This is a genomic window from Streptomyces sp. AA4, assembly GCF_000158875.1.
Lineage (GTDB): Bacteria > Actinomycetota > Actinomycetes > Mycobacteriales > Pseudonocardiaceae > Amycolatopsis.
The window spans coordinates 4,465,571-4,522,090 of record NZ_GG657746.1 but is presented as its reverse complement, the minus strand read 5'-3'; the positions used below and the strand labels follow the sequence as shown (position 1 = coordinate 4,522,090).

Annotated in this window: 51 protein-coding genes and 1 pseudogene (2 of these 52 only partly in view); 25 read left to right on the top strand and 27 right to left on the bottom strand. The window is 70.7% G+C overall.

Translation table 11 applies throughout. The annotated features are described in order from the left end of the window. Positions 1 to 652 (bottom strand): annotated as a pseudogene (gene mgtA, locus SSMG_RS20805) (magnesium-translocating P-type ATPase); its annotated part reaches 1,388 nt to the left of the window's first position; the annotation flags it as partial. 260 nt (positions 653 to 912) lie between these two features. Here mgtA and SSMG_RS20800 point away from each other — a divergent pair. After that, complete coding sequence (locus tag SSMG_RS20800) at positions 913 to 1,260, top strand: helix-turn-helix transcriptional regulator (RefSeq protein ID WP_037717622.1); 348 nt, start codon at positions 913 to 915, stop codon at positions 1,258 to 1,260. A 25-nt stretch (positions 1,261 to 1,285) separates the two neighbouring features. Continuing rightward, positions 1,286 to 2,008 (top strand): hypothetical protein, encoded by a 723-nt coding sequence (locus SSMG_RS20795; protein ID WP_009079152.1) that lies wholly within the window; start codon positions 1,286 to 1,288, stop codon positions 2,006 to 2,008. Positions 2,009 to 2,023: 15 nt separating this feature from the next. Here the strand turns inward: SSMG_RS20795 and SSMG_RS20790 are convergent, their stop codons facing one another. After that, complete coding sequence (locus tag SSMG_RS20790; RefSeq protein WP_009079150.1) at positions 2,024 to 2,377, bottom strand: hypothetical protein; 354 nt, start codon at positions 2,375 to 2,377, stop codon at positions 2,024 to 2,026. Between the two features lie 134 nt (positions 2,378 to 2,511). Between SSMG_RS20790 and SSMG_RS20785 the strand changes: the two genes are divergently transcribed. Beyond that, positions 2,512 to 3,327, top strand: coding sequence for an alpha/beta hydrolase (locus SSMG_RS20785; protein WP_037714343.1), 816 nt, complete (start codon positions 2,512 to 2,514; stop codon positions 3,325 to 3,327). 4 nt (positions 3,328 to 3,331) lie between these two features. On the opposite strand, the gene SSMG_RS20780 is transcribed toward SSMG_RS20785, so the two are convergent. Then, complete coding sequence (locus SSMG_RS20780; protein ID WP_009079147.1) at positions 3,332 to 4,708, bottom strand: helix-turn-helix transcriptional regulator; 1,377 nt, start codon at positions 4,706 to 4,708, stop codon at positions 3,332 to 3,334. Between the two features lie 184 nt (positions 4,709 to 4,892). On the opposite strand from SSMG_RS20780, the gene SSMG_RS20775 reads away from it, so the two are divergent. Then, entirely contained in the window at positions 4,893 to 5,243 is a 351-nt protein-coding gene (locus tag SSMG_RS20775) for a hypothetical protein (RefSeq protein ID WP_037714341.1), read from the top strand. 124 nt (positions 5,244 to 5,367) lie between these two features. On the opposite strand, the gene SSMG_RS20770 is transcribed toward SSMG_RS20775, so the two are convergent. Further along, entirely contained in the window at positions 5,368 to 6,225 is an 858-nt protein-coding gene (locus tag SSMG_RS20770) for a sigma-70 family RNA polymerase sigma factor (protein ID WP_009079143.1), read from the bottom strand. Positions 6,226 to 6,297: 72 nt separating this feature from the next. Here SSMG_RS20770 and SSMG_RS20765 point away from each other — a divergent pair, with 72 nt between their 5' ends. Next, positions 6,298 to 6,984, top strand: coding sequence for an FMN-dependent NADH-azoreductase (locus SSMG_RS20765; protein ID WP_234392726.1), 687 nt, complete (start codon positions 6,298 to 6,300; stop codon positions 6,982 to 6,984). Here SSMG_RS20765 and SSMG_RS20760 read toward each other — a convergent pair. After that, positions 6,974 to 9,613, bottom strand: coding sequence for an exo 1,3/1,4-beta-D-glucan glucohydrolase (locus SSMG_RS20760; RefSeq protein ID WP_009079139.1), 2,640 nt, complete (start codon positions 9,611 to 9,613; stop codon positions 6,974 to 6,976). The two genes, SSMG_RS20765 and SSMG_RS20760, sit on opposite strands and share 11 nt — an antisense overlap. A 201-nt stretch (positions 9,614 to 9,814) precedes the next feature. Between SSMG_RS20760 and SSMG_RS20755 the strand changes: the two genes are divergently transcribed. The 3 genes from SSMG_RS20755 to phoU all read left to right on the top strand — a co-directional run bounded on the left by SSMG_RS20755 (position 9,815) and on the right by phoU (position 11,659). Further along, positions 9,815 to 10,558 (top strand): dienelactone hydrolase family protein, encoded by a 744-nt coding sequence (locus SSMG_RS20755; protein ID WP_009079138.1) that lies wholly within the window; start codon positions 9,815 to 9,817, stop codon positions 10,556 to 10,558. Positions 10,559 to 10,646: 88 nt separating this feature from the next. Beyond that, positions 10,647 to 11,003 carry a hypothetical protein gene (locus tag SSMG_RS20750; RefSeq protein ID WP_009079137.1) on the top strand — a complete coding sequence of 119 codons (357 nt, stop codon included), beginning with the start codon at positions 10,647 to 10,649 and terminating at the stop codon, positions 11,001 to 11,003. 11 nt (positions 11,004 to 11,014) lie between these two features. Beyond that, positions 11,015 to 11,659, top strand: coding sequence for a phosphate signaling complex protein PhoU (gene phoU, locus SSMG_RS20745; RefSeq protein WP_009079136.1), 645 nt, complete (start codon positions 11,015 to 11,017; stop codon positions 11,657 to 11,659). Here the strand turns inward: phoU and SSMG_RS20740 are convergent. The 3 genes from SSMG_RS20740 to SSMG_RS20730 all read right to left on the bottom strand — a co-directional run bounded on the left by SSMG_RS20740 (position 11,571) and on the right by SSMG_RS20730 (position 14,483). Then, positions 11,571 to 12,677, bottom strand: coding sequence for a phosphatase PAP2 family protein (locus tag SSMG_RS20740; RefSeq protein WP_009079135.1), 1,107 nt, complete (start codon positions 12,675 to 12,677; stop codon positions 11,571 to 11,573). The genes phoU and SSMG_RS20740 overlap by 89 nt on opposite strands. A gap of 164 nt (positions 12,678 to 12,841) precedes the next feature. Beyond that, positions 12,842 to 14,050, bottom strand: a complete 1,209-nt coding sequence (gene ftsW / locus SSMG_RS20735; protein ID WP_009079134.1) for a putative lipid II flippase FtsW — start codon at positions 14,048 to 14,050, stop codon at positions 12,842 to 12,844. A gap of 61 nt (positions 14,051 to 14,111) precedes the next feature. Further along, positions 14,112 to 14,483, bottom strand: coding sequence for a helix-turn-helix domain-containing protein (locus SSMG_RS20730; RefSeq protein ID WP_009079132.1), 372 nt, complete (start codon positions 14,481 to 14,483; stop codon positions 14,112 to 14,114). A 96-nt stretch (positions 14,484 to 14,579) separates the two neighbouring features. On the opposite strand from SSMG_RS20730, the gene SSMG_RS20725 reads away from it, so the two are divergent. Together SSMG_RS20725 and SSMG_RS20720 are read left to right on the top strand one after the other, a co-directional pair. After that, a complete protein-coding gene (locus tag SSMG_RS20725; RefSeq protein WP_009079130.1) occupies positions 14,580 to 15,407 on the top strand; it encodes an alpha/beta fold hydrolase in 828 nt (275 codons plus the stop codon). After that, a complete protein-coding gene (locus tag SSMG_RS20720) occupies positions 15,398 to 16,522 on the top strand; it encodes a hypothetical protein (RefSeq protein ID WP_100266839.1) in 1,125 nt (374 codons plus the stop codon). The genes SSMG_RS20725 and SSMG_RS20720 overlap by 10 nt, the downstream gene beginning before the upstream one ends. Here the strand turns inward: SSMG_RS20720 and SSMG_RS20715 are convergent. Continuing rightward, a complete protein-coding gene (locus SSMG_RS20715) occupies positions 16,447 to 17,445 on the bottom strand; it encodes a DMT family transporter (protein ID WP_037714333.1) in 999 nt (332 codons plus the stop codon). The two genes, SSMG_RS20720 and SSMG_RS20715, sit on opposite strands and share 76 nt — an antisense overlap. 74 nt (positions 17,446 to 17,519) lie before the next feature. On the opposite strand from SSMG_RS20715, the gene SSMG_RS20710 reads away from it, so the two are divergent. The 4 genes from SSMG_RS20710 (at position 17,520) to SSMG_RS20695 (ending at position 21,417) form a co-directional block, all read left to right on the top strand. Further along, positions 17,520 to 18,428, top strand: a complete 909-nt coding sequence (locus tag SSMG_RS20710) for a LysR family transcriptional regulator (protein ID WP_009079124.1) — start codon at positions 17,520 to 17,522, stop codon at positions 18,426 to 18,428. Between the two features lie 72 nt (positions 18,429 to 18,500). Further along, positions 18,501 to 19,814 carry an FAD-binding protein gene (locus tag SSMG_RS20705; protein ID WP_009079122.1) on the top strand — a complete coding sequence of 438 codons (1,314 nt, stop codon included), beginning with the start codon at positions 18,501 to 18,503 and terminating at the stop codon, positions 19,812 to 19,814. Positions 19,815 to 19,941: 127 nt separating this feature from the next. Then, positions 19,942 to 20,940: a zinc-binding dehydrogenase gene (locus SSMG_RS20700; protein WP_199785945.1), complete on the top strand. Its 999-nt coding sequence runs from the start codon at positions 19,942 to 19,944 to the stop codon at positions 20,938 to 20,940. Positions 20,941 to 21,009: 69 nt separating this feature from the next. Further along, a complete protein-coding gene (locus SSMG_RS20695; RefSeq protein WP_009079119.1) occupies positions 21,010 to 21,417 on the top strand; it encodes a RidA family protein in 408 nt (135 codons plus the stop codon). A 37-nt stretch (positions 21,418 to 21,454) separates the two neighbouring features. Here SSMG_RS20695 and SSMG_RS20690 read toward each other — a convergent pair whose 3' ends face one another. Further along, entirely contained in the window at positions 21,455 to 22,666 is a 1,212-nt protein-coding gene (locus SSMG_RS20690) for an IS110 family transposase (protein ID WP_009076656.1), read from the bottom strand. A 226-nt stretch (positions 22,667 to 22,892) separates the two neighbouring features. Between SSMG_RS20690 and SSMG_RS20685 the strand changes: the two genes are divergently transcribed. Next, on the top strand, positions 22,893 to 23,747 hold the full coding sequence (locus SSMG_RS20685; RefSeq protein ID WP_009079115.1) for an MBL fold metallo-hydrolase: 855 nt from the start codon (positions 22,893 to 22,895) through the stop codon (positions 23,745 to 23,747). Positions 23,748 to 23,801: 54 nt separating this feature from the next. Continuing rightward, the gene (locus SSMG_RS20680; RefSeq protein WP_009079113.1) at positions 23,802 to 24,329 is read left to right on the top strand and encodes a pyridoxamine 5'-phosphate oxidase family protein; all 528 of its coding nucleotides are present in this window, start codon (positions 23,802 to 23,804) and stop codon (positions 24,327 to 24,329) included. Between the two features lie 670 nt (positions 24,330 to 24,999). On the opposite strand, the gene SSMG_RS20675 is transcribed toward SSMG_RS20680, so the two are convergent. Then, positions 25,000 to 25,509: a MarR family winged helix-turn-helix transcriptional regulator gene (locus SSMG_RS20675; protein ID WP_037714330.1), complete on the bottom strand. Its 510-nt coding sequence runs from the start codon at positions 25,507 to 25,509 to the stop codon at positions 25,000 to 25,002. 55 nt (positions 25,510 to 25,564) lie between these two features. Here SSMG_RS20675 and SSMG_RS20670 point away from each other — a divergent pair, with 55 nt between their 5' ends. After that, positions 25,565 to 27,505, top strand: a complete 1,941-nt coding sequence (locus tag SSMG_RS20670) for an MFS transporter (protein ID WP_009079110.1) — start codon at positions 25,565 to 25,567, stop codon at positions 27,503 to 27,505. On the opposite strand, the gene SSMG_RS20665 is transcribed toward SSMG_RS20670, so the two are convergent. From SSMG_RS20665 to SSMG_RS20615, 11 genes are all read right to left on the bottom strand, one after another. Then, positions 27,502 to 28,326, bottom strand: coding sequence for a CoA ester lyase (locus SSMG_RS20665; protein ID WP_009079108.1), 825 nt, complete (start codon positions 28,324 to 28,326; stop codon positions 27,502 to 27,504). The genes SSMG_RS20670 and SSMG_RS20665 overlap by 4 nt on opposite strands. Beyond that, positions 28,323 to 29,531 (bottom strand): CaiB/BaiF CoA-transferase family protein, encoded by a 1,209-nt coding sequence (locus SSMG_RS20660; protein WP_009079106.1) that lies wholly within the window; start codon positions 29,529 to 29,531, stop codon positions 28,323 to 28,325. The genes SSMG_RS20665 and SSMG_RS20660 overlap by 4 nt, the downstream gene beginning before the upstream one ends. Beyond that, positions 29,528 to 31,477 carry an SUMF1/EgtB/PvdO family nonheme iron enzyme gene (locus SSMG_RS47050; protein ID WP_009079104.1) on the bottom strand — a complete coding sequence of 650 codons (1,950 nt, stop codon included), beginning with the start codon at positions 31,475 to 31,477 and terminating at the stop codon, positions 29,528 to 29,530. Before SSMG_RS47050 ends, SSMG_RS20660 begins: the two co-directional genes overlap by 4 nt. Continuing rightward, on the bottom strand, positions 31,474 to 32,367 hold the full coding sequence (locus tag SSMG_RS20650) for a ribokinase (RefSeq protein WP_009079102.1): 894 nt from the start codon (positions 32,365 to 32,367) through the stop codon (positions 31,474 to 31,476). The genes SSMG_RS47050 and SSMG_RS20650 overlap by 4 nt, the downstream gene beginning before the upstream one ends. Further along, positions 32,364 to 33,518 carry an ADP-ribosylglycohydrolase family protein gene (locus SSMG_RS20645; RefSeq protein WP_009079100.1) on the bottom strand — a complete coding sequence of 385 codons (1,155 nt, stop codon included), beginning with the start codon at positions 33,516 to 33,518 and terminating at the stop codon, positions 32,364 to 32,366. Before SSMG_RS20645 ends, SSMG_RS20650 begins: the two co-directional genes overlap by 4 nt. Positions 33,519 to 33,689: 171 nt before the next feature. Beyond that, positions 33,690 to 34,850: an ADP-ribosylglycohydrolase family protein gene (locus SSMG_RS20640; RefSeq protein WP_009079098.1), complete on the bottom strand. Its 1,161-nt coding sequence runs from the start codon at positions 34,848 to 34,850 to the stop codon at positions 33,690 to 33,692. Between the two features lie 87 nt (positions 34,851 to 34,937). Further along, positions 34,938 to 36,221, bottom strand: coding sequence for an ABC transporter substrate-binding protein (locus SSMG_RS20635; protein ID WP_009079095.1), 1,284 nt, complete (start codon positions 36,219 to 36,221; stop codon positions 34,938 to 34,940). A gap of 38 nt (positions 36,222 to 36,259) precedes the next feature. Beyond that, a complete protein-coding gene (locus tag SSMG_RS20630; RefSeq protein WP_009079093.1) occupies positions 36,260 to 37,087 on the bottom strand; it encodes a carbohydrate ABC transporter permease in 828 nt (275 codons plus the stop codon). Between the two features lie 3 nt (positions 37,088 to 37,090). Further along, positions 37,091 to 38,044: a carbohydrate ABC transporter permease gene (locus tag SSMG_RS20625; protein ID WP_009079089.1), complete on the bottom strand. Its 954-nt coding sequence runs from the start codon at positions 38,042 to 38,044 to the stop codon at positions 37,091 to 37,093. Further along, positions 38,041 to 39,078: a LacI family DNA-binding transcriptional regulator gene (locus SSMG_RS20620; RefSeq protein WP_009079087.1), complete on the bottom strand. Its 1,038-nt coding sequence runs from the start codon at positions 39,076 to 39,078 to the stop codon at positions 38,041 to 38,043. The genes SSMG_RS20625 and SSMG_RS20620 overlap by 4 nt, the downstream gene beginning before the upstream one ends. A 190-nt stretch (positions 39,079 to 39,268) precedes the next feature. Beyond that, complete coding sequence (locus tag SSMG_RS20615; protein WP_009079086.1) at positions 39,269 to 39,820, bottom strand: TetR/AcrR family transcriptional regulator; 552 nt, start codon at positions 39,818 to 39,820, stop codon at positions 39,269 to 39,271. Positions 39,821 to 39,885: 65 nt separating this feature from the next. Between SSMG_RS20615 and SSMG_RS20610 the strand changes: the two genes are divergently transcribed. The 3 genes from SSMG_RS20610 (at position 39,886) to SSMG_RS20600 (ending at position 42,557) form a co-directional block, all read left to right on the top strand. Next, a complete protein-coding gene (locus tag SSMG_RS20610) occupies positions 39,886 to 40,647 on the top strand; it encodes an ABC transporter ATP-binding protein (protein ID WP_009079084.1) in 762 nt (253 codons plus the stop codon). 216 nt (positions 40,648 to 40,863) lie between these two features. Continuing rightward, positions 40,864 to 42,189, top strand: coding sequence for an FtsX-like permease family protein (locus SSMG_RS20605; protein ID WP_050788237.1), 1,326 nt, complete (start codon positions 40,864 to 40,866; stop codon positions 42,187 to 42,189). Positions 42,190 to 42,230: 41 nt separating this feature from the next. Continuing rightward, complete coding sequence (locus tag SSMG_RS20600; RefSeq protein WP_009079080.1) at positions 42,231 to 42,557, top strand: putative quinol monooxygenase; 327 nt, start codon at positions 42,231 to 42,233, stop codon at positions 42,555 to 42,557. Between the two features lie 61 nt (positions 42,558 to 42,618). On the opposite strand, the gene SSMG_RS20595 is transcribed toward SSMG_RS20600, so the two are convergent. The 3 genes from SSMG_RS20595 to SSMG_RS20585 all read right to left on the bottom strand — a co-directional run bounded on the left by SSMG_RS20595 (position 42,619) and on the right by SSMG_RS20585 (position 44,571). Further along, positions 42,619 to 42,948: a transcriptional regulator gene (locus SSMG_RS20595; RefSeq protein WP_009079078.1), complete on the bottom strand. Its 330-nt coding sequence runs from the start codon at positions 42,946 to 42,948 to the stop codon at positions 42,619 to 42,621. Continuing rightward, positions 42,935 to 43,426 carry a hypothetical protein gene (locus tag SSMG_RS20590; RefSeq protein WP_009079076.1) on the bottom strand — a complete coding sequence of 164 codons (492 nt, stop codon included), beginning with the start codon at positions 43,424 to 43,426 and terminating at the stop codon, positions 42,935 to 42,937. Before SSMG_RS20590 ends, SSMG_RS20595 begins: the two co-directional genes overlap by 14 nt. 119 nt (positions 43,427 to 43,545) lie before the next feature. Beyond that, complete coding sequence (locus SSMG_RS20585) at positions 43,546 to 44,571, bottom strand: LacI family DNA-binding transcriptional regulator (protein ID WP_037714325.1); 1,026 nt, start codon at positions 44,569 to 44,571, stop codon at positions 43,546 to 43,548. A 138-nt stretch (positions 44,572 to 44,709) separates the two neighbouring features. On the opposite strand from SSMG_RS20585, the gene SSMG_RS20580 reads away from it, so the two are divergent. The 3 genes from SSMG_RS20580 to SSMG_RS20570 are packed head-to-tail and all read left to right on the top strand — an operon-like array spanning position 44,710 to position 49,717. Beyond that, positions 44,710 to 46,047, top strand: a complete 1,338-nt coding sequence (locus SSMG_RS20580; RefSeq protein WP_037714324.1) for an MFS transporter — start codon at positions 44,710 to 44,712, stop codon at positions 46,045 to 46,047. 26 nt (positions 46,048 to 46,073) lie between these two features. Beyond that, positions 46,074 to 48,131, top strand: a complete 2,058-nt coding sequence (locus SSMG_RS20575; protein ID WP_037714320.1) for a hydantoinase/oxoprolinase family protein — start codon at positions 46,074 to 46,076, stop codon at positions 48,129 to 48,131. Continuing rightward, entirely contained in the window at positions 48,128 to 49,717 is a 1,590-nt protein-coding gene (locus tag SSMG_RS20570) for a hydantoinase B/oxoprolinase family protein (protein ID WP_009079067.1), read from the top strand. The genes SSMG_RS20575 and SSMG_RS20570 overlap by 4 nt, the downstream gene beginning before the upstream one ends. A 42-nt stretch (positions 49,718 to 49,759) precedes the next feature. Here the strand turns inward: SSMG_RS20570 and SSMG_RS20565 are convergent, their stop codons facing one another. Beyond that, the gene (locus tag SSMG_RS20565; protein WP_009079066.1) at positions 49,760 to 50,170 is read right to left on the bottom strand and encodes an NUDIX domain-containing protein; all 411 of its coding nucleotides are present in this window, start codon (positions 50,168 to 50,170) and stop codon (positions 49,760 to 49,762) included. 46 nt (positions 50,171 to 50,216) lie between these two features. Next, entirely contained in the window at positions 50,217 to 50,978 is a 762-nt protein-coding gene (locus SSMG_RS20560) for a hypothetical protein (protein WP_009079064.1), read from the bottom strand. A 292-nt stretch (positions 50,979 to 51,270) separates the two neighbouring features. Between SSMG_RS20560 and SSMG_RS20555 the strand changes: the two genes are divergently transcribed. Together SSMG_RS20555 and SSMG_RS20550 are read left to right on the top strand one after the other, a co-directional pair. Continuing rightward, positions 51,271 to 52,050, top strand: coding sequence for a BPL-N domain-containing protein (locus tag SSMG_RS20555; protein ID WP_009079062.1), 780 nt, complete (start codon positions 51,271 to 51,273; stop codon positions 52,048 to 52,050). 116 nt (positions 52,051 to 52,166) lie between these two features. Beyond that, a protein-coding gene (locus tag SSMG_RS20550) for a DUF11 domain-containing protein (RefSeq protein WP_009079060.1) crosses the window boundary here: on the top strand, positions 52,167 to 56,520 show its 5' portion. It continues 254 nt past the right edge of the window; 4,354 of the gene's 4,608 nt are visible here — the first part of the coding sequence; the start codon lies at positions 52,167 to 52,169; its stop codon lies beyond the right edge, outside the window.

Genomic DNA, 56,520 nt, shown 5'->3' with positions numbered 1-56,520 from the left:
CCGCGGTGGCCGTCCCGCCGACCACCGACGTGCCCGCGAAGCCGAGCGCGGGCGTCTCGACGAGTTCGTGGTCCTCGTGCTTGCCGGGCTGGGGCGCACGCTTCGCGACCGGCAGCGCCTCGCCGGACAGCGCGGACTGGTCGACCACGAAGTCCTTGGCCGCGACAATCCGCACGTCCGCCGGAATCACGTCGCCGGGCCCGAGCAGCACGACGTCGCCGGGCACGAGGTCTGCCGTGGGCACCTCGCGCTCGCTGCCGGGAAACTCCGCCGCGGCGCGCCGACGCACGGTGACCGTGGTGGTGATCTGGTCGCGGACCGCGCTGATCGCACGCTCGGACCGGGACTGCTGCCAGTAGCGGAGACCGATGCTGAGCACGACCATCACGCCGACGGTCACCGCGCCGCGAATGTCCCCGACGCCGGCGAAGACCAGGCCGAGCGCGGTCAGCAACGCGACGAACGGGCTGCGCGCGGCGGTCCAGACGCGGACGGGCGCCTGGAGCGTGCTGCCGATGCGGTTCTCGCCGAACCGGCGCAGGCGTTCGGCCGCCTCGTTCTCGGTGAGGCCTTTGGGCGAGCTGCCGAGATTCCGGAAAAGGGTCAGCACCGGCGCGTCGCCGTGGGCGCGCAGGGCGGGAAAGCGGGTCATAGTCGTCCCCCTCGAGGTCAGCTGGGCGTCAGCGGACCGCGCGGGGCGCTCCCGGACCTACCTGGTTGCCCGGGTTCCCGCGCGGCCGTGCCGACTACTTCCTTCGCCGGTCACCCGGCTCACCTCCTCCGCAAGACTCATCGACCGGCGTCGCGCGCCGGCCGGGGACCAGTAGAGCGCAGATCACGGAAACAGTCAAACACTTGTGCAACTGATGGGGGCTAGGTCACGCTGGGGGCCCACCCGAGAGGATGTCCTTCGTGTCCACCCCGTCTCAACCCCCGCTGGAACCCCTCCCGGCCGACTTGCTGCAGGACGCCGCCGCGACGTTCGGCCTGCTGTCGGCGACCGTGCGGCTCCACCTGCTCTGGCTGCTGTCGCACGGGGAACGCGACGTCGGCACGCTCGCCGAGGAGACCGGCCAGACTGTGCCGACCGCGAGCCACCATCTGGGCAAACTGAAGCTCGCAGGACTGGTCCGCGCCCGCCGCGAGGGGAAGCGACAGGTCTACGTGCTGGACGATCCGCACGTGCGGCACATCGTCCAGCTGGCGGTGCAGCATCACCAGGAGCTGTCGGGCGACGTCCGGCGGAGCAAGGGCGCTTGATCCTCCCCGGACGTAGAGTTGGGCCATGGCCGACCTGAACTTCTACTTCGATCCGGTGTGCCCGTTCGCGTGGATGACCAGCAAGTGGGTCCGCCAGGTCGCCCGGCAGCGCTCCTATGCCGTGGACTGGCGATTCATCTCGCTGCGGCTGCTGAACGCGCACCTGGATTACGCGACGCACTTTCCGCCGGAGTACGACGCTTCGCACACGGCCGGGCTTCGGTTGCTTCGCCTGGCCGCAGCGGTGCGCTCGGATTGCGGCCGGGAGGCGGTCGGTCCGCTGTACGAGGCGCTGGGGGAGCAGAACTTCGAGAGCGGTCTGGTCGAGGACACCGCTTCGGCACGTGCTGCGCATGGCACCCGCTCGGCCGCCACGACGGCTCTTTCGCGGGCGGGCCTTCCGGTGGCCCTTGCCGATGCCGTCGACGACGCGCAGTGGGATGCCGAGATCCAGCGGGAGACGGACGAAGCGCTTTCGCTGACGGGGAAGGACGTCGGGACGCCGATCCTGCACTTCCAGCCGCCGGAGGGAGTCGCGTTCTTCGGCCCGGTGATCAGCCGCTTGCCGTCCGACGAGGAGGCGGCCCGGCTGTGGGACCACGTGGTGGGGCTGGCGGCGTTCCCGGGGTTCGCGGAGCTGAAGCGGAGCTTGCGGGAGATGCCGCAGTTGCCGTCGTTCGGGGTGGCGGCGGGGGAGACGGGGCGGGAGCAGGATTGGCATGGCGGAAGCCGGAGGCTGAAGAAGTAGCGAGCGGGGCCGGGTTCAGGCATCCGCCCGAGCGACCGAGCCGTCCGCAGCTACGAGGTACACCTCAATGCCAAGCAGAGTGCGTACCTTGGCCGGAACCCGCAGGGCGTGCCACTTCACGGTGTCTGGCACTACGACCGCATAGCGCGCGCCCGGCATGCCGAACTCGCCCATGCGCCGCAGGATCTGGCCCCAAAGGATGTCCGCGTCGATGCCCTTGTCCTGGGTGGCGCCTTTCGCTTCCGCGTGGAGCCGGTCGTCGGCACGCGTGGCGTAGAGGTCGAGGTGTCGATCCGGGCCGGGACCGATCGTCCAGCCGTCGCGTTCGAGCCACGCCGCGAACGCCGCGACCACTTCGCTCTCCGTCATGCCGTCTGCTCCGCCCACGCGCCCTTCGCCTCTGGTCGCGGCGACTGTCGCCTCCGTTACACCGTCGGGCGATTTAGGTCCCCGATCGCGCGAACCTGCGACACTGGGAGTTGACGACAACTCCGGGAGTGTCCATGTCGCGCGACAGCTATCGGACAGTTCGCACACCGGACGGCCTCAACCTGGCCGGCACGCTGACCGAGCCGGACGGTGCGGCTCGGCGGGCGGTGCTGCTCGTTCAAGGGGCGACCGTCACCCGCGAGGAAGGCGGGTTCTTCACCCGTCTCGCGGCGGGTCTGGCCGAGGCGGAGGTGGCCTCCCTCAGAGTCGATCTTCCCGGGCACGGCGAGAGCGAAGGCAGCCAAGAGGATCTGTCGCTTTTCGCGCTGCTCAACGTCATTCGCGGCGGCATCGAGCATTTGGCCGGCGCCGTCCCGGGGGTGCGGACGTCGCTCGCGGCGGCCAGTTTCTCCGGCGGCGCCGCGGCGTACTACGCGGCCAAGCGACCGGACGACGTCGAGCGTCTCGTCCTGTTCAATCCCCTCATCGACTACCGCGGGCGGTTCATCGAGGAGAAGTCCGAGTGGTCGACGGACGGTTATCTCAACGACAAGGGCGCGGCCGAGCTCAAGCAGCAGGGCTATCTCGGGCACGGGCCTGGCTTCCGGCTCGGCCGGGCGCTGCTCAACGAGGCGTTGTGGTTCGAGGCCCGCGAAAATCTGCCGCGCATCGCCGCGCCGACGCTGATCGTGCATGGCACCGAGGACACGTTCGTCCCGGTCGAGTCGTCGCGGGCGGCGGATCGGGCGTTGACCTGCGAGCACCGGCTGCTCCAGCTCGACGGTGCACAGCACGGATTCGCGGTGCACGAAGATCCGGAATATGCCGATCCGCAGACGCGGGCATGGCAACGGCAGGTGATCCGCGAGGTCCGGGAATGGCTTCGCTGACGGCTCAGCTGTTGAGTGCTTCGCGCAATTCCCGTACGTCCGGCCGGTTGTGCCACGGTTTGAGCACTTCGACGACCCGCCGGAGTTCTTCCTTGGTGCGGCGGGAGTTCGTTTCCGTCGCGCGACGGGCGGAGGCGAGACCGGTTTTGGCGGCTTGGTCCGGTTCGCCGGAAAGGGCCAGCGAGTTCGCCATGAGGGACAAGAAGAACCCGTAGTCCCGACGGGAGAAGTGGGTTTCCTTCAACGTTTTCTCGTACAGTTCGACCGACCGGCGCGGTTCGCCCGCTTCGGTGTAGCAGATGGCGGTCTGCATATTCAGCAGCGTCGCGTTGAAGTGCGCGCCCAGCGGTGATTCGGCCGGCCCGGCGTCGTCCAGCAGTTTCCACGCGACGTCGAGGGTGCGGTTCACCTGATCGGCCGACGCGCCGAGCATCGCCTCCGCGCGGGCTTCCTGCTGGGCGGCCTCGGCCTGCAGCCGCCGGGGGAGCGACCAGGGGCCGTTGCGCACGGCTCGGGTGAGGATGAGCATCCGCCGCGGATCGCGTTCGTCGTAGGCGACCTGGGCTTTCTTGAGCAGAATGTAGCCCTGCATCGTGCTGTCGCCCGCCGCCTGCGCCCATTCCATCGCGCGGTCGTGCCAGTACAGCGAGTCTGCCATCTGGCGGCGGTCGCGGTAGAGCCATCCGGCGAATTCCGCGCCCTCCGAACCGATTTGCAGCAAGGCGCGCTGATCCTCGGCGGTCGCGTCGCGCGCGATGCGGTCGATGATGTCGAGCACGCCGAGCGTCATCGGAAGCGTTTTCGCCGGACCGCGTTCGCCGTCCTCGTATTTGTACTCGTCGAGCTGCCGCCGGAAATAGTGCGTGACGGTTTTGTCCATGTACCGCCGGGGATTCTCCAGCGCTCGCGCGACGTGCTCGGCGCCGCCTATTCCGAGTGCGGGCAAAGCCGCGACCGGCAGGCCGTTTTTGAGCAGGGAGCGGCGACTGAGCGGGCTCATGGCGTCCCATTCTGTGGTCGGAACCGCGGGCTGGGCCGCGTCGCCGGGTGCGGGCACGAGCCGGGCGAGGACGCTGGCCGCGACGGTGGCCCGGTCCAGCGGCAGCGCGACGGGCCGCCCGTCCACGACGACGGGCAGCAGGACTCCCGCGGACCTGCGGAGGTCCGCCGGGGTGCCTTCGCGGAGCAGTTCCTCCAGCCGGGCGGGGCTGATGCGCAGCAGCCGGGCGAGCCGGTCGCGCCGGTGCGGACGCGGCTCGGAGCGGCCGGATTCCCAGGCGCGGATGCTTTTTTCGTCGGCGGGGAGCAGCGCGGCGAGCTTTTCTTGCGTCAGGTTCGCCGCTTTGCGTGCCCGGACAAGTCCTTCTCGCCGTTCGCCCATGGGCGACACCCCTTCGCCACGACCCGGGATCGCTAGATTACCGCAGGTCACCGTGGCCAGGGCAAGGCGATTCCCTCGGTTGCCGCCCGCTTTTCGCCCGGTTTGCTGGCTGGTCCAGGCCACCGGCCGGCCCCATCGTGGGCAGGGCACGCGAAGACACTTCCGAAGCCGAGGGGTGCATCGCATGAACGCAGCGGAGACGTTCGCCGAGGCGGCTCGCACCGCCCATCCGGCGGTGGTGATCGGGTGCTGCGTGCTCTTGCTGCTGGTCCTGGTCTCGGCGTGGCTGTGGCGAGCCCGCCGGCCGATCCCGCCGCCGCGCGGGAAACTGACCGTCCGCGACCTCCAGGCGCGGCTGGACTACGAGGTCCAAGCCGAGATCGAAGAGGCCCGACTGGCCGAATTCCGCCGGACGGCCGAGGAAGCCGCCGCCGAACGCGCCGGGGAGGACACCGAGGTCTTCCCGGCAGTCGAGTGCTCGGAGGGCGAGGACCCGCGAAAAGGGGAGATGACCGGTAAAGCTCGGTGCGGTTAGGAGCGTCCCGCCCATCGCTCACCGCACCGTTATGCCTGCCCCAGCCTGGCGCGGCACGCCACCTCCCCTGGGCTGGGGCAGGCCTCAGCGCGTGCGTCGGGCCGACCCCAAATTGTATAACGACCTATACGTCACCGCAGGAGAGCGTAGCGATCTCCGTCCCCGCCAACCGCTCAGGACTCGCCACCACTTCATACGCCTGGAGCAACCCCCCGCGCACCTCGATCCGCAGCACCCCCGCCAACCGCCCGGCGGGGGCGAGTACCAGCCCCACATCGCCATCGATGAGTGCCAGCTCCGCCAACCGGGCGTTCCCCGCGAAGAGCTTCGTCCCCCGGGCCACATCGTCCGCCCCGCGCAGCACCGCGGCGGCGCCCGGCGGCAGCATCGTCGGATCCGTATGCCGGACGACATCCGGAGCCAGCACCGTCAGCAGGGTCGCCATGTCCCCGCCCCGGGCGGCCGACAGAAAAGCCGTCACCACTTCCCGGTGCTCGGCCAGCTCGGCAGCCGGAACAGCCGGTTCCCCGCGCACCCGCGAGCGCGCGCGGCTGGCGAGTTTCTTGGCCGTCGCGGGCGTCCGGTCGAGGATCGGGCCGACCGCGTCGAACGGCACCTTGAACAGGTCGTGCAGCACGAACGCCACCCGTTCGGGCGGGGCCAGCCGGTCCAGGACCACGAGCAGTGCGCGGCCGACCTCGCCCGCCAGCAGGATCTCGTCCTCGGGCACCGAGCCACCGGCGGCGTCGGGCACCGACGAGACCGGCGTTTCGCGGCGGGCGCGCAGGGCGTCCAGGCAGAGCCGGGACACCACCGTCGTGAGCCAGCCGCCGAGGTTGTCGACGCGATCGACCGAACTCAGCCGCAGCCACGACTCCTGCACGACGTCCTCGGCCTCGGCCGCGGAACCCAGCATGCGGTAGGCCAGCGCGTGCAGCCGCGGGCGCTCGTTTTCGAAGCGCCGCGCCAGTGCGTCGTCCATCGGTCACCTTTTCCCGTCTCGATCCGTCATGGGAGTGCCGGCCCGAGGACCAAGGACGAGGAGAGGAACCGGATGACCGTCATGTTAGCGCCCCTGCTGCACATAGATTCGAGCGCCGACCGCGAGGCGTCGGTGAGCAGGCAGCTGGGCGCACTGTTCGCCGACGAGTGGCGGAGAGGCGGCGGAACCGTGCGGCACCGCGACGTGTCCGCTGAGCCGGTGGCGCCGCTGCGCGAGGCGTACGCGCGGCTCGGCCGCCGGGTCGAGCGCAAGGGAGTGCTGTCGCTGGAAGACGTCGCGACACTGATCGCGGACGACGACGAACAGCGCGAATGGGACCTGACGCTGCCGCTGGTCACCGAGGTGCGGGAAGCCCGCGCGGTGCTGCTGGGGGTGCCGATGTACAACTTCGGCGTGCCCGCGACGCTCAAGGCGTGGATCGACCGGATCAGCTTCCCGGGCGTGTTCGTCGACCCGGAGACCGGCCGGAAACTGCTGGCGGACAAGGACTTCGTGGTCGTGAACGCGCGGGGCGGCGGATACGGTCCGGGCACGCCGCGGGAGAAATTCGAGTTCCAGGAGTCGTATCTGCGCGCTTACCTCAGCGACAAAGGCGTCGAGCGGCTCACGTTCGTGTCCCAGGAGTTCACCCGCGTCGGCGACGTTCCGGCGCTGGACGGGTTCGAAGACCTGGCCGCCGCGTCGCGCGCGGCGGCCAGGTCTCAGGTCATCGAAACCGCCCAGCGGCTCATCCGGTGAGGTCGGAGCACTTCCGCGCGTCCGGATCCTTCGCCCCGCCAGGCGACCACCGCACGTTCGCGAAGGACGCGGAGAACGGGCCGTCGGTGTAGACGAGGAACGGCGTGTCGATGCTCTCGAAGTCCAGCCCGCTCGCGAAGCAGGACAACGGGATCTTCACCGTCGACTTCTGTCCGGCGGGCAGATCGCCGAACAGTTTCGTCGCGTTGACCTCCGAGGAGCACGGGTAGACGCAGTGCAGGCTCACGACCGTCCGGTTCACCGGCGGCGAATGCACGATCACATCGAATTCGAGCGCGCCGTCGGCGTTGAGATATCCGCGCAGATCGTCAGTGCCGCCCGGGTGCTGTGAGTACAGCTGTGCCGCGCCGGTGCCGGTCCACGTCGCTTTCAGGCCATCGCCCTGGACGTTGACGTCGGCTGGCACGACGTTGATCTCCGGATGCGAAGCGGTGCCGTCGGGGCCGATCTCCGTGCCGCCCCAGTTCGACGCCGAACCGATGAAGCTCTTGTACGGCGCGACATCCGTGCGGTCGTAGATCGGCAGGTCCTCGGTCGCGGTGCCGCCGCCTCCGGTCGATCCGCAGCGCGCCGGGCCCTCGGTCTCGTCGAGCTTGCCGACGGTGGTCCGCTGGTTGGAGGTGAGGCCGTAGCCCAGCGCGAACAGCGGGTCATAGCCGGGACTCCACGGGTTGAGCGGCGTCTGGCAGGCGCTCTTCGGCCACGAGTAGGACAACTTGCCGCGGTACCCGCCGTGGTCCTTGCCGCGCACCAGCATGTCGGCGACGCCGCCGCCTTCGGTGCCGGGCAGCCACGCGGCGACGAACGCGTCGGAACGGTTGAGTTCCTTGTTGACGTACAGCGGACGGCCGCTGACGTACACCGTTACGACCGGGGTGCCCTTGCCGCTGACTTTATCCAGCACCGCAAGGTCTTCCGGATACAGCTTCGCCGCTTCGAGGCTCTTCCGCTGCAGATCGCCGACGCCTTCCGCGTACGGAGTTTCGCCGATCACGGCGATGACCGCGTCGTAGCCGTGCGGATCGACGGTGCCGGTCGGATCGAAGGTGACGTTGGCGAGATCCTCCTTGAGTCCAGCGAGAATCGAGGTCGCGTTGGGGAAGTCCGCATTCGTGTTGCCAGTGCCCTGCCAGGACAGCGTCCAGCCACCGGTCTGGTTCTGGATGCTGTCCGCGCTCTTGCCGACCACGAGCACCTTGGCGTTGCGCGCCAGGGGAAGCACGTTGCCGTTGTTCTTCAGCAGCGTCTGCGATTTGCGCACCGCTTCGCGAGCGAGCGCCTTGTCCGTCAACGCATCCGCCGAACCCGCGTACCATCGCTGCGAAGGCTTGCGTTCCTCGAACAGCCCGGCGCGCATTTTCACCCGCAGGATCCGCGTCACCGCGTCGTCGATGCGGGACATCGGGATCTCGCCGCCGCGAACCTGCGCGACCGTGTTGGCGATGAAGGCCTTCCAGTCGTTCGGGACCATCACGACGTCGATGCCCGCGTTGATCGCGCGCGGGCAGCTGGCGTTGGTGCAATCGGGCACCTGGCCGATGCCGTTCCAGTCGGACACGACGAGGCCGTCGAAGCCCGTCTTGCCCTTGAGGATCTGGTTGAGGAGCTTGTCGCTGCCGTGGACCTTGCCCTCGTTGATGCCGAGGGCGGGGTTGGTCCAGCTGTTGAACGACGCCATGACCGTCTGCGCGCCGGCGGACAGAGCGCCGTAGTAACCCTGGCCGTGCAGGTTGATCATGTCCGCTTCGGACGAGGCGTTGACGCCCTGGTCCTGCCCGTTGGTCGTGCCGCCGTCGCCGATGAAGTGCTTGGCGGTGCCGATCACGCCGTTCGGGCCGATGCGCAGCCGCGCGCCGGCCTGCAGGCCGTTCATGGCCTCGTAGCCGTAGGCGCGGGTGATGCGCGGGTCCTCGGAGAAGCCTTCGTAAGTGCGGCCCCAGCGATCGTCCTGCACGACGGCGAGAGTCGGCGCGAACGCCCAGTCCTGGCCGGTCGCCCGGATCTGCCGCGCGGTCGAATTCTCGACGTCGCGCACCAGGCACGGGTCGTGCGCCGCGCCGAGCGCGATGTTCTGCGGGAAAACCGTCGCGCCGTACACGTTGTTGTTTCCGTGCACGGCATCTATGCCCCAAATTACCGGGATCTTTGCCCGGGTGGCCTTCGCCGCGTCCCAATAGGAATCCGCGAGCTTGAGCCAGTCCTGCTGGCTGGCGTGCTTGTTCCCGCCCGGCCACGAGCCGCCGCCGTTGAGCACGGACCCGATCGAGTACTGGGTCACCTCGGCCGGCGTGATCGCGGCGATCTCGGGCTGCGTCATCTGCCCGACTTTTTCCTCCAGCGACATGCCGGAGACGAGCTGCTTGATCCGCCACTCGTCGACCGGATTCCGCGGCATCGCGCTGCGCACCTTCGGCCAGTCCGGCAGCGTGGGCAGCGAGTTTTCGATGCGGGCACAGCCGTTCCGGTCGAGCGCGGGGGGACCGATTTCGGGCTGGCGCGGGGGAGCGGCGGCCTGTGCGGCGTGGGCGGGGACGAGCCCGCCCAGGAGGACGAGCGCGGCGAGCGCGACCCGGTTCCGGGCGCGCGGGGAACGTGGAGGTCTGGCCATCGACAGTCCGTTCTGCGGAGGGCGGCCCGGAGCGGGCCCGGTGATCCTGACCGGGCAAACCGGACTCCGTCAATCCGCCGACCGCAGTGGTTCAGTCCACTGACCGGACAGGAAACGAGACATCCGCCGGGCGCCGCGGCCGGTGGCCCGGCGGGGATAGATTGATCTCGCAGAAAGCGAAAACAAGGGAGGACAAAGCGGATGCGCAAGGAAAAGCCGGACGTTCCGGCCGCCGACGGGACCGCGGACGCGTACCTGGCCGTGCCGGACGGCGGGCCGCATCCCGGGGTGCTGCTCTTCCCGGACGCGTTCGGGCTGCGGCCGCGGATCGAGGAGATGGCCGACCGCATCGCCGAGGCGGGCTACGCGGTGCTGGCCCCGAACCTGCTCTACCGCGGCGGCCGGACGCCGCTGGCGGACTTCGCCGCGCTGGAAGACCCGGAGCGGCGCGGCGAGGTCTTCGGCAAGCTGATGCCGCTGATCGAGGCCCTCGACACCGAAGCGATCACCCGGGACGCGGAGAAGTACCTCGACTGGTTCGCCGCGCAGGACGGCGTCGCCGAGGGCCCGGTCGTGATCACCGGCTACTGCATGGGCGGCACGAACGCGCTGCGCGTGATCGAGGCGCTCCCGGACCGGGTCAAGGCGATCGCGTCGTTCCACGGCGGACGCCTCGTCACCGACCAGCCGGACAGCCCGCACCTGCGGGTCGGCTCGATCGCCGGCGAGGTGTACTTCGGGCACGCCGACCAGGACCCGTCGATCACCGCCGAGCAGATCAAGACGCTCGAGCACGCGCTCGACGAGGCCGGGGTGACCTACCGGTCGGAGGTGTACGAGGGCGCGTCGCACGGGTTCACGATGTCGGACACGGCCGCCTATCACGCCGAGGGCGAGAAGCGGCATTGGGAGAACCTGTTCGCGCTCCTGGAGCGGGTGCGCTGACCTGCGAAGGACCGGGGCCCGGCCCGCGCGACGCGCTCGCGGCCGGGCCCTGCGCGCGGAATCGGCGGCGGCCGTTTACGCTGGCCGCATGGCCGAAGGTGCGCTGTGCCGCGAACCGGTGGAGCTGACCGGGCGCGAGCGCTCGGTCCTGCGGAGCGTCGCGGTCCGCGGGACGGAGCCCGAGCTGTTCTGCGAGCTGGAGGCCGGGCACGGCCACGAGCACGCGACCCCGGTCGGCGGACGCGGCGAAGAGCCGCTGATGTGGCTGCGCTGGTGGCCCGGCCGCCGCGTGCTGGAGACCCGCGCGCGATGCGGCGCGGAGTCCGACGAGGGCGTTTTCTGCCGGGTGCCCGGCGGGCACGAAGGCAGCCACAGCTACGAGCTGGCCGAGCCCGAGGAGGCCTGGCCGCTGGCCGACGCGGGCCTCCCCGCCGGCCGCCGGTAAAGTCGCTCGACATGCGCGAAAGCTTCCAGGACGACCTGAAACAGCTCGACGGGCGTCTGGCGGCGATGGCCGAGGCGGCGGCCGAGGCGATGCGCCGGGCCACCCGGGCGCTGCTGACCATGGACCTGCCGCTGGCCGAGCAGGTGCTCAGCGGCGACGCCGACCTCGACGACCTGCGCGCCACCTGCGAGGACGAGGCGTATTCGCTGCTCGCTTTGCAGGCCCCGGTGGCCGGCGACCTGCGTGCCGTGCTGGCCGCGGTGTACTGCGCGGAGAAGCTCGAGCGGATGGGCGACCTCGCCGCGCACGTCGCGGGCACCGCGCGCCGCGGCCACCCGGAGCCGACCGTGCCCGCGGACCTGGAGCCGGTGTTCTCCGAACTCGGCGAGGTCACCTCGGCGATGGCCGAGCGGCTCGCGGACCTCGTGCACGGCGAGGCCCGCGGCGGCTACGCCGAGCTGAGCCGCGCCGACGAGCGCGTGGACGAACTGCACGCGCGCGTGATGGCGACGGTCACCTCGCCGGACTGGACGCAGGACCAGCGGATCGCGGTCGCGCTCAGCCTGCTCACGCGTTTCTACGAGCGTTTCGCCGACCAGGCGGTGTCGGTCGCGAAGCGCCTGGAGTTCGCCGCGACGGGCGATCTCCCGGGCTGACCTCCGGCGGCGGTCCGGCCGGGGCCTGATTCGACGGACGCGGCGGCGGCGAACCCGCGGCGCGGCCGTGCGGCGGACCTGCCGGACGCGGCTGTGGTGCGCGGACTGGACGGGCTGGCGGCTGGGCGCCGCGGGCCGGGGGCTGCGCGTGATTCTGCGGCGGGGCCTCGGCGGGCCGGGGCTGGGGCATCGGCTGGGAGTTCTGCCGCCGGGGCGCGCCGGTGCCGAGGGGTTGCGAATTCTGCCGCCGGGGCGGACGGACGGGCCGACCGCTGGCGTCGGGTGCTTCGGGCGGACCGATGCGGCGAGCCGGAGGGACCGCGTCGCGAGCACCCGGCCGCGGCGGAAGAGAACCCGCCCGCCCTCGTGGAGCAGCACCGTCGGGTTCCGGACGGGCCTCGCCAGGCTCTTCCGGCGCCACCCCCAGCAGCCCGAACGGCACCTTCCCCGCGAACCGCCGCACGAGCCCGGCGGCCGGATCCAGCGCGTACCGCTGCAGGAGCAACGCCATCCCGGCCCCGAGCGCGAGCCCGATCAGCACGTCGTGCGGGTAATGCGCCCCGACGAACACCCGCGAGAAACCCATCGTCGCCGCGAAAGCCGCGAGCCACGGCGCGCCCTTGCGCCAGGCGAAGGCCCCGCCGAGCGCGACCGCGGCCGCGATGGTCGAGTGGTTGCTGGGGAACGACCAGTCGCCCGGCGGCGGGCAGGCGCCGACGATCGCCTCCGGCGGCAGTCCCCGGCACGGCCGCTGCTCGTGCACGAAGGCTTTGACGATCTCGCTGAGCACGTAGGCGACCACCGTGGCCGCCGGGACCAGCAGCGCCGCCGCCATCCGCTCGGGCGAGCCGCTCGCGCGCGCCCGCCACCAGAGCCAGGCGAAGAACGGGGCCACGAGGACCAGGCCGTAGTGCGTGTACGCCAGCACGAGGGACTGCACCCAGCCCGGCATCGCCAGGGCGAAATGGGTGATCGCGTCGTACGTCTCGCTGCTGGAAGCTCCGGCCGCGGTCGCCATACAACCCCTCTCCGGTCCGCCGGTTCGCCTGGCGGCCATCTCGCGTTCACCCGAAGGTCACGAGAGTACCGAGCGGCGGAGGGGCGTCCGCGAGGCCCCGGGAGTCCACTGAGGACTCCGGCGCGGGTCGCTTCGTCAGGTCCGGCGGCAGAGGGCCTTGTTGATCATGCCGGGACTGTACCGGAGGTCTTCTTCCGCACCCCGGCGAGGAACGTCTGCGCGGCCGGTTCCTGGCGCGCGGCCTGGGCGAGGATGCCGAACTGCAGCATCGTGACCACCAGCGACGTCCCGCCCGCGGACACCAGCGGCAGCGTCACGCCGGTCACCGGAAGCGCGCCCGCGACGTAGCCGATGTTGATCAGCGCCTGCGCCACCAGCAGCAACGTGGTCGTCCCGGCGACGAGCCGCACCCATGGATCGGCGACCCGCGTCGCGGTGCGCAGCCCGATCACCGCGAGGTAGCCGAACAATCCCAGCACCGCGACACAGCCGACGAACCCGAGTTCCTCGCCGACGAGCGCGAAGACGAAGTCGTTCTGGACGTCCGGCAGGTAGCTCCACTTCGCCGCGCCCCGGCCGAGCCCGACGCCGAACCAGCCGCCGTCGGCGAGCGCGTATTGCGCCTGCTGGGCCTGGTAGCCGCTGCCGCTCGCGTCGGGATTCGGCGAAAGAAAAGAAAGGATGCGCGCGAGGCGATAACTCGCGAAAAGGGCGAGCACGACGATTCCGGCGACCCCGCCCGCGAGAATGGCGGCGAACAGGCGTTTCGGCGCACCGGAGAACCACAGCAGGCCCAGGGTGATCAACGCGAGCGTGACCGTGCCGCTGAGATTCGGCTGGGCCAGCAGCAGTGCGCACAACGCGAGCGTCACCGGGATCAGCGGCACCAGCAGATGCCGCCAGTGGTGCAGCACCTTCTGCTTCGACACCAGCAAATGCGCGCCCCAGAACACCAGCGCGACCTTCGCGATTTCCACTGGCTGCAAGGTGATCGGCCCGGCGGAGAGCCAGCGTTGCGCGCCGCCGTGGTCTGAGCCCAGCGGGGTGAGCACCAGGAGCAACAGCACGAAAGCCGCGGCGAGCGCCGGGGTGGCTGCCTTGCGCATCCGGGAAAACGGGACGCGCAGGCCGATGACGAAGGCGCCCGCGCCGAGCGCGACGAACGTCAAATGCCGGAAAAAGGCTTGGTACACCCCGGTTCCGGCGGCCGGGTCGGCCGCGGCGGCCGAGGACGACAGCGCCATCACCGCGCCGAGCAGCGTCAGCAGCGCCCAAATCGCGACGATGATCCGGAACGACGCGAGCGGATGCGCGAAGAACTGTCCGATTGCGTGCCGTGCGGGTTTGCTGTCCCGTTCGGTTGGCGATTCCACAGCGGGAGTGTGTGCTGTTTCCGCACGGCGGTGGCTGACCGACTCGCCCGGGTGGCGAAAATTACCCGGCGGATTTGCGATTGGCCTCGTCGACTTCGGCCATGTGCTCTTCCGCCCACGTCCGCAGCGCCGCGAGCGCGGATTCCAGCGACGCGCCCAGCGCGGTGAGCCGGTAATGCACCCGCGGCGGCACCGTGTCCTCGACCCGCCGCGTGGCGAGCCCGTCGCGGACGAGGCTTTGCAGCGTCACCGAGAGCATTTTCTGCGACACCCCGGGGATGCGGCGGCGGAGGTCGGCGAAGCGCACCTCGCCCGGCGCGGCCTCGGCGAGGATCTTGACCGTCATCGACGTCCACTTCGTCCCGATCCGGTCGAGCAGCCGCCGCGTCGGGCAGGCCGGGTCGAACAGGTCGCCGCGGGCGGAGGGGGTCACCTCGGGCTCACCACCTGTCGGGAAAGTGCCGTCTTGGCGGCACTGCCTCAGTTACCTACCGTGTGCTGGTCACCAATGGTAACCACAGGAGGTCCGATGGACGCGGTGCGGCAGGTCGAAGCGAACGGGGTGCGGCTCAACGTCGCCGTCTCCGGGAGCGGTCCGGCGCTCGTGTTGCTGCACGGGTTCCCGCACACCTGGCAGCTGTGGAGCAAGGTCGTCCCGACCCTGGCCGAGCAGTACCGGGTCGTCGCGCCGGACCTCCGCGGCCTCGGTGCGAGCAGCCGCCCGGAAAGCGGCTTCGACGCTGGCACCGTCGCCGCTGACCTCGCGGGACTGCTCGACGCGCTGGGGGAGCCGAACGCCGACGTGGTCGCGATCGACCTGGCGGTGTCGAGTGCGCTGCTGCTCGCGCTGCGCCAGCCGGAGCGCGTGCGCCGCCTGGTGCTGATGGAGTCGCTGCCCTGGGGTTTCCCGGCGAGCCCGCCGTGGTGGTTCGGGTTCCACGCGGTGCCGGGACTGGCCGAGACTGTCCTCAATGGACACGAGGCGGAGTACGTCGGGTGGTTCCTCGACCAGGGCACGCTCGGACGCGGTGTTCCGGCAGACATCGAAGCCGCCTTCGCCCAGGCGTATACCGGCACGGAAGCGCTCCGCTGCGCCTTCGAGTACTACCGGGCGATGCCGGAAAGCGCCCGGCAGCTGACCGAAGCGGCGGCGAAGCGGCTGACCGTCCCGACGATGGCGATCGGCGCGCACCCGGTCGGCGACGCGCTGGAGCAGCAGCTCCGCCCGGTCGCCGACGACCTCGCCGGCCGCGTCCTGCCGGACTGCGGGCACCTGATCCCGCTGGACCGGCCGCGCGAGTTCCTCGATCTCCTGCTGCCGTTCCTCTCCCGGGAGATACTGGCCGGGTGTCGTTGACATCCGAGCTGGCCGACCCGCGCGGGAAGCTCGCGCGCTGGTGCGCCCGGGTCTTCACCGGCACGGCCGCGACCGCGCGCCGGGTCGAGGAGGCGACGAACGGCGTGCGCCCGGTCCGCCCCGCGCTCGCGCGTCCGCCGCGGGAGCACTGGGCCGAGATCGGCGGCGCGTTCGGCCAGCGGATCGCGGATCTGGTGCAGCCCGCGCCGCCGTACTACGCGCTGCTCGGCATCGTGCGCGCGCAGTGGGGCAGCGGCCCGTGGGCGCACGCGCAAGCCGCCCAGTACCCGACGCACGACGAGCTTCCGCCGGAGTACCGGGCGCGGGCGCTCGGCATCCGTCCGGCGGCGGCGACCTGGCTCGACCTCGGCGACGGCCTGCCGGACGGCGCGGCGCTCCCGGGCGCCGAGGCGCTGTGGGGCGAACTGCTGGGACGCGCTCGCCGGTACCAAGCCCAGCACGCCCCGCCCGGCGTGCTCGGCGGACCGGGTGCGGAGGCAGGGCTGGCGCGCACGAACTGGGTCCTGTCGGCGTGCGAGGACATCTACCGCTCCGGCCGGATCGACCCTCGGCTGGCCCGGGTCGTCGACGGCGGCGGCACGATCGCGGACCTGCGCGCGCTGCCCTCCGCCGCGCAGGTGACCGAACTGGCGGAACTAGCGAAACGCTTGCACGACAACGGTGCGCTGTGGGAATTGCGCCGGCTCGGCGGCGCTCCGCCGGAGGGCTATCCGCTCGGGATCGCCGGACCGACCATCGTCCCTGGCTGGGCCGACGGCGATCTCCTGCTCGGGAAGCTCGACCCCGAGCAGGGAATGTCGGTCGGCACGCTGCTGGACGTGAAGACCGTGCTGACCGTCGGCGATCCGGACCGGGCCGGGCGCTGGCTGTGGCAGATCCTGCTCTACGCCTGGCTCGACGTCGCCGACCTGTACCGGATCCGGGAGGTCGGGCTGCTGCTCGGACGGCACGGCAAGCTGGTCTGTTGGCCGGTCGACGAGCTGGCCGCGGAGCTGCTCGGCGGGGACGGCCTGGTCGATCACCGCCGTGACGAGTTCAGGGACATGGCGCGCGGGCTGCTCGACTCCGTCGGGCTGAGCTTGGCCGACGGCTGAACCGCGCGCTTCTTTCCCGCGCCGCGGCCCGCGAAACAGACCGCGCCCAGCACGATCACGCAGCCGACGAGCTGCAGCGCGCCCGGCCGTTCGCTCAGCAGCAGGAACCCGAAGGCGACCGCGCCGACCGGCTGCAGCAGCATCATCGTCGCGCCGGTCGAGGCCGCCAGCCGCGGCAGCGCACCGGCGATCAGCAGCCACCCGACGACCTGGCCGACGAGGGCCAGCGCGGCGAACCAGCCGAGCGACGGCAGGCTCGGGGCCAGGTCGAGGCGGCCGAACGGCAGGCCGAGGACGACCGACACGAAGCCCGCCGACACGGTGGCCAGCGACAGCGAGCGGACCTGCGTCGCGGGGCTGCTGCTGAGCCGGAGCAGCAGCAGGTAACCGGAATAGCCCGCCCCCGCGGCGAGCGCGAAAACGAGGCCCAGCACCGGGTCCGAGCCGGTCGTCGCCGAGCCGAACACGCCGCCGGCGAGCACGATCCCGGCGATCAGCGTCGGCGCGACGAACTTGAACCGCGGGTCCGGCCGCTCCTTGAGGAAGACGAACGCCAGCAGCGGCACGATCACCACCTGCACCGACAGCAGCATGGTCGCGACGCCCGCGCCGACGCGAGGGATCGCCTCGCCCCACAGGACGAAGTCGAGCCCGAGACCGAGCCCGGCCAGCAGCGGCAGCAGGATCTTCGCGCGCACGCGCGTCCGGCGCGCCTCGCTGAACGCCAGGATCGCCAGCAGCGGCAGCGCGAGCGCGCAGCGCCAGAACGCGCTGGTCGCGCCGCTGGCCCCGGAAACCTTGATGAGCACCGAAGTCAGCGCGATGCAGAGGCAGCCGGCCGCGGCCAGCAGCCGGGGATCGGCGCGGCCGGTGAGCGCGGCGATCGGACCGGCGGTCGGCAACGGAGCGGCTTCGGTGGTCATGCCTTCTATGGTGGGGGCGCTAACTATCAAGGACAAGTGAATGTTCCTGCGCGAAATTCGGTAGCATCACTACCGTGTTCAGTGTGGATCGGATGCGCGCCCTGCACGCGGTCGCGCAGCACGGCTCGGTCGCCCGCGCGGCGGCCGCGCTGCACGTCACGCCGTCCGGGGTGTCGCAGCAGCTGGCGAAGCTGGAACGGGAAGCGGGCCAGGCGCTTTTGGAGCCGCGCGGCCGGACCGTGCGGCTCACGCGCGCCGGGCAGGTGCTGGCCGGGCACGCCGAACGCGTGCTGGCCCAGCTGGCCGAAGCGCGCACGGATCTCGAACGGCTGCGCGAGGATGTGTTCGGCCCGCTGCGGATCGGGTCGATCGCGACGTGCGTGCACGCCCTGCTCCCGCCCGCTCTCGCCACGCTCACCGAGCAGCACCCGCGGCTGGACGTGACGTTGGTGGAGGGCGAGGCCGAGCAGACGCTGCCGAAGGTGCTTGCCGGGGATCTCGACGTCGCGGTGTTCGAAAGCTGGGCGGACCGGCCGACCGTGGTCCCGCCGGGCATCGCGCAGGTCACGCTGTTCTCCGACGTCGCCGATCTCGCGCTGCCCGCCACGCATCGGCTCGCGCACCGCCGCACGGTCGACCTCTCCGAGGTGGACGACGTGTCGTGGATCAGCTGGACCGGCCGTTCCGGCTGCTACGAATGGCTCGTGCACGTGCTCCGTTCGCAGGACCTGGAACCGCGGATCAGTTGCACCATCGGCAGTTACGTGACGCAGCTGGCGCTCGTCGCGGGCAACGTCGGCGCCGCGCTCGTCCCGCGGCTCGCCCGAGGACCGGTGCCCGACGGCGTCCGGATGCTCGCCACTCGGCCGGTGCTGAACCGCACGATCGTCGCCGCGTGCCGGTCCGGCGAGGAGGCGCACGGCGGGGTCCGGGCGGCGCTGGAGGCGCTCGGCGAGGCGTCGGCGACTTATGTGAATCGCTGAATCTTGTTGCGCGGCCGCCTTTTCCGGCCGGTTCGGCCCTAGAGTCGGAATCGACGAGCAGGGGAGCCGCCGATGACCGCCGAGGACGCCGCCCGGGTCTTGCGGGCCCGGCTTTCCGCCGGGCAGGTGCACACGTCCGGCCCTCAGTACGAATCGGCGGCGACGGTGTGGAACGCCGCCGTCGCCGCGCGTCCGGCGGTGGTGGTGGAATGCCGGAGCACGGCGGACGTCCAGGCCTCGGTGCGGGCCGCGCGCGAACTGGGCTTGCCGTTGTCCGTGCGCAGCGGCGGCCACGACTGGGCCGGACGCGCGGTGGCGGACGGCGGGCTCACGCTCGATCTCCGCCGGCTGAACCGGGTCGCGGTCGACGCCGGACGGCGAGCCGCGGTGGTCGGCGGCGGGGCTCAGGCCAACGAGGTGCTCGCGGCGGCGGAGGCGCACGGCCTGCTCGCGGCGGTGGGCACGATCGGCACGGTCGGGTTCGCCGGGCTCGCGCTCGGCGGTGGTTACGGGCCCTTCCTGGGCAAATACGGGCTGGCTGCGGACAATCTGCTCGGTGCCGAGATCGTCCTCGCGGACGGTGAAGTGGTGCTCGCCAACGCTTCGCGGCTGCCGGACCTGTGGTGGGCGTTGCGGGGTGGCGGCGGGAATTTCGGCGTGGTGACCGCGCTCGGCGTGCGGCTGCACGCGACGCCTGAGATCACGACCGGCCCGGTCTGGTACGCGGCGGCGGACGCGGCCCGGGTTTTCGCCGCGGTCGCCGAAATCCAGGCCGATGCGCCGGACGAACTCACTGTGCAGACGGGCGTGCTGGCCGGTGCTGACGGTTCGCTGTGCGTGCTCGCCTGGCCGACCTGGTGCGGCCCCGCGGATCCGGACAGCTTCCTGGCCCGGCTCGGGCCGCCGCTGGCCTCGCAGATCGAGACGGTCTCGTCGTACGCGGCGGAGGTCGCGCGCCGGGACGCGATGTTTCCTGGCGGGCGCTCGGTCACCATCCGCACGCGGTCGCTTCCGGCGTTCACTCCGGAGGCGGTGTCGGTGCTGGTTTCGGCCGCGGAAGCCCGGACTTCGCCGTTGTCCGGACTGTCGATCCACCACTTCCACGGCGCGGCGTCCCGGGTCCCGGTGGCGGACACGCCGTTCCCGCTGCGGGAGGACCACGTGCTGGTCGAGATCCTCGGGATGGGGGAGGGCAACGACGACCGGGCCTGGGCGGATGCCGCCTCGGCCGCGCTGGCCCCCTTCGCGTTGCCGCACGCGTACGCGAACCTGCTGGGGCCGGATCTCCCCGCGCGGAACGTCTTCGGCCCCAACTCGGCCCGGCTGCGCGACCTGAAACACCGCTACGACCCGGACGGGGTTTTCCGCGCCATCCCGCTCGGCTGAGCTCAGCCTGGTGAAAGGCTGGTGCCGGAAGGTCGGCGGATCGGCGTCGGCAGCGAAAAAATTCCCTGTTGTGACGGGATTCGCGCCGGGTCGGCGGCGCACGGACGCGGCTGTTAGGTTCGCGGACGTGACAACAAAAACGATGCGGGCGGTGGTCCACGAGGGCGCGGCGGGAGTCGGCGGGGTGCGGGTCGCGGAGGTTCCCGTGCCGCAACCCGGGCCGGGCGAGGTGCTGGTCCGGCTGAAGGCGGCCGGGCTGAACCATCGGGACCTGTTCATCGTGGACAGTCGCGGTCCGGCCGACCCGTCGACGGTCCTCGGCTCGGACGGGGCCGGAGTGGTCACCGCCGTGGGAGCGGACGCCGCCGTCGAGGCCGGCGCCGAGGTCGTCATCAACCCGTCGCTCGACTGGGCCGAGCCGGACGCGGTGCCGGAGGTCCCCGCCATTCTCGGGGTGCCGACCGATGGCACGCTCGCCGAGTACGTCGTCGTCCCGGCGGGCAACGTCGTGCCGAAGCCCGAGCACCTGAGCTGGACCGAAGCCGCCGCGCTCCCGTTGGCCGCGCTCACCGCGTACCGGGCGCTGTTCACCCGCGGCGGTCTCTCGGCGGGGGAACACGTGCTGTTGCCGGGCATCGGCAGCGGGGTCGCGACCTTCGCCCTCGCCATGGCGAAAGCCGTCGGCGCGACGGTTAGCGTCACCTCGCGCAGTCCCGAAAAGCTCGCCAGGGCAACGGAACTGGGTGCCGACCGGGCGATCGGCAGCGGCGGCGATTGGGCCGCGGAACTCGGCGAACCGGTGGACCTGGTCGTCGACAGCATCGGGTCGGCGACCTTCGACGCCTGTCTCTCCGTGCTCCGCTCCGGAGGCCGGATGGTGAGCCTCGGGGCGACCACCGGCCCGGACGTCGCACTGTCGCTGCGCAATCTTTTCTTCCGGCAGATCAGCCTGCTGGGCACTTCGATGGGCAGCGCGCGGGAATTCGCGCAGATGGTCTCGCTGGTCGCCGAACACCGCGTGCGGCCGGTGGTGCACCACGTCTACGACCTGGCCGACGGGCCGCGAGCGCTGGCCGAACTGGCGTCGGGGGACCAGTTCGGGAAGCTGGTCGTCGCGATCGGGTGACCCGCCGATGATTTTTTGTCGGTGCCGCATGGTCAACTGGGAGCACGAACCGAGGGAGGGGAACACCTGATGAGCAAGCGCTGGAATCCCGGCACGGTCGCGGCTCCGGTCGGCCGCTACAGCCACGTCGCGCAGATTCCCGCCGGGCACGAGCTGGTCGTGGTGGCCGGGCAGATCGGAGCCCGGCCGGACGGCACGCTCGCCGGGCCGGACGCCGAAGCGCAGGCGCGCGAGGCACTGGCGAACATCGAACGCGTGCTCGCCGCGGCGGGCGCCGGGCCGGAACACCTGGTGAAGGTCTTCAGCATGGTCGCCGGCACCGAGCACCTGCCCGGTTTCCGGGCGGCGACCGGCGACGTGTTCAGCCGGTGGTTCCCGGAGAGCGACTGGCCGACGCAGTCGCTGATCGTCGTGTCCGCGCTCGCGAAACCGGAGCTGGCCGTGGAAATCGAAGCGATGGCCGCGGTGCCGCGATGAGCCTGCCCGCCGAACGACAGGACTCTCAATGACCGTGTCAAGCCGCAACAGTGACCGGATTCGGTGTGTCGAGGGTGAATTCGCGGCCGTCGCGCAGCAGTGCCCAGAGCACGTCGACGAGTCGCCGGGCCAGCGCTAGGAGGGCTTGGGTATGGATGAGTCGTTCGGCGCGCTTCTTGTCGTAGAACCGCCTGGACGGGCCTTGCGTGCGCAGGCTGGACAGGGCGGCCATGTAGAAGACCCTGCGCAGGCGTCGGTTGTAGCGTTTGGGACGGCGCAGGTTTCCGCTGACACGACCGGAGTCGCGTGGCACCGGCACCAATCCGGCATAGGACGCCAAGCGGCCGGCGGTCGCGAAGGTCGCCAGGTCACCGCCGGTGCTGGCGAGAAATTCGGCGCCCAGTCCAGGGCCCATGCCGGGCAGGGACTCGATGATCCTCGCCCACGGATGTCGCCGGAATCGGGCGGTGATCAGCTTGTCGGTGTCTTTGATCTCGCGGTCGAGGTCGAGCAGCTTGCGGGCGATGCGTTTGACGAGCATCGCGGCATCGGCTTCGCCGGGCAGCACCAGGTCCTGGGCGTCGGCGGCGGCGACCGCGGTCGCGGCGGTCTTGCCGATCGCCGGACCCCATGCCTTGTTGTCGGTGAGATGGGTTGTGACACCGCCGATTCCGGCGGTGCGGATCTCGGCGGGGGTGCACATCCCGGCGACCAGGATCAGCGGGGTTCGGTTGGAGTAGTCGAACGCGGCCTCCAGAGCGGGGAAGATCGAGCCCAGCAGCGCCCGCAGCCGGTTGATCCCGGCCACCCAGTCCGACATCAGGTCGGCGCGGTAGCTGGTCAGCTGGGTCAGCGAGACCGCCAGCTCATCGGGCATCGTGACCTCGGTCAGATCCCTTCGCAGCCGGGCGGTTTCGGCGATCACCCGAGCGTCTTTGGCGTCGGTTTTTCCTTCGCCTCGGAATCCGTGGGTCATCGTGTTCACGACCCGGCCCGGCACATAGGTCACCGACTGGTCGGCAGCCAGCAGCGCCGTGATCAGCAGCAACGCCATCGGACTCGTCAAATCGATCGCCCACTGCGCCCGCTGAGCGGCCGCACTGGCACGAGCGATCAACTGCTCGATCGCGCGCTGATCATTCCCGAGTTTCTGACTGAACAGCACCTTCCCGTCGGTGTCGATCGCACACGCGTGATGCATCGATTTGCCGACATCGATCCCGACCCAGACCTCAAGGCGAATCGCCACCCATCCACTCCTGTCATTGCAGGTCACGCCCGTGGACAACCCCGCCGACAGATCCCTAAACAGCGACGACCCGCAACAGCTCTCAATCAGCGAACGGAGCGTCCAGCACGGCGGGGCAGCCAGTCCTTTCGAGCCTCGACAACAGGCAACAACCGATCAGCTACACCCCACCGCCCCGGGCATCCAGGGCACCAACCCCAGACACCCACAAACTTAGGGACATCCGATGACCGTGACCCTCGGGCCGCTGCGCGTCGACGCGGTCACCGAACTGGACCACTGGCCGTTCGCCCCGGCCGAGATGTTCCCCGCGGTGACGCCGGAACAGCTGGGGGATCACCGCGGGGATCTCGACCTGTCGATCACCACGTACCTGGTGCGCACGCCGGACCAGACCGTGCTCCTCGACGCGGGGAACGGCAACGCCAAGGAACGCCCGGTCCTGCTGGCGCACCACCAGCTCGACACGCCGTACCTGGACCGGCTGGCCGCGGTCGGCGTCGTGCCGGAGGACGTCGACGTCGTCGTGGCGACCCACCTGCACCCGGACCACTGCGGCGGCTTCACCCGGCTGGTCGACGGTTTCTGGGATCCGACCTTCCCGCGCGCCCGGTACCTGATCCCGAGCGAGGAATACGCGTGGCTCCAAGAGATCCACGCGGCGGGCCCGGAAGACGGGGTGGCCGCCGACCTGGCGCGGACGTTCGAGGACAGCGTCCTCCCGGTAGTCGAAGCGGGACTGGCGGAGCTGATCGACCTGCCGTACGAGGTGGCGGACGGCATCACCCTGCGTTCCCTGCCCGGCCACACCACCGGACACCTGATCGCCGAACTCAGCGGCGGCGGGCAGCACGCCCTGGTGAGCGGGGATGTGCTGCACCACCCGTTCCAGTTCTCGGACCTGACGCTGGCCCAGGGCGGCGACGCAGACCCCGACACCGCCGCGGAGTCCCGGCGGACGCTGTGCGAACTGGCCGTCGAACGGGACGCGCTAGTTCTGCCCGCGCACTTCTCGCCCGGGCGAATCGACCGAGACGGCGACGGTTTCCGCTACCGCCCCACCCCGTTAGGAGCCGCCTGACCTTGTGCTCGCGGGGCCGTGTCGATTTGGCGGGACCCCGTTCGACGCAGAGGCATGACTGATTACGAAGCAACCTCGACCCGGAACCTCGACCGCTACGGGAACTCCGCGCTGCCGTGGAGCCGCGCCCGCGATGTCCTCGCCGCCGACACCCCGACCGCCGACCTGACGTTCTTCGTCGCGACCGTCCGCCCGGACGGCCGCCCGCACTCGGCGGGCGTAGGCGCGGTCTGGGTGGACGACGCGCTGTACTTCGTCGGCGGACCGGGCACGCGCCGCTCCCGAAACCTCGCGGCGAACCCGGCGTGCAGCATTTCGGTCCGGCTGCGCGGCCTGGACCTGGTGCTGGAAGGCGACGCCCACCGCGTCACCGATGCCGACACCGTGGCGCGCCTGGCCGAGGTCTACCGCTCCGGCGGCTGGCCAGCGACCGCGGACGGAGACGCCTTGACGGCACCGTTCAGCGCCCCGAGCGCGGGCCCGGCGCCGTGGCACTTGTACCGGCTCTCGCTGCGTCGTGCGGTGGGGGTTGCGTCGGCGGAGCCGCATGGTGCGACGTGTTGGGAGTTCGCGGGGGAGTGATCGCGGTGGTCTGCGTCCAGGTGGCGACCGTGGCCGGGACGCTTTGACGGCGGTCCCCCGAGCGTGGCTCCGCTGCCGTGGCACTTGGACCGGCCCGGCGCGGTAGGGGGTATGTCGGCCCGAACCGCATGGCGCGACGTGCGAGGGAGGTCGTCTGCTGTTGGTTGCGACTGCCGACGGGAACGCCTTGACGGTGCAGGTCGGCGCGCCGAGTGCGGATCCGCCGCCGCGATACTCCTCCCGGTTCGCGCTGCGTCGTGCGGTGGCGGTTGCGTCGGCGGAACCACATGGCGGGGCGAGCGCGGGGGAGGTCGGCTGCCGCTGGCTGGCGACTGCGGAGGGGACGCTTTGACGGTGCTGTGCCGCGCGCCGGGCGTGGGGCCGCTGCCGTGGCACTCGTCCGGCTCGCCTTGCGGCGTGCGGTGAGGGTTGCGTCGGCGGAGCCGCACGGCGCGTCATGCGGGGGAGGAAGTGCGGTGGGATCGTCTGCCGCTTCAGCGAGCATCCCCCTGGGGGACGAGTGCGGTTGGGGATGCTGCCACCTACCGGGATTGAGTGGTCAAAGCGGCGGCAGGGGCGAACTCGCCCACCACCTGCCGCGATGACGTGGCCCGACGGAAGGCCGCGTGCCGTCGGGTGCCCAGAGCGGCAACGACGAGACCTCGGCCGATCAAGCCCGCCCGTCCGGGCCTTCCCAGTCCAGCAGCAGCTTCCGCAGATCGTCGTTCATCCGGTTCTGTTCCGCCCGCGGCAGGACGCCCAGCAGCCGGGCCTCGGTCTGTGTCTTCATTCCGAATACCTCGCGCGCCCGCGTCAGGCCCTCGTCGGTCAGGCTGACCAGGATCTGCCTGCGGTCGTCCGGGTCGATGTCGCGGCGTACCCAGCCTTTGCGTTCGAGCCCGGCCACGCGTTTGGTCACCCCGCCGGACGTCAGGCGCATGCTGTCCAGCAGCTGCCCGGCCGAAAGGCGGTACGGGGGACCGGCTCGTTTGAGCGCGCCCAGCAGTTCCACTTCCCACAGCCCGACCCCGAAGGCGTCGAATTCGCGGCGCAGTTCCGTTTCCAGCAAGCGGGCGGCGCGCAGCAGGCGGAAGCTCAGCGCCTTGCTCACCCGGTCTTCCGCGCGCACGCCGGTGATCTGCGCCATGACTCCGTCGACGTGGTCCCGCTCCGCTGGCATGGGCGAGTATTCTAACACCAGTAATTATCTTACCGGTCTCGAATCAGGACGGTCCGTGTCCCCTTCGCCCGAACCCGAACCCGATCCGCAGCGCTGGCGCGCCTTGTGGGTGTGCCTCATCGCCGGATTCATGACGCTGCTCGACGTCAGCATCGTCAACGTCGCGCTGCCCTCGATGGAGCACGGCATCGGCGCGACGCCCGCGGACGTCTCGTGGGTCGTGTCCGGGTACGCGCTCACGTTCGGCCTCGCGCTGGTGCCCTCGGGACGGCTCGGCGACGACTACGGGCGCCGCCGGATGTTCCTGCTCGGGCTGGCGTTGTTCGTGGCGACCAGCGTGCTGTGCGGCGCGGCGCAGAACGCGACCTGGCTCGTGGTCGCCCGGCTGGGGCAGGGCGTCGCGGGCGGGTTGCTGAACCCGCAGATCATCGGCCTGATGCAGCAGCTGTTCTCCGGCCGCGAGCGGGGCAAGGCGTTCGGCGCGTTCGGGGCGACGGTCGGGTTGTCCACCGCGATCGGGCCGGTGCTCGGCGGGTTGCTGATCCAGGGCATCGGCGTCGACGAGGGCTGGCGCTGGGTGTTCTACGTCAACCTCCCGATCGGCATCCTCGCGATCCTGTTCGGGCTGCGCCTGCTGCCGAAGGACGCGCGCAGCGGCCGGAAGCGGACGCCGGACCTGGTCGGCAGCGTGCTTCTCGGCGTGGCGGTCGTGCTGGTGATGCTGCCGCTGATCGAGGAAGAGGAACAGGCGGCGGCGCCGCGCTGGTGGCTGATGGGCGTCGCGGCCGGGCTGCTCGTGCTGTTCGTGCTGTGGGAACGCTGGCTCGGCAAGCGCGGCAAGCATCCGCTGGTGAACCTGAAGCTGCTGACCGTGCGCAGCTACTCGATGGGTTCCGCGCTCGGCATGGTCTATTTCGCCGGATTCACCGGGATTTTCCTGGTCTTGACGCTCTTTTTCCAGCAGGGCCTCGGCTACACGGCACTGCAGGCCGGCACCGCGATGCTCGCGTTCGCGATCGGCTCGGCGATCTCGCCGACCATCGGCGGGCGGCTCGTGCACCGGTTCGGCAGGCCGATGGTCGTGCTCGGGACGCTGCTCGTGGCGATCGGGCTCGCCGCGACCGCGTGGCTCGTCCGCGACTACTCCGGCGCGAACACCGCGTTCGTGCTGGCCGGGCCGTTGTTCGTCGGCGGGTTCGGCAGCGGGCTGGTGATTTCGCCGAACTCGACGCTCGCCCTGGAAGAGGTCCCGCCCGCGGAAGGCGGCACCGCGGCCGGCGTGCTGCAGACCGGGCAGCGGATCGGCTCGGCGGTCGGCACCGCGCTCGGCGGGTCCCTGTTCTTCGGCGAACTCGGGCGTTCGCACGGGGATTACCACTCCGCGACCGCTCTCGGGCTGATCGGCTCGACGGCGCTGGTCGGGCTCGCGTTGCTGTTCGGGGTCGTCGACGTGCTGCTTTCCCGGACCCGCAAACGCCGCCCGGCCCCGGCCCCCGCGGCGATTTCCGGTGCGGTGAGCGGTCTCGCGCCCGGGGAAACCGCGTCGGTTTCGTTGACGTCCTTGGAAACTCACGAGGTACGCCGCACCGCGACCGGCGCGGACCACAGTTTCGCCCTCGACGCCCCGGCGGGTGCTTACCTGCTGCTCGTCCAGGCAGGCGGCCGCGAGCCGGCGGCCCGCCACGTGCAGGTGGGCGCGGAACCGCTGCGCGAGGACGTCGAACTGACGCGGTCGGTCCGGCTCACCGGAACCGTGCACGCGGTCCGCGGCCCGTTCCCGGGTGCGCAGGTCGCGGTGCTGGACGCCGCGGGGCAGGTCCAGCGGGTGACCGTCACGGACGAGGCGGGCCACTACGCCGTCGACGACCTGTTCCCCGGCGAGTACACCGTCGTCGTGACCGGATACCAGCCGGTCGCGGAACCGCTTCAGCTGACGACCGAGGGCCCGGCCCGCTTCGACCCGTTGCTGAGGCTGGTTTCCGCGGACAAGAGTTAGTCGGACGCGAGCGCCAGTATCGCCAGGGCCTGGTCTCGCATGGCGACGTCCAGGAACGTCCCGTCCGCGAGCGCGATCGCCCCGACCCCGGCTTGCGTAGCACCGTCCATTCGGGACAGTACCTCCCGGGCCCGCGCCACTTCCTCGGCGGTCGGCAGGAAAGCCGCGCGGATCGTCGGCAACTGCACCGGGTGGATCGCCGTCCGGCCCCGGAAGCCGAGGGCTCGTCCGGCTCGGCAGCTTTCCGCCAGGCCTTCGAGGTCCCGGACGTTCGCGTACACCGACATCGCGGGCGGCGGCAGGCGCGCGGCGCGGGCGGCGTTCACGATCCGGCTGCGGGCCCACGTAAGCCCGGCTTCGTCGGCGAGCCGCAGGTCGGAGCGCAGGTCCGCCTCGCCCAGGCCGAGCGACGCCGTCTGCGAGGAGGCGAGTGCGATCTCCAGCGCCCGTTCCACCCCGAGCGCCGACTCGATCAGCGGGTGCAATTCCCGCCCTGGCAAGGCATCGGCGTGCGAGCGGACGTCGAGCGAACTTTCGACCTTCGGCAGCCGCGCGCCCACCCATGTCGGCAGTTCGGCGACTGCGGCCACGTCCGCTGCGTGCCACGGCGTGTCCGGATGGTTGATCCGCACTTGCACCGGTCGCGAAGCGGGTACGTCGGCCAAGAGCCGCATCGCGTTGTCTCGTGCGGCGTCCTTCTGCGCGGGGGCGACGGCGTCTTCCAGGTCGACCAGGACGACGTCGGCGTCGGACGCGAGGGCTTTGGCGACGCGGTCGGGCCGGTCGGCGGGGACGTAGAGCAGGGTCAACGCGGGGGTCATACCGCTCCCTCCGCCCGCAGTTCGGCGATACGTGCCGCGGGGAAGCCGAGCGAGCTGAGCACCTCGTCGGTGTCCGCGCCGTGCGGTCGGCCGGTGAAACCGATGACCCCGTCGTTGTCCGACAACCGGAACAGCGGGCCCTGCATCAACGTCGTGCCCAGCTCCGGGTCCTCGATCTCGTGGATCGTGCCCAGCGCGCGGAACTGCGGATCCGCGACGATGTCGGCCGCGTCGTAGATCGGGGCGACCGCGGCCTGCGCCTTCTCGAAGGCCGCCACGACCTCGTCGCGCGTGTGTTGTGTGATCCAGCCGCCGACGGCCTCGTCCAGTTCGTCCGCGTGCGCGGCCCGGTCGGCGCCGGTCGCGAACCACGGTTCGTCGGCCAGTTCCGGGCGTCCGACCAGCCGCACCACGCGTTCCGCGATGGACTGCGCGGACGTCGACACTGCCACCCATTGGCCGTCGCTCGTGCGGTAAGTGTTGCGCGGAGCGTTGTTCGTGGACCGGTTGCCGGTGCGCGGCTGAACTGTCCCGAGCTGGTCCCATCGCGTGATCTGCGGGCCGAGCATGGCGAGAATCGGTTCGATGATCGCGACGTCCACGACCTGGCCGCGCCCGGTGGCGGTCCGGCCGGCCAGCGCGACCATGATCGCGTACGCGGTGGCCAGCGACGCGACCCCGTCGGCGAGCCCGAACGGCGGCAGCGTCGGCGGTCCGTCCGGTTCGCCGGTGGCCGCGGCGAACCCGCTCATCGCCTCGGCGAGCGTGCCGAAGCCGGGACGCGGGGAGTACGGCCCGAACTGGCCGAATCCGGTCACCCGCGCGAGCACCAGCCCCGGATTGCGGGCGGACAGCTCCTCGTACCCGAGCCCCCAGCGTTCGAGCGTGCCCGGCCGGAAGTTCTCGATCACCACGTCCGCGGTCGCGGCGAGCGCCAGGAACACCTCGCGCCCGCCGTCGCTGCTCAGGTTCGCCGTGACGGTGCGTTTGTTGCGCCCCAACGTCTTCCACCACAGGTTGACGTCGCCCTTGGCCACCCCGTGCGTGCGCGACGGGTCCGGTCGGGTCGGGTGCTCGACCTTGATCACCTCGGCACCCATGTCTCCGAGGTGCATCGCGGCCATCGGCCCGGCGAACAACGTCGACGCGTCCACCACCCGCAGCCCGGCCAGCGCCCCGGCGGACGCGTCCCTCGACACGGTCATCGCGGCACGTCCCACGCACAGCGGAACCCGACGGTCGCGCCGCGAGCCAGCCCCAGCCCGGGAAGCAGCAGCTTGACGCTGTACTCCGGCGCGTGGCGGCCGCCTTCGACGTACCACTCGGAACCCTCGGCGCGGTAATCGCTGCCGCCCTTGAGCATCACGAATCGGGTCCTCCCGTCGGAATGTTCGCTTTCGGTCCAGTTCCACACCGCGGGCGTCCCGCGCCGCAGTCCGCCGGTCTCCCCGGCGAGCTGCCATTCGTCCTCGGTCGGCAACCGGCCGCCGCGCCACGCGCAGTACGCGCGGGCGTCGTCGAGATCCACGAAGGTCACCGGCTCGTCCTCGGCAGCGGGCCGGCCGTCGGCCCAATGCGCGAGGAACCGGTGCGGCTCGACCGGCCGATACCCCGTAGCGGCAAGGAATTCCGCGAACTGCCCATTGGTCACCTCGGTCGCGGCAACGGCGACCGGCGACGCCAGCGAACCGTCCCGCTGCAGCGTCCGGGCGTCGTGCAGCCGCGGCGGCAGCGGCTTCCACTCGTCCACATACGGCGCGCCCTGGTACATCCCGGTCTCGCGGCCGCGGTACCGGACCGTCAGCACATACGGCCCGGCAGGCACCACGATCGCGTCGTCGTCCGGCACACCGCTCGAGGGCTGCGGCTCGACCCGCGCCGCGAGCCGGTGCGGGAAGCGAGCATCCGGATCGTGCGGCAAGGTCGCCACTTGGGGGAGCCACGACGGCTCCGCCGCACCGTCGGCGACCCGCAGCAGCGCCGAAATCCCGCGCGCAGGCACCCGCCCGTCGGCGAACAGATCGATCACCGGCCCGTCGACCACCGGCCCGAGATAGTCCGAGGCGCCCCGGTTCACCACTGTCCACAGTGTCCAGTCGCCGAGTTCCCAGCGCGAGGCATACACCCCAGCGGCTTCGGCCTCCGGCGTCAGGGGAGCCAACGGCGTCCACTCGCCCTTGCGCAGCAGGTCACCGGCGGCACGCTGCACCGTCACCATCCGCCGCACGGTCGCCGCGTCGCGTCGCGACCAGCCGACCCACACGCCGAACACGACTTCCCAGACCATCACGCCGACGCCGTTGAGCCACGCCGACTGCAGTTCCTCAGTGTGGTCCCGGTGCCATCGCCGCACGTGGTGCTGCATGTGCCGCCGTTCGTACCAGTGCGAACGCAGCACGCCCGGCACCGGCGAATCGGCGAAGAACTGCGCCCACGACGCCGAATGGTCCTCGATCCGCTCGACCGGCAGCTTCGATTCGCCCTCCAGCACGACCCCGGGACGCGCGCGTTCGAGCTGCTCGACCAGCGCCGGATCCGCCTTCTTCAACGTGTCCAGGAAGACGCCGTCCGCGCCGAAATCGGCCAGGACCGCGGACAATTCCGTGGCGTCGTCTTTGCCCCGGCGCGTGCCGACGTCCCACGGGTTGTAGTCCACGAACACCCGCGTGCCCGCCGAATGGAACGTCTCGACCAGCTCGCGGAGACCGGGCACGTCGCGGTAGAAGTCCCACTGGTTGCGGTCGTCGAGCCCGATCACCGGGTACGCGTGCCACAGCACGACCGCGTCGAGCCCGCCGAACCGCTGGTGCGCGTCGGCGAGGAACCGTTCCGGCGTGAACCGGTGCTCCTCGAACGAATACAGCAACTCGTCCCACAGCCATACCTGCGCGACGGTGTGGCATCCGGCGGCCCACGCGGCTTCCGGCCGGGCGTAGGCGCGGCCGTGGTAGTTGTGCCGTTCGTGCGCGTCGGCACGCCATTGGTGCAGCCGCGCCCGCCATTCCTCGCGGTCGGCGGGGTCCGCCGGGCCGACGAAGATCTTGGCTTCGTCCAGCGCGACCAGCTGCTCGGGCGAGAGCGGCGCGCCGAGCGGGACCTCGGTCGGCCGGTCGATCGGGCGCGGGACGAGCGGGTCGAACACGTACGTCATCGGGCGTTTCCTCCGGCAGCGAACTCGGCGACCTCCGCGGCGGTCGGCACGGCGGACTGCGCACCGGGCCGGGTGACCGCGAGCGCGGCGGCGGCTCCGGCGCGTTCGGCGGCTTCGCGGAGCGGACGTCCCTCGGCGAGAGCCGCCGCGAGCACGCCGCAGAACGTATCCCCAGCGCCAGTGGTGTCCACAGGGGACACCCGAAAACCGGGCAGCTGCACGATTTCCTGGTCAGCGACCACACACCCGGCCGCCCCGAGCGTGATCACTACCGCGGGCGCGCGCTTCTGGAGCGTCCGAGCCAATTCCTCCGGCGTACCCGGTATCCCGGCCAAGTCGGCCGCTTCGTGCTCGTTGACGACCAGCACGTCCAGATCGAGCTCCGGCAGCGGCCGGGACGGCGCGGCATTGAGCACCATCCGGGCACCGGACCGCCGGGCCGCGGCGGCAGCGGTCACGGCTTCGAGCGGAATCTCCAGCTGCGCGAGCACGACGTCCGCCGCGGCGATCCGCTCCAGCTGCGCCTCGCCGAGCGAGAGCCGCGCATTGGCTCCGGGCGCGACCACAATGGAGTTCTCGCCGTCCGGCGAGACCATGATGAACGCGGTCCCGGTCGCACTGTCCACTCGCGACACCAAATCGGTCCGCACCCCGGCGTTCGTCAACGACGCCAATAGAAGGTCCGCACCATCGTCGGAACCGAATGCCCCGAGGAAGGTCGTTTCCGCGCCACCGGCGAGCGCCGCGGCCACCGCCTGATTGGCTCCCTTGCCTCCCGGACTCCGCCGAAGATCGCCGCCGAGGACGGTCTCGCCCCCGTGCGGCTGCCGCGGCACGTCGACCACCAGATCGACATTCGCCGACCCGACCACGACCACTCGCCCAGTCATCGCACCGCCCGAGCCGTCCGCGCGGCGAGGTCGGTGATCCGCTGCTCGCCGCCGGGCAGCGACGTCGCGATCCGGTTGTCGAGCGGCTTCGTCCACTGCTCGCCGATCCCGTCCACGCCCACCAGGGCGCCGACCACCCCGCCGACCGTCGCCGCCGCCGAATCGGTGTCCCAGCCAGCCGTGACCGCGAGCGAGATGCTCTTCCCGAAGTCGCCATCGCCGCGGGCCAGCGCATACGCGATCACCGCGGCGTTGTTGAGCACGTGCACCCAATGCAGGTCGCCGTACCGGGCGTGCAACCGGTCCAGCCCGTCGTCGTAAGCCGCCGCCTCGCGGCCGAATCGCACCGCTGAGGCCAACCGGCTGCTCGGCGGCAGAACGGTTTCCGCCGCGTCGAGGACATTGTGGACGGAGTCGCACACCATCGCCGCCGACGCGAGCGCAGCGGCCCACATCGCGCCGTAGATCCCGTTGCGGGTGTGGCTGAGCCGCGCGTCGGCCCACGCGAGCCGCGCCGCGCCGCGGACGTCGCCGGGGGAGACCCAGCCGAAGACGTCGGTCCGGATCAACGCGCCGATCCACTCGCGGAACGGGTTGAGGTGCGTCGCGGTCTCCGGCACCGGGCGCGCGTCCAGCAGGTTCCGGTACGCGGCGCGCTCGGCGGTGAACACCCGTCCGGCGGGCAGCTGTTCCAGCCAGAGCTGCGCGACGTCGTCGGTGGTGAACTCGCGGCCGTGCCGTTCCAGCAGCGTCAGGGCGAGGATCGGGTAGTTGAGGTCGTCGTCCTCCGGCATCCCGGAGATGTTCTCCTCCAGGGATGTCGGCGCCGACCGCCGGTTCCACGGCCACCGCGCGGCGACGTCGTCCGGAAGCCCGGCCGCGGTGAACCACCGGTCCAGCGGCCAGCGTCCGGTCGCGCGCAGGATCTCCTCGATGCCCTCGCGCGGAATCTTCTCGACCGGCTTGCCGAGCAGGCATCCCGCCGCCCGGCCGGTCCACGCGCCGAGCGTGCGGTCAGCCGCGGACGAGGGGAGGACCGGCGCGGCCGGGAGCAGCGCGGCGATCTCGTCCCAGCCGTCCGGCTCGTGCGGCGCGGCTCGGAGCGGGAGCGCGTCAGTTCGTCTAGCAGCGTCGGGGCCAGGTCCCCGCAACGGTGGGGGGGCGCGGGCCGCGGCTCTTGCTCTCGTTCACGGCGGGCACCGGGATCGCCCGCCGGCGTCAAATCGAGCGCTTCCCGGCACCGAGGCGACGTCCTTGCTCTTCCGCAGCGGACTGGACGAACTCGTGCGCGAGCAGGTCTTCGGGCTGGGCCCAGGTCAGCCTCATGCCGCGGCCAGCGCGTCGAGGGCGGCGAGCCGCGCCTGGGCCCGCGCGCGGTCGGCCTTGACGATGTCCGTCGCGGCCGACGCGAGCAGCCGCCCGGTCTCGCGCAGATCCGTCTTGCTGGCCTCGCCGATCGGATCGATCCATTCGTCCGGCACCGAGGCCGCCCCGCCGAGCCCGGCGCAGAGCGCGCCCGCCATCGACGCGATCGAATCCGCGTCCCGGCCGTAGTTCACCGAGGCCAGCACCGCGCCGCGGTAGTCGCCCTGGTGGCCCAGCACGAATCCCAGCGCGGCAGGCAATTCCTCGATCGCCTTGGTCCGCGACGGCCGCCGCGCGTCCATCGACATCTGCCGGTACTCCGGCCCGACCGAATCGAACGGAGCGACCACTTCGCGGATTTTCCGCGCGAGCGCACGCTCCTCGTCGTCCGTCTTGGGCGCGGCGTGCCACCTCTGGAAGGCTTCGACCACCGCCTGCAGCGCCGCCAAAGTCCCGTCGTGCGCCACCGACAGCGCCGCCTGCACGACGTCGCCGATCGAGGCGCCCGGCGCGACCGAAGCGGCGACCATCGCGGCCAGCACCCCGGCGGCCTCCCGGCCGTAGCTCGACTGGTGCGGCGCGGTCAGGTCGATCGCCTCGGCGTACGCGGCGTGCGGATCGCCCGGGTTCACCACGCCGACCGGCGGGATGTACATCGCCGCGCCGCAGTTCACGATGTTGCCGACGCCCGCCTCGCGCGGGTCGACGTGCCCGTAGTGCAGCTTCGCGACGATCCACTTCTCGGCGAGGAACACCCGCTGCAGCAGCAGCGCCGTCGACTCCAGCTCCGGCACCCAGCGCGGTTCGCCGATCATCAGCGGGACCAGGTCCTCGGCCATCGCGTACGCGTCGAGGTGCGCGCGGCGTTTCGCGTACACCTCCACGATCGCGCGGGTCATCAAGGTGTCGTCGGTGATGTGCCCGTCGCCCTTGTGGTACGGCGCGATCGGGCGCGCGTCGCGCCAGTTCGGGTACCACGGGCCGACGATCCCGGTCACCCGGCCGCCGTGGCGCTCCTCGATCTGCTCGGGCGTCCACCCTTCGGTCGCGCCGCCGAGCGCGTCCCCCACTGCCGCGCCGGTGATCACTGCCACCGCGCGGTCCTCCAGCCAGGTCACCGGCTTGCGTCCCTTCGTTGCCCGGCGCGGGCAGTCCGCCCGCGCCTGTTGTGCGCGCCGGGATCGCGAAGGACCCCGGCGCGGTCGTCACTTGCCGACGCTCTTCCAGCCGTCCTTCAGCTGCTGCGCCAGCGTGTTCGCGTCGATCTGGTTCGCCAGGAAGCGCTGGTAGGCGGGCGTCGCCACGGTGTCCTTCCACTGCGCGTACTTGCCGGCGAACAGGTACGGCGCCGAGGTCAGGTACTTGCCCGAGGCCAGGATGGTGCTCCAGCCCTTCTTCGCGCTGAGCTTCTTGTCCAGCGCTTCGCGAGCGGAGTTGCTCGCCGGGATCAGCGTGTCCGCCTCGTTGAGCGCGGCGAGGTTCTCGGTGCTGGTGAAGAAGTCCAGGAACTTCGCGGCCTGCTCGACGTGCTTGGAGTCCTTGTTGACCGACAGCGTCTGCGGGTTCGCCGCCTGCGCCGGTCCGGCCGGGCCGGCGATCGGCGGCAGCGCGATCCAGTCGAGGTCCTTCGGCGCTTCCTTCTCGATGTTCGCCGCCTGGTACGAGCCCTGGACGGTCATCGCGACCTGGCCCGCGTAGAACGGGGCGAGCGCCTTGCCGCCGGACTGGGTCAGCGTCACCGGCAGGATCGAGTGGTCGGTCGCGTTCATGTCGTGCACCAGCTGCGGCAGCGCCATTTCGCCCTGGCCGACGGTGATCTGCGCCTGGTCGCCGGTGCCCTCGAAGTACTTGCCGCCGAAGCCCGGGGCCATCGCCACGAACGTCGCGGTCGGGCTCGACAGGCCCCAGCCGAGTCCGTACTTGCCGTCCTTCGTCGCGGTCTTGGCCAGCTGGCGCAGCTGGTCCCAGGTCATCGTGTCGCCGGTCGGGAGCTGCGCGCCGGACTGCTCCAGCAGCTTCTTGTTCGCGAAGACCACATAGGACTGCAGCTCGGTCGGGTAGGCGACGACCTTTCCGTCGACCGTCACCGAGTCGAGCACGCCCTTCGGGATGTCCGCGCGCTTCTGGTCGGACAGGTAGGGGGAGAGGTCGGCGAGGTAGCCGTCGGCCGCGAACGGGCCGATCCCGGCGGCCTCGTAGTGCACGATGTCCGGCGCGGTGCCCGCGTTGAACTGGGTGATGAGCTTGTCGTAGGCGCTGTCCCAGCCCGCCTGGACGACCTTCACCTGGGTGTCGGGATGCGCCTGGTTCCACGCGCCGACGATCTTGTTCGTGGCGGCGATCGCGGCGGGCTGGTCCGAAAGGGACTGGAACGTCAGGGTGACCGGTCCGCCGTCCCCGCTGCCGCTGTCCGCGCCGCTGCCGCACGCCGCGGCGAGCAGGCTGGTGAGGGCGAGGCTGGCGGCGATTGCCGCGCGTCGTGTCTTCATCGACCGACCTTTCGAAGGTGTTTCCGATGGGGTGGGGCTCATCCCTTCACCGCCCCGGCCATGAGGCCGCCGGTGAGTTTCTTCCGCAGGAGGCTGAAGAAGGCGATGCTCGGGATCGCCGCGAGCACCGCGCCCGCGGCCAGCGGGCCGAGGGCGACCTTGCCCTCGCCGCCGATGAACATGGTCAGCGTGATCGGCAGCGTGTAGTTCTCCGGCGACTGCAGCAGCACCAGCGCGAAGAAGAACTCGTTCCACGACGACACGAAGCTGAACATCGCGGTCGCGACCACGCCAGGGGCCAGCAGCGGGAACACGATGGTGCGCAGCACGGTGAACCGGTTCGCGCCGTCCATCGCCCCGGCCTCCTCGAGGTCCACCGGGATCGCCGCGACGTAGCCCTGCAGCATCCACAGCGCGAACGGGAGGATGTAGGTGGTGTGCACGAGCGTCAGCCCGACGAGGCTGTCGGCGAGGCCGAGCGTCCGCAGCACGAGGAACAGCGGCAGGATCACCAGCACCACCGGGAACACCTGGCTGACCAGGATCCAGGTGACGCCCGCGATCCGCAGCTTTCCCTTGAGCCGGGCCAGCACGTAGGCCGCGGGCACCGAGATCAGGATCGCCAGCACGGTGCTGGCCAGCGCGACCAGCAGGCTGTTGAACGCCGAATGCAGCAGGCCCTGGCGGGAGAGCGCCTCGCCGTAGTTGTCCCAATGCCATTCGCTCGGGATCAGGTTGACCGACAGCGAGTTCAGCTCCGCGGACGACTTCACCGACGCGGAAATCAGCCACAGCAGCGGGAAACCGAGGAAGAGCAGGTACAGCACGAGAGCCAGGTACTGCGCGGGGCGCACGGACCAGCGCATCGATCACCGCCCCCTTTCCGGGCGGTCGCCGCGGAACTGCGACCGCAGGTAGATCGCGAGCAGCGCGACGACCACGACGACGAGGACCAGCCCCATCGCGGCGGCGTAGCCGATTTCGCGGTTCTTGAACGCTTCGAGGTAGACGAACAAAACGGGAACCATGGTTTTGCCGCCCGGTCCGCCCGCGGTGAGCACGTAAACGAGCGAGAAGGAATTGAAATTCCAAATGAAGTTCAGGGAGGTGATGGAACTTACGATCGGGCGCATGCTCGGCCAGGTTACCGCGGTGAAGCGCCGCCACGCCCCGGCTCCGTCCACGGCGGCCGCTTCGTGCAGTTCGGCCGGGATCTGTTGCAGGCCAGCGAGAAGCGTGACAGTGGTCTGCGGCATGCCGACCCAGACGCCGACCACGATCACCGCGGGCAACGCGGTATTGAAATCGCCGAGCCAGTTGATTCCGTCCGGCAAGCCGATGCTGCCGAGGAGTGCGTTCAGCGGTCCGCCGTTGGCTGAATAAATCATTTGCCACATGATCGCGACGACCACCGGTGGCATCGCCCACGGAATCAGCGCGAGCACCCGCGTGAGGCCCTGCAGTTTGAGGCCGGAGTTCAGCAGCAGCGCGAGCCCCATCGCGGCGGCCAGCTGCAGGACGGTCACGCCGACCGTCCAGATCAGGCCGATCCGCAGCGAATCCCAGAACAGCGAGTTGCCGCCGAGGCGGACGAAGTTGTCGATCCCGGCGAAGCCGAAGTCCGGATGCCGGACCAGCCGCGTGTCGGTGAAGGCGAGCACGATGCCGATCACGAGCGGGGCCACCGACAGCACGAGGATCGGGATCAGCGAAGGCATGACCAGCGCGATCGCCTCGCGGCGCCGCGTGCGCGCCTGGGTGGTCTTCTTCGGGCGCGGCGGGGGAGCGGGGGCCGCTCGCCGCGGCTCGATCGCGGTGGTCATTCCGCGTCCTCCCCATTCTGGTCCACAGTGGACTCCCGCGTGGATTCCCGGACGAACAGCTCGGTGCCGACCGAGATCTGCTGCGCCGGGGCGTCCGCGTCGTCGGTCAGCCCGAGCATGAGCCGGGCGGCGGCGCGCCCGCGCTCGGCCGAGCCGAGGGACACGCTGGTCAGCCGCGGCAGGAAAACCTGGCCGAGCTCGGTGTCGTCCATGCCGGTGACGGCGACGTCGCGCGGAATGCTGAGCCCCAGTTCGCGGGCGGCGCGGATGGCGCCGATGGCGAGCAGGTCGTTGGCCGCGACGATGGCGTCCGGCCGTTGTGGACGGCCGAGCAGCTTCCGGGCCGCCTCGATCCCCGCCGCGACGGTGAAATCGGCGGCGACCTCGACGTCCGTCTCGGCGGTGAAGTCCTTCGCGGACACTGCTTCGTCGAATCCGCGCTGCCGCGAGGAGCCCGGCGTGGTGTCGAGCGGCCCGTTGAGGAAGCCGATCCGGCGGCGGCCCAGCGAAACCACGTGCTGCACCGCCGCGCCGATCCCGGCCGCGGAATCGGTGGAGACCGAGCTGATCCCGCGGTCGCTCATCGCCCGGCCGATCACCACGACCGGCACCGGGGCGCGGCCGATCTGCTCGATCAGCTCGTCGTCGGTGCGCAGCGGGATCACGATCATGCCGTCGACGAACCCGCCGTGCAGGCTGTGCATCAGTTCGGCGGTCGACGCCGCGGTGTCCCCAGTGGACATCACCACGACCCGATACCCGTGCGGGGCAAGGACTTCGTGGATGCCGCGCATGATCTCGACGTAAACCGGGTTGCCGATGTCCGCCACCGCGAACGCGATCTGCGACGTCTTCTTCAGCCGCAGCGACCGCCCGATCGCGTCCGCGCTGTACCCGAGCTCCGCCGCGGCCGCGCGCACGCGCTCGACCATCGCCTTGCTCGCGCCGGTCCCGTGCAGCGCGCGCGAGGTCGAAGCCAGCGACACGCCGGCGCGCTCGGCCACCTGGATCAGCGTGGCTCGGGTTGACGTCATCGTCCCTCCCAGTCGGACACAGCGGGCAGTGGTGCGGATACCGCTGCTGGAAACGTTTCCAGACTACGTTTCAGTGGTTCTGGAAACGTTTCCAAGCGGTGTCCGGAATCATGTCACCCGGATGGTGGACGTGTCAACGGAGCGGTCGCGGGGCCGGGGATCTGTGATGCCAGCGTGACGCGCGCCGGTCTTAGCGCGAGTGCCGGTCGGCGCGGACGACGTCGGCCGCCGAGGGGGCGTTGTCCGGATCGGTCAGCCACTGCAGCGCGGTCCCGACCAGCAGCGAGTAGTAGTGCGTGCCGATCGCGTGGACGTCCTCGGGGTCGGCGTCCGGCCCGAGGCCGCCGAAGGCGTTCGCGAGCGCGACGCGCGCCTGCCGCTGGCCTTCCGCGTTGATCTTCCGGATCGTCTCGTCGTGCTGCAGGTAGCTGACGCTCTCGAAGTTCACGAACCACAGCTCGCGGTGCTCCTGGATCGACTCGATGATCCGCGCCCAGCGCCGCTCCGGCCCGGCCTTCTCGTCGGCCGGATCGGTGAGGACGGCGAACAGCATCTCGCCCCACTCCGTGTTGAGGTCGAACAGCGCCTGCGTGAGCAGCTGGTCCTTCGAACCGAAGTGGTAGTTGATCGACGCCTGGTTCGCTCCGGAGGCGGCGACGAGGTCGCGCACCGTAGTGCGCGCGTAACCGGCTTTGAGGAGGCATTCCCGGGCGGCGGTGATCAGGTTCTCGCGGTGTCCCACGCGTGCTACCGTAACATGTAAACGTTCGTTTTAAACGATCGTTCATGACTCTGGGAGGACTTGAGATGACCGAACCCGCGATCCGCACCCGGCGGCTGCGCTGCCGCTTCGACGGCGAAGGCGGCCCGGTCGACGCACTGCGGGGCGTGGACCTGGACGTCCCGCGCGGCGCTTTCGCCGCGATCATGGGCCCGTCGGGCTCGGGGAAGACGACGTTGCTGCACTGCGCGGCCGGGCTCCGCACGCCGACCGAGGGCACCGTCGAACTGGACGGCACCGATCTGTCCACTTTGGATGAACCACGCCTCGCCGAGCTGCGGCGGCGACGGATCGGGTTCGTGTTCCAGCAGTTCAACCTGCTGCCCGCGCTGACCGCGCGGGAGAACATCGAGCTGCCGCTGCGCTTGGACGGCCACGGCCCGGACCCGCAGCGCACCGCGGCGTTGCTGGCACAGGTCGGCCTCGCGCAGCGCGGGGGACACCGGCCGGGCCAGCTTTCCGGCGGACAGCAGCAGCGGGTGGCCGTCGCCCGGGCACTGGTGACGGATCCGGAGGTGGTTTTCGCCGACGAACCGACCGGCGCGCTGGACATCCGCAGCGCGCGGGAAGTGCTGGGCCTGCTGCGACAGCTGGCGGACCGAGGCCAGACGATCGTGATGGTGACCCACGACCCGGTGGCCGCGTCCTACGCCGACGCGGTGCTCTTCCTGGCGGACGGCCTGGTGGTCGACCAGCTGTCCCGGCCGACGGCGGCGGCGGTCGCGAACCGGATGGCAGTGCTGGTGGAGTCCGCCGAGCGAGCCGCAAACGCCGTTGGTGCTAGGTGACCGGGGGCGGCGGACCGTCCGAAGTGGACCGGAAGCGCGGTTCGCGGCCGACCGGTTCGCAAGATCGGCGGCCGAGCGCAGTGCGGGGGTCGACAGTGCGTCCGGGGGAATTGACGTGGTGAAAGTTGTTCATGCGGCCGCTGTCCGAGATTCGCCGGGCTCGTGGCCCGGCGGCGAGAGCGTGCGTGCTGGCCGCATATCCAAAGGGGAATCGACATGCTGAAACTGGCTCTACGGCTCTTCGGCCACCATCGCGCCGCGGCTGTGGCCACCGGTCTTGTCGCGCTCGTCGGGATGGCCCTCGTGGTCGCGATGACCGCTCTGCTCGGCACCGGGCTTTCGAGCAGTACGGCGCCGGCCGACCGGGGGTTTCTCACCCAGTTCCCGCTCATCCTGGGCGGCTGGGTGGTGGCGATCGTGGTGTTCGCGATGGTCTCGACGATCGGCGTCACGCTCGCCGCGCGGTCCGGCGAGATCGGCGGGTTGCGGCTGATCGGCGCGGCGCCCCGGCAGATCCGCGTGCTGGTTTCGCTGGAAACCCTCGCGATCACCGCCGTGGCCGCGTTGCCCGGTCTGGGGCTCGGCTACCTGCTCGGGCTCTTGCTGCTGACCGGCGTGCGCGCCACCGGGCTCACCGCGCCGAGCACGTCGTTCGCGCCCGGCATCGCGCTGCCGCTGGTCGGCGTCGCGGCGGTGCTGCTGGCCGGGGTGCTCGCGGCGTGGATCGGCAGCCGCGGTCCGGCTCGGCGCAGTCCGGTGGAAGAAGAGACCGGCCCGCGGCGGGTGCGGTCGGCGCGGCCGCGGCGGATTGCCGCGATCGTGTTGCTGGCAGCGGGTTTCGGGTCGGCGAGCTCGGTGCTCGCCCTGCCTGCCGACAACATCGCGACGACCGGCCTGACCGGGCCCGCCGTGGTGCTGTGCTCGATCGGGTTCGCGATCTTGGCTCCGGAACTGATCGCCGCGGCGAACCGGATCGTCGGCCGCCTTTCGCGCGGGGCGAAGAACGCCGAGGCGCACCTGGCGGGCGTCAACCTGCGTGCCGCTCCGGAACGCGCGCGTCCGATCGTCACGTTCCTGACGCTGCTGGTCGGCGTCTCCGCGGGCACGCTCGCCATGCAGGGCATCGAAAACCAGCACAGCGTCCCCGGCAGCACCGCCGACGTGCTGGCGTCGATCAACTATCTGGTGGTCGTCCTGATCTCGCTGTTCATGGCGATCGCGCTGACCAACAACCTGGTGGCCGCGATCGGCGACCGCCGGACGGAGTTCGCGACGCTGTCGCTGATCGGCTCGACCGTCCGGCAGGTCCGCGGCATGCTCCTGCGCGAAACCGCCGCCGCGGCCCTGCTGGCGATCGTGGTCGCGGTGGTGGGTTCGGTGCTGTGCGTGCTGCCGTTCTCGATCGTCAAGACCGGCGGCGCGGCGGCCGCGTTCAGCGTCTGGCCGTTCGCGGCGAGCGCGGTTTTCGGGGGAGGAGTGGTGTTGCTGGTGACGGCCGTGGCGGGGGCCCGGGTGATCCGTTCCGCCGCGGTGGCCGCGTAGCGACACTGCGAACTCGGCGAGGTTCCTGAGATACTCGGTGGATGATCTTGATCGTCCTCAAAGCACAGATCCGCCCCGAGAAGCGCGCCGAATGGCTCGAAGGCATCCAGCGCTACACCGAGCAGGTGCGCAGCGAACCGGGCAACATTTCGTTCGACTACTACCAAAACGGCGGCGACGAGAACGAATTCGTCATGGTCGAGGTCTTCGCCGACAGCGCCGCCGGGGACGCGCACGTCGCCACCGAGCACGCGCAGGAGTTCTTCCCGTTCATGTCGACGGTCGTCGCGAAGAAGCCCGAGATCAACTACCAGAATCTGGACGGCGCGGCCTGGTCGGAAATGGCCGAGGTCACGCCGGCGGACTAGCCGGTTCCTCCACAGTGGACAAGACCGCGGCCGGCCTCCCGGCAAGGGAAGCCAGCCGCGGTCAGTCGTTCGCTCGGGCGCTGCGAGCGCGCTCGGCCCGCTCCGACTGTTCCACGATCCGATGCAGGGCCGCGACGTGCGCGCGCAGTGCTTGGTGCCCGGAACCGCTGAGGTTGAGCCAAGTTCGCGGCCGTTTGCCGACGTACCCCTTTTTGACTTCGACGTATTCGGCGTTGGCCAGGGTGGCGATCTGCTTGGACAGCGCGGAATCCGACAGCCCGGCCGAGTCGCGGACCCAGCTGAACTCGGCCCATTCGGTCCCGGACAGCAGCGCCACGACGGACAGCCGGGTCGGGTCCAGCAGGAGCTGATCCAGGTCAGGCACGGCCATCGGGCGCGCCTCCCGAGCGGCCGCGCCGGACCAGCGCGGCCAGGCCTCGCCGCAGGTGCGGCCCGAACGCGATCAGCACGATCGCCAGGACCGCGCCCAGAATCGTGTTCCCGTACGGAATCCGCACGGGCAGAAAGGCCACCGCGACCGCCGCCGCCACGCACGCCGCGACGACGACGAGCCCGACCCGCGGCTGAACCGCCGACCGATCCGCCCGCACGCGGTGCCCCAGCCACGCCGCGCCTCGACGCGAACGCAGCAGCAGTACGTAGCCCACGACCAGCGCGGCCAGGACCAGCCCCTTCCACTGGGCGGCGCTGGGGAGGAAGTCCGCCGAAGCCAGATACAGGAAGACCACGAGCGCGAAGACGACGTCAACCCACTTCGCGCCGTGCAGCGCGCCTAGCGCCTGGTCCCGGCGGCGGTCGACCTCCCGCAACGCGCGGGCCGCCTCTTCCGGGGAGGGATGCTCCGCCATGATCGCCTCCTGGCGTTCCGGAAAGTACTTTCCTGAGGAGAAAGTACCTCTGCACTTTCCTCTTAGGCAAGTACTGGCTTCGCAGGGAACATGACCGGGTGCAGGCCGCGGGGCAGAGGTCAACCTCGGCGCTGAGTCGATTCCCGCAGCCGCAGTTCCGGAGTCAGGAACACCGGGCCCTCCGGCGTCTCGGCACCCGACAGCCGCGCGAGCATCAGCTCCACTGCGCGTTCGGCGAGCGCTTCGTGCGTCAGGTCCATCGCGGTGATCGGCGGGGTGCTCGTGCGGGCGTGTTCGCTGTCGGTCAGCGCGGCGAGCAGCAAATCGTCCGGGACGCGCAAGCCCTCCGCGACCGCGGCCTCGGCGATGAGCGGCGCGAAATCGCTGGTCGCGACCACGATCGCGTCCGGCCGGTCCGGGCCGGACAGCAAGGGCTGCACCAGCTCCGGCACGTCCCCTTGCGTCAGGCCTTCGCTGAGCAAGGCGGTCCGCGGCGACAGCGCACGCCGTTCGCACCACGCCAGGTAGGTTTCGCGCGGCCGCCGGTTCCAGGCGTTGTCCTCGGTGCCGGAGAGCAGCAGGACGTCGCGCGCGCCCTGGTCGTAGAGGTGGTCCAGCAGCGCTTCGACCACCGGCGGATAGTCCAGCCGCACGGCCCACGGCAGGTCCGGCTGCTCCGGATCCTCCTCGACGGTCACCACCGGAAGGCCGCGGCCGAGCAGTTCGGCCAGCGCGGTGTCGCCGCCGTAGGGGTGGGCCACGATGCAGCCGTCCATCGGCACGCTCGCCACCGCCGGGTCGTGCAGGTCGGGGACGTGGATCAGGCCGGTTTTGTGCCGCAGCATCTCGGTCGCGACCGACCCGACGAGCCGGTTGAACGTCTCGGCGCGGTCGGGCGTGCCGGCCACCGCGTAGCGCGGCCGGAGGATGAGCCCGACCAGCCCGGACCGGCCGGTGCGCAGCGAGCGCGCGTTCGGGTTCGGGTCGTAGCCCAGCTCCGCGGCGGCCTCGCGGACCCGCGCCTTGGTCGCCGCGGAAATGGGCCTGCGCCCGGAAAGCGCGTGCGAAACCGTGCTGATCGAGACCCCGGCGCGCTCGGCGACCTCCCGGATCGTCACCGGTCGTTTGCCGCCGTCGGTGTCCACCGTCGTTCCCCTCCGCCCTGCCTCCGGACGGCCCAGTATCGCCCACCGCGCGGCGGAGGAGGTCTTGACACCGCCCCGGCGCGCGGGTTTGATGCCGCGAAAGCTCATCAAAACGTTTTGATGATGATAGGAGGCGCCATGGCCGCCCCGCACGAGCCCGCCCCGCCCACCGCCGCCGCCGCGCCGACCGTCGGCGACGTCTGCACCGGAATGGGGCTGACCCGACGGCATTGGCTCGCCGGATCCGTGCTGTTCTTCGCGTTCGTCGTCGAGGCCTGGGAACAGGTCGGGCTGGTCTACGTGTCGAACGGGATCGCCGGCGAATTCGGCGTGGACAACACGAAACTCGGCTGGGCGCTGTCCGCGGTCGCGTTCGGCATGGTGCCCGGCGCGCTGCTGTGGGGCGGCCTGATCGATCGGCTGGGCCGCCGCCGCGTGACGGTCGCGAGCCTCCTGATCTACGCGGTGCTCGCGCTCGCCGCGGGGCTTTCGCCGGCGTTCTGGCCGTTCGTCGTGCTGCGGTTCCTGTCCGGCGTCGCGTTCGGCGGGGTGTACGCGGTCACGTTCCCGTACTTCCTCGAACTGCTGCCCACCGCGCGTCGCGGCCAAGGCGCGGTCGCGCTCAGCATCGGGTTTCCGATCGGCACGCTGCTGTGCATCGGCGTGAGCCAGTCGCTCGGCACGATCAGCTGGCGTGCGGTCGCCGTGGTCGCCGCGCTGGCCGGGCTGTGGGCGTTCGCCGTGCTGCGGTGGGTGCCGGAATCGCCGTACTGGCTCGCCCGGCGCGGCCGGCATGCGGAAGCCGCCGCCGTGCTGCGCGGGCTCGGCGCCGAAATTCCGGCCGACACCACGTTTTCCGTCGAAGACGCGGACCGCAAGGCAGGTGCGGTGCGCAACCTGTTCCGTTCGCCGGTGCGGCGGCGTTTCCTGCCGATGCTGCTCACGTCGTTCACCTTCAGCTGGGGCTATTGGGGACTGCAGACGTGGCTGCCGGTCCTGCTGCAGAACCGCGGGCTGAGCGTGTCCGGCGCGCTGTGGTTCGTCGCGGTGACGCAGGTCGTGTCCGTGCCCGGCTACCTGCTCGCCGCGTGGCTGACCCGCCGGCACGGCCGCAAGCGGATCTTCCTGCTGTTCGCGCTGGCCTCGGCGATCGGCGGTGTGCTGTTCGGCCTCGCCACCGGCTCCACGCAGCTGTACGCGGGCAACTTGATCCTCGCGTTCTTCTCGCTCGGCGCCTGGGGCATCTGGAACACCTGGTCGGCCGAGGTGCTGCCGACCGGGCTGCGCGGCGTCGGCTACTCCTGGTCCACCTCGGCGATCCTGCTGGCCAACACCGTTTCGGTGCCGGTGATCGGCGCGATGATGGACCACGGCGTCGCGTCCTCGCTGACCGTCGCGTCGATCGTGGCCTTCCTCGTCGTCGCGCTTCTCGCCGTCCTTCCGCTGCCCGAGACCGAGGGTCGCGCGCTCACCTGATTTCCCTTATCCGACAAGGAGTTCCCATGACCTACCGGGTCGCCATGGACATCGGCGGCACCTTCACCGACGTGGTCGTCCACGACGGCGCGACGCAGCGGCTGCGCGCGGGCAAGGTGCTCACCACCCCCGACGACCTCGCGCGCGGCGTTTTCGGCGCGCTCGAAGGATTCGACCTGCCGTTCGCCGACATCGAGTTCTTCGTGCACGGCACCACGCAAGGCCTGAACGCGCTGCTCGAACGGCGCGGCGCGAAGGTGCTGATCCTGACCACCAAGGGGATCGGCGACGTCTACCGGATCGCGCGCGGCAACCGGAACCGGCTGTTCGACCTGCACTACCGCAAGCCTGCGCCGCTCGTCGGGCCGGAGGCGGTCGCGGAGGTCGCCGGGCGGCTCGACGCGACCGGAGCGGAACTCGAACCGCTCGACGAGGACGCCGTGCGGCTGGTCGCGAAGCGGGTGCGCGAAGAGGGTTTCGAGGCCGTCGCGGTGTGTTTCCTGTTCTCCTACTTGGATTCCGGGCACGAACGCCGCGCGGGCGAGATCCTGCGCGACGAGCTGGGCGACGACGCGCTGGTCGTGCTCTCCCACGAGGTCGCGCCGGAATGGCGGGAGTACGAGCGGACGTCGACCGCGGTGCTGGAGGCCTACACCGGCCCGTCGGTGCACCGCTATCTCGACCGCATCGAAGCGCGGTTCACCGAGAAGGGGCTGCACGTCCCGGTGCACGTCATGCAGTCGTCCGGCGGTCTGGTCAACGCCGGGTTCGCGCGGCGGCACCCGCTGCAGACGCTGCTGTCCGGCCCGGTCGGCGGCACGATGGGCGGCGTCGCGGCGGCGAAGCTGCTCGGCCGGCCGGATCTGATCTGCGTGGACATGGGCGGGACCTCGTTCGACGTCTCCCTGGTGATGGACTACGCCGCCGACGTGTCGCCGGACGGCGAGGCGGAGGGCTTCCCGCTGCTGATGCCGCTGGTCAACCTGCACACGGTCGGCGCGGGCGGCGGTTCGCTCGCCTACGCCGAAGGCGACGCGCTGCGCGTCGGTCCCGAATCGGCGGGCGCGGTGCCCGGCCCGGCGTGCTACGGCCGCGGCGGCACGCAGGCGACGGTCACCGACGCGAACTGCGTGCTCGGCCGGGTCGATCCCGAATCGTTCGCCGGGGGCGGGATGCCGCTCGACCTCGACGCCGCGCGCCAGGCGGTCGAGACGCTGGCGCAGCAGCTCAGCATGGACCCGGTCGAGCTGGCGTCGGGGATCTGCGACGTCGGCAACGCCAAGATGGCACAGGCGATCCGCACCCTGACGGTCGAGCACGGCCGCGAACCGGGCCAGTTCGCGCTGCTCGCGTTCGGCGGCGCGGGGCCGATGCACGCGGCTTTCATCGCGCAGGAAATCGGCATCACCGAGGTGATCGTGCCGCGGTTCCCGGGCGCGTTCTCCGCGTGGGGCATGCTGGAGGCGGACGTCCGGCGGGACTTCACCATGCAGTTCTTCGCCAACGGAGCAGAACTCGACACCCGCGCGTTGCGCACCGCGCTCGACTCGTTGCGCGATCAGGCGCTGGAAGCGTTGCGGGAACAGGGAATCCCCGAGGAGCGCCGGTCGGTGACGCACGGCGTCGACATGCGGTACGAAAGCCAGGACTACACCCTGACGGTGCCGATCCTGGACTCCGATCCCGTGGACAGCCCTGAGTTCCTGCCCGCGATCGAGGCGCGGTTCGCCGAGATCCACCACCAGCGCTACGGCCACGCGACCCCCGGCGCGCCAGTGCAGTTCGTCGCGCTCCGCACCACCGGCCACGGCGTGGTCGAACGCGCCGCGGCGGCCGCCGAGACGAGCACGGAACGACCGGATCCGGTGGTCCGCGACGTCGTTTTCGCCGGGCAGCCGGTGCCCACCGCGATCGTGGCGCGCTCGTCGCTCGCCCCCGGCAGCCGGTTGTCCGGGCCCGCGATCGTGCACGAGGAAACCGCCACCACGGTCGTCCCGCCGGACGCCGAACTCGCCGTCGACGACCACGGCTTCCTGGTCGTCACCCTCGCGGCCGCCGACCACCTGCAGGAGGAGCACGCGTGAGCATCAGCCCCGTCACCACCGAAATCATCCGCTCGGCGCTGATCCAGGCGGCCGAGGACATGAACATGACCCTGATCCGGTCGTCGTACACGCCGACGATCTACGAGGGCAAGGACTGCGCCGTCGCTTTGCTGGACCGGCGCCACCGCGTCCTCGGCCAGTCCTCGGGCCTGCCGATCTTCCTCGGGAACCTGGAGATCTGCACCAGCCACACCGAGGACCTGTTCGGCGCGGACGTCTGGGAGCCCGGCGACGTGTGGGTGCTCAACGACTCCTACATCGGCGGCACGCACCTCAACGACTGCACCGTGTACGCGCCGATTTTCGTGGACGACGAGCTGGTCGGCTTCGCGGCCTCCCGCGCGCACTGGATCGACATGGGTTCCAAGGACCCCGGCGGTTCGATGGATTCCACGAACATCTACCAAGAAGGCCTCCGGATGGGTCCGACGCGGATCGTCGCGGGCGGCGTCGAATGCGCCGACATCCTCCGGCTCATCGAGACGAACGTGCGGTTCCCGTACGTGACCCTGGGCGACATGCGCGCGCAGATCGCTTGTGCGCGCATGGGTGTGCGGCGGCTCGGCGAGCTGTTTGCCCGCTATGGCGCGGAAACCGTCGACGCCGCGCGCGAGCAGATCTTCGCCCAGACCGAACGGCTGGAACGCGAACGCATCGCGGCGATCCCGGACGGCGAGTACGAGGCGACCGGCTACCTGGACAACGACGCGATCGACCCGGACACGCCGCTGAAGGTGCGCGTGCGGGTGGTCGTCGAGGGCGAATCGATGACGATCGACCTCACCGACTGCGCCGACCAGGCCACCGGTCCGGTGAACTGCGGCCGCTCCCAGGCGATTTCGGCGGCGCGGGTCGGTTACAAGCTGCTGATCTCGCCGCAGGTGAGCCTCAACGGCGGTTCGTTCGCGCCGCTGGACGTGCAGGTCCGCGACGGTTCGATGCTCGGCGCGCGGGAGCCCGCGGCGTGCCAGTACTACTACTCGAGCCTCGGCATGCTCATCGACCTCGTCGTGGCCGCGCTCGCGCCCGCGATGCCGGACCGCGTCGCGGCGGCCAGCTACGGCGATTCGATGATCGTCCAGTTCGCCGGCGAGCACCCGCGGACGGGGGAGCCGTTCGTGACCCTGGAAGCGACTGTCGGCGGCTGGGGCGCCTGGGAAGGCGGCGACGGGGAGACGGCGCTGATCAACAACGTCAACGGTTCGCTGCGCGACCTGCCGGTGGAGGTGGTCGAAACGCTGTATCCGGTGCGGGTGAACGAATACCGCATCCGCACGGGCTCGGGCGGCGCGGGCCGCTGGCGCGGGGGCGACGGGGTGATCCGGGAGTACGTGATGGAGGCGGACCAGGACCTGTCGCTGTGGTGGGAACGCTCGGTGACGCCCGCGTGGGGCCTGTTCGGCGGCTCGTCGGGCGCGCCGCCGCGGGTGGTGCTGAACCCGGGCACGCCGGAGGCGCGGGAGATGCTGAAGGTGAACAGCCTGCGGGTGCGGCGGGGGGACGTGCTGCGGTGCGAATCCGGCGGGGGAGGGGGATACGGGGTTCCGGAAGCTTCCGGGGCGTGACCCTGCTTTTCTTCGGCGGCCGATCGCTTTGGGCCGGACTGTCTACTGTGGAGTGCCGCCGAGCAGGCCGGTCTCGCGCAGGTGGTCGAAGATGACCTGGTCGACCGGGGACACGGCGCCCCGGTCGGCGTAGGTCAGCCAGACGATCTCCGCGATCTCGCTGCGGGGCTGGAGAGTGCCGCGGTAGTCGGCGGTGTAGCAGGTCATCTGGACGGTGATGCCTGCCGCGTGGCCGTGCGCCTGGGCCCGGAAGGTACCGAAATGCCGCGCGCTCTCCGGCACGATGGCGACGGCGAGTTCCTCGTCGATCTCGCGGACGAGCGTCTGGAGATCGGTCTCGCCGGGTTCGCGTTTGCCGCCGGGGAGGTAGTAGACGTCCTTGCCCCGGGAGCGGGTGCTGAGGATGCGGCCTTCGTCGAATCGGATCCAGGCGATCTTGTCGATGACGGGCACGGATGTCCTTTCGAAGGTGACGCCTTCTCCTGCGGCCAGGCGCGGATCAAGCTACCGGCATGAACCGGGCGACGTCGGCCAGGGCTTTCAAGGTCGGACCGTCGAGGTGCCCGGCGGCAGTGTCGGCCTCCGCCACGACGAGGGCATTCTTGTCCCGGCGGTCGCGATAGTTCAACCCGGTGAACGACACGCCGGCGATGCCGAGCGCGAGGGAGATCTCCAGCGGCCGCACGTCGCCGCTTCCCTGCACCGTCTCTACCTCCTGGAAGCTGTTGCGCTGGCCGGCGGACTTGAACCCGACCCGCACAACGGACACGACCGCGGCGTTGCCGTGTCCGTCTCCGACCGCCAGCAGCATCCGGTCCAGAGAGGTGCACGGCGTGTGAGCCAGGAATTCGCGCACTCTGCCGGTGGCTGCGGAAAGGCACTCGGCTTCGTGCTCGAACCTGTGCCGGAGTTCTTTCATTTTCATCCGGCTCCAGGACTCTTTCCGGTTGCCCTTCTTGGCGGACTCTCGAGCTTTCGCGGTGCGTTGCGAGAGGGTGCGTCCGGGAAGCCCGTCGACGACGTCGGCGGCGACGTTGTCTGCGAACACGCTGCCAGCGCTTGTGCCGGAACCGGCGAGGCCGCCCACTGCGGCGCCCGAACTGCCCGTCGCGATGGCGACGGCCGCTGCCGCCGCGACCGCCACGCCGCCGCCCTTCTTCTTGCCCCCGCCGCCGTCCAGTTTGACTTTTCGGCCATCGGACAACGTGACCCACCCGGTGTCAGTCGCCATCATTCTCCCCTCGGAACCGGAAACGACCACCGCCGCCGCAGTGGTGCGGACTGGATCGGTCGCCCGGCGTTTTCTGTTTCACGGCTGCGCTGAATCACCGCCAGTGTGAGAGGTGGCACCCGACAGAAACCGGGCCGCGGACGGCGTGATACCCCTGGATGGAGCGGTGTCCGGGATGGGTGGGTGAGGGCGGCCTCGGTTGAGGGGCGAGGGTAGCTCACGACATGATCGACACCGGAGGAGGTCAGCGTGCCGACCCTGCCCATTCAAAGGATAACGAGTCCGATAAGCTAACAGGTAGTGCGACCAGAGGAGAGAAACGATGCCCCGTCGGCCTTGGCGACGGTTGCTGTGCGGCCTCCTCTCCGCCACCCTCCTCACCGCAGCCTGCGGCCAGCCGCGAGATGAGGCGGCGCCTCCCGCGCCCCGCAGCGCAGTAGCGCCGCTCGCGTTGGTCTACAACGGACCGCAGGGGTGTGCGGAATGCGGGCCCGCCGTGGCTGATCTGCTGCGCAGGGCGCCGCAGCATTACCGGGTCGAGTATGTCGGGCCCGGGACCGGGAAGCCGCTCACCGCGGCGGTGCTGGCGGAGGCCCAGCTGTACGTCCAGCCGGGCGGCGGCCAGGACCTCGACCGGACGTGGCGGGACCTGGACGGCTCCGCCGACGCGGTGCGCGACTGGGTTCGCCAGGGCGGCAGCTACCTCGGGCTGTGCTTCGGCGGGTACCTCGCGGGCCGCGATCCGGGGTTCGGGCTGCTGCCGGGCGACACGCGCGGGTACGCGGGTTCTCCCGGTTCCGCGGTGGCGGACGAACGCGACACGGTCGTCGAGGTCAGCTGGCGCGGGCAGCCGCGGCATATGTATTTCCAGGACGGGCCCGAGTTCCGGCTGAACGACGGGGCCGACGCGACGGTGCTGGCGACCTATCCGAACGGTGCGGCCGCGGTGGTCGTCGCGCCGTACGGCAAGGGGCGGGTCGGCGTCAGCGGGCCGCATCCGGAGGCTGACGCGTCCTGGTACGACGACGAGGGGCTGACCAATCCGGACGGTGTCCGGACGGATCTCGCGTACGAGCTGATTCAGGCCACTGTCTCGCGGTAGCGAAAAGGGAAATGCACCGCTATTTCCCGTGGCTAAGGCGACCTCAAGTGGGTGACTTGTGCGCCTGGTCGCGCTTTCGAGTTGTCCAGGGTCGTTCGCGTTGATTCGATGCGATCATGGTGCGCTGGGCGGGTGGGAGCGGGAAAGCGATCCGGCGGTCGGCCGCGCAGTTTCTCGTGCTGGCGGTCGCGGTGTCGGGCCTGGCGGTGGGCGGTGCGGTTCCCGCGTCGGCGCAGACGTGGCCGGTCGAAGGGGAGCGGAGTCCGTCCGTATTCGACTGCGACCATCTTTATTACAGCAATTTCCGCTCGGGCATGCAGTTCCGCACGAACGCGGCCGGGGACGCCGAGATTGAGAACACGGTCGTCAGCAAACGGGCGGGCAGCGGGCCGCCGGATTACTGGTCGACCGACATGGCCCTCGGCAAGGACCCCGACACCGGCCGCCCGGCGGCGTTCTACTCCAGCTACACGAGCGCGAACCGCACGCTCTACAAGCACGTTTCCGGCACCGACGAGGTCACCGACCGGATCGCGGCCGGCGAGACCCGCGAGCTGCCCGCCGGGACGAACTGGGGCGGGACCGCCGCGGACCCGAACACCGGGATGCTGTTCGGCGCGCAGAACGGCGGCGCGCCGAAGCTGTTCGGGATGAACCTGGCGACCGGCGCGACGACAGTCTGGACCAGGGGCTCGAACCTCGCGCCGGTGCCGTCGGACGACCCCGTGTTCCTCGGCGGCTCCCTGGTGCCGGACCTGTTCGTGGACGCCGACGGCGGCGCGTACTACGGCATTTCCTACGGCGGTTCGACCTACGTCTACCGGCTCGATCCGGCGACCGGGACGACGACGCGGGCGGTGCGCGTCGTCGGACCGGGGTCGGGCAACGGGTTCAACAACTACGGGATGGCGTACTTCCACGGGTCGATCTACCTCGGCTACTACGGCGGCGCACTGTACAAAGTGGACCCGCGGACCGGGGCGTCGACACCGGTGCCGGGCGGCAACGCCCAGGACAACCAGGTCGGCCGCATCAAGTCCGAATCCGGCGGCTCCTGGCCGATCACCGACCTGGCCAGCTGCTCGATCGCGCCGAACCTGACCTCCCGCCTCGTCGTGCGCAAAACCGCCAGCGAGCAGACGGCCAAGCCGGGGGACACCGTGCGGTACACGGTGACCATCGCCAACGAGGGCGACGCGCCCGCCCCGGCCGCGCGGCTCACCGACGACCTGAGCGCGGTCCTCGACGACGCCGCGTACAACAACGACGCGGTCACCACGACCGGCGGTGCGCCGACGCCGACCCAGCCGGGTTACGCCGGGCAGAAGCTGACCTGGACCGGGGCGATCGCGCCGGGCGACACGGTCACCCTGGCGTACTCGGTGACCGTGGGGAAGCCGCCCGGCGGGGACAAAAAGCTGACCAACGTCGTGACGGTTCCGGAAAGCAATTGCGCTGAGGCGTCGAAGGATCCGGCGTGTGCGACGGTAGTGCCGATCGCCACGTTGAAGATCGCGAAACACGCGTCGCCCGCCAACCCCAGCCCGGGCAGCGTCGTGTCGTACACGGTGACTGTGACCAACGACGGCACGGCGGATTGGGCCGGGGCGAGTGTTGCTGACGATCTGACGGACGTCCTCGACGACGCTGCCTACAACAACGACGCCCGGGCCACCGGATCCGGCACCGTGGCTTACGAACCAGGACGGGCGCTGCGCTGGACCGGCGATGTCAAGGCGGGCACCACGGTCACCATCACCTACTCGGTGACGGTCGCCGACCCGCCGCGCGGGAACCGTCGCCTGATCAACCGGGTAGTGGGCCCGGACGGCTCGAACTGCGGCACGGACCCTTCCTGCACCACGGACGAACCCATTTCCGGCGTGGTGATCCGGAAATCGGCCTCACCCGCGACCGCGAAGCCCGGCGACACCGTGACCTACACGATTACCGCCGAGAACATCGGCGGCGCGACGGCGAGCGCGGTAAAGCTGACTGACGATCTCACCGGCGTGGTCGACGAGGCGGCGTACAACGACAATGCCGTTGCCATGATCGGCGGCACTGCTGCCGCTACGCAACCGGGCTACGACCCGAACACGGCGAAACTCACCTGGACCGGCGACATTCCGGCCGCGCAGACCGTCACGATCAGCTACACGGTCACGGTGGCCTCGCCGCCGCGCGGGGACCGCAACCTGCGCAACACGGTGACCGGCCCTGCGGATTCGAACTGTGCGCCGAACAGCACGGATTGCTCGACCGAAACCCCGATCGGCGCGCTCGAAATCAAGAAGACCGCGGACCGGACCGACGCCAAGCCCGGCGAGCGGGTCGGCTACACCGTGACCGTGCGCAACATCGGCGAGGCCGCTTACCCCGGAGCGACGTTCACCGACGACCTCTCCGGCGTCCTCGACGACGCGACCTGGAACAACGACGCGACCGCCACCTCCGGCACGACGTCCTTCGCCGCGCCACGCCTGAACTGGACGGGCGACGTCCCGGCGGGCGCCACGGTGACCGTGCGCTACTCCGTCACCGTCGGCGCCCCGCCCGCCGGAGACAAACACCTGCGCAACCTCGTCACCGGCCCGGACGGTTCGACCTGCCCGCCCGGCTCCGCCGACCCGGACTGTGGCACCGACACCGGCGTCGGCACCCTGGAATTGTCGAAGACCGCGGCACCCGCGACCGCGCAGCCCGGGGACAAGGTCACGTACACGGTGACCGCCCGAAACACCGGCACTGCAACGTATCGAGGGGCGGGTTTCACCGACGACCTGAGCCGCGTTCTGGACGACGCGACGTACAACAACGACGCCACCGCCACCTCGGGTTCCGTCGCCTACGCCGCACCGAATCTGACGTGGACCGCTGATCTGCCCGCCGGCGCGACCGTGACGATCACCTACTCGGTCACCGTCCGTGCAACGCAGACCGGCGACAACGAACTCCGCAACGCGGTCACCGGGCCGCCCGATTCCACCTGCCCGCCCGGAAACACCGCGCCGGACTGCAATCCGGTGACCCCGGTCGCCCGTCTGCACGTCAAGAAGACCGCGTCCCCGTCCGACCCGCGACCCGGCGACACCGTCGCCTACACCGTTCTGGTCGCCAACGACGGCAAGGCGACTTACCGCGGCGCAGCCGTCACCGACGACCTGACCGGCGTCCTCGACGACGCCACCTACGACAACGACGCCCGCGCGACCAGCGGCACGACTGCCTACACCGCACCGAAACTGACCTGGAGCGGCGACGTCGAAGCTGGCGCGACGGTGACGATCACCTACACCGTCACCGTGCACAATCCGCCGCGCGGCGATAAAAAACTCGCCAACGCGGTCACCGGCGCCGACAACTGCCCGCCCGGCGGGAGCGATCCGGACTGCGGCACGGTCACGCCGCTGCCCGCGTTGAAGATCACGAAGACCGCGACCCCGGCCGAGATCAAGACCGGCGACCGGGTCAGCTACACGGTCACCGTCGAGAACGTCGGCGAGGCCGATTACCGTCGTGCGTCGTTCACCGACAACCTCACGGGCGTGCTCGACGACGCGACCTACAACGGCGACGCCAAGGCGGACACCGGCACTGTCGTGCTCGCACCGCCGACCCTGACTTGGACCGGAGACCTGGCCAAGGGCGCCACGGCGACGATCACCTACTCGGTTACCGTCACGAATGCCGGGGACCACCGGCTCGTCAACACCGTCACCGGAAATGGCTCGAACTGCCCGGAGGGCTCGGCCGATCCGGGCTGCCGCGTGATCCTGCCGAAGCCGCACCTGCGGATCGCCAAGACCGCCGATCCGGCGATCGCTCAACCCGGCGGGAAGGTCACCTACACCGTGACCGTCCGCAACCTCGGCGAGGCGTCGCAACCGGACGCGTCATTCACCGACGACTTGTCCGGCGTACTGGACGACGCCGCCTACAACGGCGATGCCACAGCGACCGGCGGGACCGTCCACTTCGTCCAGCCGCGTCTACAGTGGACTGGCTCGCTCGCGCCGGGTGCGGAGGTCACCATCAGGTATTCGGTGACCGTCGGGGACCCGCCGCGCGGCGACCGGATCTTGCGCAACGCGGTCACCAGCCCGGACGACACCAACTGCCTGACCCGAGACCCGGTGTGCGGCACCGAAACCCCGGTCCGCGAGATGACGATCGCCAAGCGAGCCGGCGTGCCGACGGCGAAACCGGGGGAGAAGGTCACGTACACCGTCGACCTCGTCAACACCGGCAGCGCTGCCTACCCGGACGCGACCTTCGTCGACGACCTCGCCGACGTTCTGGACGACGCCACGTACAACCAGGACGCTCAGGCCACCAGCGGGTCCGTCGAGCAGACGGGCTCGAAGCTGACCTGGCACGGGACGCTGGCGGTCGGCCAGACCGTCACGGTCGTCTACTCGGTCACCGTCAAACCCGAAGCCACCGCCGGAAACCGCCTGCGCAACGTCG

Coding starts and splice junctions, on each gene's coding strand:
- SSMG_RS20795 (WP_009079152.1), top strand. CDS start 1,286: ATGGCCGACCTGAACTTCTACTTCGATCCGGTGTGCCCGTTCGCGTGG.
- SSMG_RS20790 (WP_009079150.1), bottom strand. CDS start 2,377: ATGACGGAGAGCGAAGTGGTCGCGGCGTTCGCGGCGTGGCTCGAACGC.
- SSMG_RS20785 (WP_037714343.1), top strand. CDS start 2,512: ATGTCGCGCGACAGCTATCGGACAGTTCGCACACCGGACGGCCTCAAC.
- SSMG_RS20780 (WP_009079147.1), bottom strand. CDS start 4,708: ATGGGCGAACGGCGAGAAGGACTTGTCCGGGCACGCAAAGCGGCGAAC.
- SSMG_RS20775 (WP_037714341.1), top strand. CDS start 4,893: ATGAACGCAGCGGAGACGTTCGCCGAGGCGGCTCGCACCGCCCATCCG.
- SSMG_RS20770 (WP_009079143.1), bottom strand. CDS start 6,225: ATGGACGACGCACTGGCGCGGCGCTTCGAAAACGAGCGCCCGCGGCTG.
- SSMG_RS20765 (WP_234392726.1), top strand. CDS start 6,298: ATGACCGTCATGTTAGCGCCCCTGCTGCACATAGATTCGAGCGCCGAC.
- SSMG_RS20760 (WP_009079139.1), bottom strand. CDS start 9,613: ATGGCCAGACCTCCACGTTCCCCGCGCGCCCGGAACCGGGTCGCGCTC.
- SSMG_RS20755 (WP_009079138.1), top strand. CDS start 9,815: ATGCGCAAGGAAAAGCCGGACGTTCCGGCCGCCGACGGGACCGCGGAC.
- SSMG_RS20750 (WP_009079137.1), top strand. CDS start 10,647: ATGGCCGAAGGTGCGCTGTGCCGCGAACCGGTGGAGCTGACCGGGCGC.
- phoU (WP_009079136.1), top strand. CDS start 11,015: ATGCGCGAAAGCTTCCAGGACGACCTGAAACAGCTCGACGGGCGTCTG.
- SSMG_RS20740 (WP_009079135.1), bottom strand. CDS start 12,677: ATGGCGACCGCGGCCGGAGCTTCCAGCAGCGAGACGTACGACGCGATC.
- SSMG_RS20725 (WP_009079130.1), top strand. CDS start 14,580: ATGGACGCGGTGCGGCAGGTCGAAGCGAACGGGGTGCGGCTCAACGTC.
- SSMG_RS20715 (WP_037714333.1), bottom strand. CDS start 17,445: ATGACCACCGAAGCCGCTCCGTTGCCGACCGCCGGTCCGATCGCCGCG.
- SSMG_RS20705 (WP_009079122.1), top strand. CDS start 18,501: ATGACCGCCGAGGACGCCGCCCGGGTCTTGCGGGCCCGGCTTTCCGCC.
- SSMG_RS20695 (WP_009079119.1), top strand. CDS start 21,010: ATGAGCAAGCGCTGGAATCCCGGCACGGTCGCGGCTCCGGTCGGCCGC.
- SSMG_RS20685 (WP_009079115.1), top strand. CDS start 22,893: ATGACCGTGACCCTCGGGCCGCTGCGCGTCGACGCGGTCACCGAACTG.
- SSMG_RS20680 (WP_009079113.1), top strand. CDS start 23,802: ATGACTGATTACGAAGCAACCTCGACCCGGAACCTCGACCGCTACGGG.
- SSMG_RS20675 (WP_037714330.1), bottom strand. CDS start 25,509: ATGCCAGCGGAGCGGGACCACGTCGACGGAGTCATGGCGCAGATCACC.
- SSMG_RS20665 (WP_009079108.1), bottom strand. CDS start 28,326: ATGACCCCCGCGTTGACCCTGCTCTACGTCCCCGCCGACCGGCCCGAC.
- SSMG_RS20660 (WP_009079106.1), bottom strand. CDS start 29,531: ATGACCGTGTCGAGGGACGCGTCCGCCGGGGCGCTGGCCGGGCTGCGG.
- SSMG_RS47050 (WP_009079104.1), bottom strand. CDS start 31,477: ATGACGTACGTGTTCGACCCGCTCGTCCCGCGCCCGATCGACCGGCCG.
- SSMG_RS20650 (WP_009079102.1), bottom strand. CDS start 32,367: ATGACTGGGCGAGTGGTCGTGGTCGGGTCGGCGAATGTCGATCTGGTG.
- SSMG_RS20635 (WP_009079095.1), bottom strand. CDS start 36,221: ATGAAGACACGACGCGCGGCAATCGCCGCCAGCCTCGCCCTCACCAGC.
- SSMG_RS20630 (WP_009079093.1), bottom strand. CDS start 37,087: ATGCGCTGGTCCGTGCGCCCCGCGCAGTACCTGGCTCTCGTGCTGTAC.
- SSMG_RS20625 (WP_009079089.1), bottom strand. CDS start 38,044: ATGACCACCGCGATCGAGCCGCGGCGAGCGGCCCCCGCTCCCCCGCCG.
- SSMG_RS20620 (WP_009079087.1), bottom strand. CDS start 39,078: ATGACGTCAACCCGAGCCACGCTGATCCAGGTGGCCGAGCGCGCCGGC.
- SSMG_RS20610 (WP_009079084.1), top strand. CDS start 39,886: ATGACCGAACCCGCGATCCGCACCCGGCGGCTGCGCTGCCGCTTCGAC.
- SSMG_RS20605 (WP_050788237.1), top strand. CDS start 40,864: ATGCTGAAACTGGCTCTACGGCTCTTCGGCCACCATCGCGCCGCGGCT.
- SSMG_RS20600 (WP_009079080.1), top strand. CDS start 42,231: ATGATCTTGATCGTCCTCAAAGCACAGATCCGCCCCGAGAAGCGCGCC.
- SSMG_RS20595 (WP_009079078.1), bottom strand. CDS start 42,948: ATGGCCGTGCCTGACCTGGATCAGCTCCTGCTGGACCCGACCCGGCTG.
- SSMG_RS20590 (WP_009079076.1), bottom strand. CDS start 43,426: ATGGCGGAGCATCCCTCCCCGGAAGAGGCGGCCCGCGCGTTGCGGGAG.
- SSMG_RS20580 (WP_037714324.1), top strand. CDS start 44,710: ATGGCCGCCCCGCACGAGCCCGCCCCGCCCACCGCCGCCGCCGCGCCG.
- SSMG_RS20575 (WP_037714320.1), top strand. CDS start 46,074: ATGACCTACCGGGTCGCCATGGACATCGGCGGCACCTTCACCGACGTG.
- SSMG_RS20555 (WP_009079062.1), top strand. CDS start 51,271: ATGCCCCGTCGGCCTTGGCGACGGTTGCTGTGCGGCCTCCTCTCCGCC.